This window comes from Pseudoflavonifractor sp. MSJ-37, from assembly GCF_018917965.1.
GTDB lineage: Bacteria > Bacillota > Clostridia > Oscillospirales > Oscillospiraceae > Pseudoflavonifractor_A.
The window spans coordinates 1-57,319 of the sequence record NZ_JAHLPP010000002.1 but is presented as its reverse complement, the minus strand read 5'-3'; the positions used below and the strand labels follow the sequence as shown (position 1 = coordinate 57,319).

Annotated in this window: 53 protein-coding genes, 2 tRNA genes, 1 pseudogene and 1 riboswitch (1 of these 57 cut by a window edge); of the genes and pseudogenes, 44 read left to right on the top strand and 12 right to left on the bottom strand. The window is 62.9% G+C overall.

What is annotated here, in order from left to right; genetic code table 11:
- The 14 genes from KQI12_RS06120 to KQI12_RS06055 all read left to right on the top strand — a co-directional run.
- Positions 1-524 carry the 3' portion of a nitroreductase gene (locus KQI12_RS06120; RefSeq protein ID WP_216571661.1) on the top strand. 7 nt of this gene lie to the left of the window's left edge, so 524 of the gene's 531 nt are visible here — the last part of the coding sequence; its start codon lies off the left edge, out of view; its stop codon occupies positions 522-524.
- A gap of 12 nt (positions 525-536) precedes the next feature.
- Positions 537-1,223: a tRNA (N6-threonylcarbamoyladenosine(37)-N6)-methyltransferase TrmO gene (gene tsaA / locus KQI12_RS06115; RefSeq protein WP_216571658.1), complete on the top strand. Its 687-nt coding sequence runs from the start codon at positions 537-539 to the stop codon at positions 1,221-1,223.
- A 36-nt stretch (positions 1,224-1,259) separates the two neighbouring features.
- Positions 1,260-2,606, top strand: a complete 1,347-nt coding sequence (locus KQI12_RS06110; RefSeq protein WP_216571655.1) for a putative ABC transporter permease — start codon at positions 1,260-1,262, stop codon at positions 2,604-2,606.
- Positions 2,607-2,625: 19 nt separating this feature from the next.
- Positions 2,626-3,009: a DUF3783 domain-containing protein gene (locus tag KQI12_RS06105; protein ID WP_216571652.1), complete on the top strand. Its 384-nt coding sequence runs from the start codon at positions 2,626-2,628 to the stop codon at positions 3,007-3,009.
- Between the two features lie 232 nt (positions 3,010-3,241).
- Positions 3,242-4,006, top strand: coding sequence for a threonine/serine exporter family protein (locus KQI12_RS06100; RefSeq protein WP_216571649.1), 765 nt, complete (start codon positions 3,242-3,244; stop codon positions 4,004-4,006).
- A gap of 12 nt (positions 4,007-4,018) precedes the next feature.
- Positions 4,019-4,492, top strand: a complete 474-nt coding sequence (locus tag KQI12_RS06095) for a threonine/serine exporter family protein (protein ID WP_216571646.1) — start codon at positions 4,019-4,021, stop codon at positions 4,490-4,492.
- Between the two features lie 40 nt (positions 4,493-4,532).
- A complete protein-coding gene (locus KQI12_RS06090; protein ID WP_216571643.1) occupies positions 4,533-5,219 on the top strand; it encodes a YjjG family noncanonical pyrimidine nucleotidase in 687 nt (228 codons plus the stop codon).
- A gap of 23 nt (positions 5,220-5,242) precedes the next feature.
- Positions 5,243-6,172, top strand: coding sequence for a GDSL-type esterase/lipase family protein (locus KQI12_RS06085; protein WP_216571640.1), 930 nt, complete (start codon positions 5,243-5,245; stop codon positions 6,170-6,172).
- A 39-nt stretch (positions 6,173-6,211) separates the two neighbouring features.
- Positions 6,212-6,691 (top strand): DUF4358 domain-containing protein, encoded by a 480-nt coding sequence (locus KQI12_RS06080; protein ID WP_216571637.1) that lies wholly within the window; start codon positions 6,212-6,214, stop codon positions 6,689-6,691.
- Between the two features lie 327 nt (positions 6,692-7,018).
- Complete coding sequence (gene ppdK, locus KQI12_RS06075) at positions 7,019-9,655, top strand: pyruvate, phosphate dikinase (protein WP_216571634.1); 2,637 nt, start codon at positions 7,019-7,021, stop codon at positions 9,653-9,655.
- A 201-nt stretch (positions 9,656-9,856) separates the two neighbouring features.
- Positions 9,857-12,502 carry a translation factor GTPase family protein gene (locus tag KQI12_RS06070; protein ID WP_216571631.1) on the top strand — a complete coding sequence of 882 codons (2,646 nt, stop codon included), beginning with the start codon at positions 9,857-9,859 and terminating at the stop codon, positions 12,500-12,502.
- A gap of 322 nt (positions 12,503-12,824) precedes the next feature.
- A complete protein-coding gene (gene cysK, locus KQI12_RS06065) occupies positions 12,825-13,757 on the top strand; it encodes a cysteine synthase A (RefSeq protein ID WP_216571627.1) in 933 nt (310 codons plus the stop codon).
- A 90-nt stretch (positions 13,758-13,847) separates the two neighbouring features.
- A complete protein-coding gene (locus KQI12_RS06060) occupies positions 13,848-14,792 on the top strand; it encodes an XdhC/CoxI family protein (RefSeq protein WP_216571624.1) in 945 nt (314 codons plus the stop codon).
- Positions 14,793-14,794: 2 nt separating this feature from the next.
- Entirely contained in the window at positions 14,795-15,577 is a 783-nt protein-coding gene (locus KQI12_RS06055; protein WP_216571622.1) for a ThiF family adenylyltransferase, read from the top strand.
- A 59-nt stretch (positions 15,578-15,636) separates the two neighbouring features.
- Here the strand turns inward: KQI12_RS06055 and KQI12_RS06050 are convergent, their stop codons facing one another.
- Positions 15,637-16,068: an Rrf2 family transcriptional regulator gene (locus KQI12_RS06050; protein WP_216571619.1), complete on the bottom strand. Its 432-nt coding sequence runs from the start codon at positions 16,066-16,068 to the stop codon at positions 15,637-15,639.
- A 385-nt stretch (positions 16,069-16,453) separates the two neighbouring features.
- On the opposite strand from KQI12_RS06050, the gene KQI12_RS06045 reads away from it, so the two are divergent.
- The gene (locus KQI12_RS06045) at positions 16,454-17,740 is read left to right on the top strand and encodes an O-acetylhomoserine aminocarboxypropyltransferase/cysteine synthase family protein (protein WP_216571616.1); all 1,287 of its coding nucleotides are present in this window, start codon (positions 16,454-16,456) and stop codon (positions 17,738-17,740) included.
- A 144-nt stretch (positions 17,741-17,884) separates the two neighbouring features.
- Here KQI12_RS06045 and KQI12_RS06040 read toward each other — a convergent pair whose 3' ends face one another.
- Positions 17,885-20,236, bottom strand: coding sequence for a SpoIIE family protein phosphatase (locus KQI12_RS06040; RefSeq protein ID WP_216571611.1), 2,352 nt, complete (start codon positions 20,234-20,236; stop codon positions 17,885-17,887).
- Between the two features lie 261 nt (positions 20,237-20,497).
- Here KQI12_RS06040 and dusB point away from each other — a divergent pair, with 261 nt between their 5' ends.
- From dusB to KQI12_RS06015, 5 genes are all read left to right on the top strand, one after another.
- Positions 20,498-21,469 carry a tRNA dihydrouridine synthase DusB gene (gene dusB, locus KQI12_RS06035; protein WP_371817979.1) on the top strand — a complete coding sequence of 324 codons (972 nt, stop codon included), beginning with the start codon at positions 20,498-20,500 and terminating at the stop codon, positions 21,467-21,469.
- 39 nt (positions 21,470-21,508) lie between these two features.
- Complete coding sequence (locus KQI12_RS06030; protein ID WP_253290868.1) at positions 21,509-22,108, top strand: RNA polymerase sigma factor; 600 nt, start codon at positions 21,509-21,511, stop codon at positions 22,106-22,108.
- A gap of 38 nt (positions 22,109-22,146) precedes the next feature.
- Positions 22,147-23,112 (top strand): anti-sigma factor, encoded by a 966-nt coding sequence (locus tag KQI12_RS06025; protein ID WP_216571606.1) that lies wholly within the window; start codon positions 22,147-22,149, stop codon positions 23,110-23,112.
- 417 nt (positions 23,113-23,529) lie between these two features.
- Positions 23,530-24,498 (top strand): methenyltetrahydromethanopterin cyclohydrolase, encoded by a 969-nt coding sequence (locus KQI12_RS06020; protein ID WP_216571603.1) that lies wholly within the window; start codon positions 23,530-23,532, stop codon positions 24,496-24,498.
- 4 nt (positions 24,499-24,502) lie between these two features.
- Positions 24,503-25,204 (top strand): hypothetical protein, encoded by a 702-nt coding sequence (locus tag KQI12_RS06015; protein ID WP_216571600.1) that lies wholly within the window; start codon positions 24,503-24,505, stop codon positions 25,202-25,204.
- Positions 25,205-25,572: 368 nt separating this feature from the next.
- Here KQI12_RS06015 and KQI12_RS06010 read toward each other — a convergent pair whose 3' ends face one another.
- From KQI12_RS06010 to KQI12_RS06000, 3 genes are all read right to left on the bottom strand, one after another.
- A complete protein-coding gene (locus KQI12_RS06010) occupies positions 25,573-28,401 on the bottom strand; it encodes a transporter substrate-binding domain-containing protein (RefSeq protein ID WP_216571597.1) in 2,829 nt (942 codons plus the stop codon).
- A gap of 140 nt (positions 28,402-28,541) precedes the next feature.
- Positions 28,542-29,894 (bottom strand): 23S rRNA (uracil(1939)-C(5))-methyltransferase RlmD, encoded by a 1,353-nt coding sequence (gene rlmD / locus KQI12_RS06005; protein WP_216571595.1) that lies wholly within the window; start codon positions 29,892-29,894, stop codon positions 28,542-28,544.
- A complete protein-coding gene (locus KQI12_RS06000; RefSeq protein WP_216571592.1) occupies positions 29,882-30,706 on the bottom strand; it encodes a hypothetical protein in 825 nt (274 codons plus the stop codon). The genes rlmD and KQI12_RS06000 overlap by 13 nt, the downstream gene beginning before the upstream one ends.
- Positions 30,707-30,793: 87 nt before the next feature.
- On the opposite strand from KQI12_RS06000, the gene KQI12_RS05995 reads away from it, so the two are divergent.
- Positions 30,794-31,342: a DUF2284 domain-containing protein gene (locus KQI12_RS05995; RefSeq protein ID WP_216571589.1), complete on the top strand. Its 549-nt coding sequence runs from the start codon at positions 30,794-30,796 to the stop codon at positions 31,340-31,342.
- A gap of 15 nt (positions 31,343-31,357) precedes the next feature.
- Here the strand turns inward: KQI12_RS05995 and KQI12_RS05990 are convergent, their stop codons facing one another.
- From KQI12_RS05990 to yedF, 3 genes are all read right to left on the bottom strand, one after another.
- Positions 31,358-31,843, bottom strand: a complete 486-nt coding sequence (locus KQI12_RS05990) for a SprT-like domain-containing protein (RefSeq protein WP_216571586.1) — start codon at positions 31,841-31,843, stop codon at positions 31,358-31,360.
- A 129-nt stretch (positions 31,844-31,972) separates the two neighbouring features.
- The gene (locus KQI12_RS05985; RefSeq protein ID WP_216571583.1) at positions 31,973-32,233 is read right to left on the bottom strand and encodes a DUF3343 domain-containing protein; all 261 of its coding nucleotides are present in this window, start codon (positions 32,231-32,233) and stop codon (positions 31,973-31,975) included.
- On the bottom strand, positions 32,233-32,832 hold the full coding sequence (gene yedF / locus KQI12_RS05980; RefSeq protein WP_216571580.1) for a sulfurtransferase-like selenium metabolism protein YedF: 600 nt from the start codon (positions 32,830-32,832) through the stop codon (positions 32,233-32,235). Before yedF ends, KQI12_RS05985 begins: the two co-directional genes overlap by 1 nt.
- Before the next feature lie 436 nt (positions 32,833-33,268).
- Between yedF and rny the strand changes: the two genes are divergently transcribed.
- Together rny and lepB are read left to right on the top strand one after the other, a co-directional pair.
- Positions 33,269-34,816, top strand: a complete 1,548-nt coding sequence (rny, locus tag KQI12_RS05975; protein WP_216571577.1) for a ribonuclease Y — start codon at positions 33,269-33,271, stop codon at positions 34,814-34,816.
- 64 nt (positions 34,817-34,880) lie between these two features.
- The gene (gene lepB, locus KQI12_RS05970) at positions 34,881-35,450 is read left to right on the top strand and encodes a signal peptidase I (RefSeq protein WP_216571575.1); all 570 of its coding nucleotides are present in this window, start codon (positions 34,881-34,883) and stop codon (positions 35,448-35,450) included.
- A 199-nt stretch (positions 35,451-35,649) separates the two neighbouring features.
- On the opposite strand, the gene KQI12_RS05965 is transcribed toward lepB, so the two are convergent.
- Together KQI12_RS05965 and KQI12_RS05960 are read right to left on the bottom strand one after the other, a co-directional pair.
- Positions 35,650-36,027, bottom strand: coding sequence for a DUF2752 domain-containing protein (locus KQI12_RS05965; protein ID WP_216571572.1), 378 nt, complete (start codon positions 36,025-36,027; stop codon positions 35,650-35,652).
- Position 36,028: 1 nt separating this feature from the next.
- A complete protein-coding gene (locus KQI12_RS05960) occupies positions 36,029-36,370 on the bottom strand; it encodes a DUF4234 domain-containing protein (protein WP_216571570.1) in 342 nt (113 codons plus the stop codon).
- 193 nt (positions 36,371-36,563) lie between these two features.
- Here KQI12_RS05960 and KQI12_RS05955 point away from each other — a divergent pair, with 193 nt between their 5' ends.
- The 15 genes from KQI12_RS05955 (at position 36,564) to KQI12_RS05885 (ending at position 50,709) form a co-directional block, all read left to right on the top strand.
- Positions 36,564-36,953, top strand: a complete 390-nt coding sequence (locus tag KQI12_RS05955; RefSeq protein WP_216571567.1) for a hypothetical protein — start codon at positions 36,564-36,566, stop codon at positions 36,951-36,953.
- Positions 36,954-36,958: 5 nt separating this feature from the next.
- Positions 36,959-38,353: a sodium-dependent transporter gene (locus tag KQI12_RS05950; protein WP_216571564.1), complete on the top strand. Its 1,395-nt coding sequence runs from the start codon at positions 36,959-36,961 to the stop codon at positions 38,351-38,353.
- Positions 38,354-38,906: 553 nt separating this feature from the next.
- Positions 38,907-39,611 carry a FadR/GntR family transcriptional regulator gene (locus KQI12_RS05945; RefSeq protein WP_216571562.1) on the top strand — a complete coding sequence of 235 codons (705 nt, stop codon included), beginning with the start codon at positions 38,907-38,909 and terminating at the stop codon, positions 39,609-39,611.
- Positions 39,612-39,665: 54 nt separating this feature from the next.
- On the top strand, positions 39,666-40,739 hold the full coding sequence (dctP, locus tag KQI12_RS05940) for a TRAP transporter substrate-binding protein (protein WP_216571559.1): 1,074 nt from the start codon (positions 39,666-39,668) through the stop codon (positions 40,737-40,739).
- A gap of 138 nt (positions 40,740-40,877) precedes the next feature.
- A complete protein-coding gene (locus KQI12_RS05935) occupies positions 40,878-41,453 on the top strand; it encodes a TRAP transporter small permease (RefSeq protein WP_216571557.1) in 576 nt (191 codons plus the stop codon).
- Positions 41,454-41,470: 17 nt separating this feature from the next.
- Positions 41,471-42,742, top strand: a complete 1,272-nt coding sequence (locus KQI12_RS05930) for a TRAP transporter large permease (protein WP_253290867.1) — start codon at positions 41,471-41,473, stop codon at positions 42,740-42,742.
- A gap of 366 nt (positions 42,743-43,108) precedes the next feature.
- Positions 43,109-43,215, top strand: a riboswitch (TPP riboswitch).
- Between the two features lie 130 nt (positions 43,216-43,345).
- The gene (gene thiD / locus KQI12_RS05925) at positions 43,346-44,146 is read left to right on the top strand and encodes a bifunctional hydroxymethylpyrimidine kinase/phosphomethylpyrimidine kinase (protein ID WP_216571551.1); all 801 of its coding nucleotides are present in this window, start codon (positions 43,346-43,348) and stop codon (positions 44,144-44,146) included.
- A complete protein-coding gene (gene thiW / locus KQI12_RS05920) occupies positions 44,143-44,673 on the top strand; it encodes an energy coupling factor transporter S component ThiW (protein ID WP_371817977.1) in 531 nt (176 codons plus the stop codon). Before thiD ends, thiW begins: the two co-directional genes overlap by 4 nt.
- 20 nt (positions 44,674-44,693) lie before the next feature.
- On the top strand, positions 44,694-45,353 hold the full coding sequence (thiE, locus tag KQI12_RS05915; protein WP_216571549.1) for a thiamine phosphate synthase: 660 nt from the start codon (positions 44,694-44,696) through the stop codon (positions 45,351-45,353).
- Positions 45,346-45,984 (top strand): HAD family phosphatase, encoded by a 639-nt coding sequence (locus KQI12_RS05910; protein ID WP_216571546.1) that lies wholly within the window; start codon positions 45,346-45,348, stop codon positions 45,982-45,984. Before thiE ends, KQI12_RS05910 begins: the two co-directional genes overlap by 8 nt.
- Positions 45,981-46,640, top strand: a complete 660-nt coding sequence (gene tenA / locus KQI12_RS05905; RefSeq protein ID WP_216571543.1) for a thiaminase II — start codon at positions 45,981-45,983, stop codon at positions 46,638-46,640. The genes KQI12_RS05910 and tenA overlap by 4 nt, the downstream gene beginning before the upstream one ends.
- Entirely contained in the window at positions 46,622-47,401 is a 780-nt protein-coding gene (locus tag KQI12_RS05900) for an ABC transporter ATP-binding protein (RefSeq protein WP_253290866.1), read from the top strand. The genes tenA and KQI12_RS05900 overlap by 19 nt, the downstream gene beginning before the upstream one ends.
- Positions 47,398-48,153 (top strand): ABC transporter permease, encoded by a 756-nt coding sequence (locus KQI12_RS05895; RefSeq protein WP_216571541.1) that lies wholly within the window; start codon positions 47,398-47,400, stop codon positions 48,151-48,153. Before KQI12_RS05900 ends, KQI12_RS05895 begins: the two co-directional genes overlap by 4 nt.
- 57 nt (positions 48,154-48,210) lie before the next feature.
- Entirely contained in the window at positions 48,211-49,245 is a 1,035-nt protein-coding gene (locus KQI12_RS05890; protein ID WP_216571539.1) for an ABC transporter substrate-binding protein, read from the top strand.
- A 417-nt stretch (positions 49,246-49,662) separates the two neighbouring features.
- Positions 49,663-50,709: a M64 family metallopeptidase gene (locus KQI12_RS05885; protein WP_216571536.1), complete on the top strand. Its 1,047-nt coding sequence runs from the start codon at positions 49,663-49,665 to the stop codon at positions 50,707-50,709.
- 103 nt (positions 50,710-50,812) lie between these two features.
- Here the strand turns inward: KQI12_RS05885 and KQI12_RS05880 are convergent, their stop codons facing one another.
- Positions 50,813-51,658 (bottom strand): pyridoxamine kinase, encoded by an 846-nt coding sequence (locus KQI12_RS05880; protein ID WP_216571533.1) that lies wholly within the window; start codon positions 51,656-51,658, stop codon positions 50,813-50,815.
- Between the two features lie 111 nt (positions 51,659-51,769).
- Between KQI12_RS05880 and KQI12_RS05875 the strand changes: the two genes are divergently transcribed.
- Positions 51,770-51,852, top strand: a tRNA-Leu gene (locus tag KQI12_RS05875).
- A gap of 30 nt (positions 51,853-51,882) precedes the next feature.
- A tRNA-Phe gene (locus tag KQI12_RS05870) sits at positions 51,883-51,958 on the top strand.
- A gap of 214 nt (positions 51,959-52,172) precedes the next feature.
- Here the strand turns inward: KQI12_RS05870 and KQI12_RS05865 are convergent.
- On the bottom strand, positions 52,173-53,696 hold the full coding sequence (locus tag KQI12_RS05865) for a polysaccharide biosynthesis C-terminal domain-containing protein (RefSeq protein WP_253290865.1): 1,524 nt from the start codon (positions 53,694-53,696) through the stop codon (positions 52,173-52,175).
- A gap of 148 nt (positions 53,697-53,844) precedes the next feature.
- Between KQI12_RS05865 and KQI12_RS05860 the strand changes: the two genes are divergently transcribed.
- From KQI12_RS05860 to KQI12_RS12455, 4 genes and pseudogenes are all read left to right on the top strand, one after another.
- Positions 53,845-54,555, top strand: a complete 711-nt coding sequence (locus tag KQI12_RS05860) for a DUF554 domain-containing protein (protein WP_216571530.1) — start codon at positions 53,845-53,847, stop codon at positions 54,553-54,555.
- Positions 54,556-55,113: 558 nt separating this feature from the next.
- Complete coding sequence (locus KQI12_RS05855) at positions 55,114-55,965, top strand: 3-hydroxybutyryl-CoA dehydrogenase (protein WP_216571527.1); 852 nt, start codon at positions 55,114-55,116, stop codon at positions 55,963-55,965.
- A 76-nt stretch (positions 55,966-56,041) separates the two neighbouring features.
- On the top strand, positions 56,042-57,184 hold the full coding sequence (locus KQI12_RS05850; RefSeq protein ID WP_216571524.1) for an acyl-CoA dehydrogenase: 1,143 nt from the start codon (positions 56,042-56,044) through the stop codon (positions 57,182-57,184).
- A gap of 21 nt (positions 57,185-57,205) precedes the next feature.
- Positions 57,206-57,319: pseudogene (locus KQI12_RS12455) on the top strand (electron transfer flavoprotein subunit beta); the annotation flags it as partial.

Here is a 57,319-nt window from a genome sequence, read left to right as displayed (position 1 = left end):
CTAAGAACGACACCCTCACCCTCATGGAGACCCGCCGGAGCATCCGGTGCTTCAAGCCGGATATGCCGCCCCAGGAGGCCATCGACGCCGTGATCGGCGCCGGGCTCTGGGCCGCCAGCGGCCGCAACGGACAGGCGCCCATCATCATCGCCGTCACCGACAAGGCCGTCCGGGACCAGATCTCCCGCTGGAACGCCAAGATCATGGGCGTGGACAGCGACCCTTTCTACGGCGCTCCCGTCATCCTGATCGTGCTGGCCGACAAGGGGCGTCCCACCTATGTCTACGACGGCAGCCTGACCATGGGCAACATGATGCTGGCCGCCCACTCCCTGGGCCTGGGCAGCTGCTGGATCCACCGGGCCAAGGAGGAGTTCGAGGCCGAAGAGGGGAAGGCGCTCCTGAAGTCCCTGGGCATCGAGGGGGACTACGAGGGCATCGGCCACTGCGCTCTGGGCTATGCCGACGGGGACGCTCCCGCCTCTCTGCCCCGCAGAGAGGGCCGGGTCTATCGGATCGGCTGACCGGAGGGCGCTATGATCGAGACGCATCCCATGAAGGTCATCGCCCACATCCGCACTCAGTTCCCCTCCAAATTCGGCATCCCCCGTCAGAGCGGGCTGGTGGACGAACTCCGGGGCACCGTGGTGTTCGAGCCCGAGTTCCGGGACCCGGAGTCCCTGCGGGGGCTGGAGGCCTTCTCCCACATCTGGCTCCTCTGGCAGTTCTCCGGGGCCGTGCGGGAGCACTGGTCCCCCACGGTCCGCCCGCCCCGGCTGGGCGGCAACCGGCGGATGGGGGTCTTTGCCACCCGTTCGCCCTTCCGGCCCAACCCGATCGGCCTGTCCTCCGTGCGCCTGCTGGGCATCGAGCCGCTCCCCGGCCTGGGGGACGTGCTCCAGGTGGCCGGTGCCGACCTGATGGACGGCACCCCGATCTACGACATCAAGCCCTATATCGCCCCGGACTGCCACCCGGACGCGGTGGCCGGCTTCACGGTCGGCCTGGATGAACGGCGGCTGGAGGTGGACTTTCCGGAGGAATGGCTTGCCAAGATCCCCGAGGCGGAGCGCCCCGCCCTGCTGGGCGTCCTCTCCCGGGATCCCCGCCCCAGCTATCAGCACGACCCGGAGCGGGTCTACGGGATGTCCTTCGCCGGGCAGGACGTGAAGTTCACGGTCCATGACGGCATCCTCTCCGTCTGCGGCGTGGAGCCCGGCTGATCCCCGTCCGATCCCACGGAACGAAAGGAGCTCCTCATGAACGGTTCCATTTATCTGCTCCTCTGGTCCTTCCTGATCTGGTCCTTCCTGGGCTGGTGCGCCGGGGTGGCGGTGGCCTCCCTGCGCCGCCGGACCTTCGTGAACACCGGTTTCCTGGATCTGCCCCTCTGCCCGGTGTACGGCACAGCGGCGGTGCTCTTCTCAATCTTCCTGAGCGACCTGAAGGACCACCTCTTCTTCCTGTTCCTGGGCGGCGCGGTGATCGCGGCCTGCCTGACCTTCTTCACCGGCTTCCTGCTGGAGCGGATCTTCCGCCGGAAGTGGTGGGACTTCACCCGCCGCCGCTTCCAGTTCGAGGGCTATATCTCCGTCCCTCTGCTGGCCCTGTGGGGCCTGCTGGCGGTGCTGTCCGTCCGGGTAGGGGATCCTCTGCTGGCCCGGCTGTCCGCCCTGATCCCCCGGCATCTGGGCTGGATCATACTGGCGGTCTGCTATGGGCTGACCGGGCTGGACCTGGCCCTCTCGCTGGGCTCCATGCTCCAGCTCCGCCATGGGCTCCGCCGCCTCTCCGGACTGGAGGAGGACTTCCAGGAGCTCTCCGCCCGGATCGGCAACGCGATCACCCGGCGGGTCCAGCGGCGGCTCCTGCGGGCCTATCCTGAGCTGGACCGGCGGTCGATCGCCCGGGCCCAGCGGGAGGTCGAGGACGACGGCGGCGTCTTTGCCAAGGGCTGCTGCTTCCACAAGCTGGTGTGGCTCTTCGCCATCGCGGCTTTTCTGGGCGATGTGATCGAGACGCTGTTCTGCAAGGCCACTATGGGGGAGTGGATGAGCCGCTCCAGCGTCGTATGGGGGCCCTTCAGCGTGGTCTGGGGCCTGGGAGCGGTGATGCTCACCGCCGCCCTCTATAAATATAAGGATAAGAGCGACGGCGTCATCTTTCTGGCCGGGACCGTGCTGGGCGGCGCCTACGAGTATATGTGCAGTGTGTTCACAGAACTGGTCTTTGGTGCGGTGTTCTGGGATTACAGCCATCTGCCCTTCAACCTGGGGGGACGCATCAACCTGCTCTACTGCTTCTTTTGGGGCATCGCGGCGGTGGTGTGGCTCAAGCTCCTCTATCCGCCGCTCTCCCGGCTGATCGAGCGGATCCCCCGCCGGGCCGGCCGGGCCGGCACCTGGGTCCTGCTGGCCTTCCTGGTGCTGGATATGGCGGTATCCTCTCTGGCGCTGGTCCGCTACGTCCAGCGGCAGACTCAGCCTGACGCCCCGCGGAACGCTGTCACCGCCGTGCTGGACCGCCGCTTCCCCGACAGCCGCATGGCCCGCGTCTATCCCAAAGCCCAGCTGGCGGACGGACGCCCCGCAGCCCCTGATACTTGATCCTTAGGAGGCTCTTCTCATGCCAACGCTCAACGGACTCGTCCTCTATTACAACACATCCACCCCGCAAGAGGCCGCCAAGGCCAAGCTGGTGTTCATCCGCATGGGGCTGAGGATCCGCATAGTCGCCCCGGACCAGCTGGGACAGGCGGTGGGCTCCTTCGCCGGACTCGCGGTGGAGCCCTCCGCCCCGCAGGCGGACCGCCCTCCCATCCCGGACAGCATCATGGTGTTCTCCGGCCTCCGGGGCCACACGCTGGACCGGGTGCTCCAGGCCCTGCTCCAGGCAGGGGTGCCCCGCTCCGTGTTCAAGGCCGTGGTCACCCCCGGAAACGCTGGCTGGGACTTCTATCAGCTCTATGAGGAACTGAAGAAGGAACGCGCCGCGCTGGAGGAACGCTGATCCGTTCGGGAGGCCTCGCGTCCGGGAAGGCAGGCGTCCTGCCTTTTTGACGGACTGCGGGGGCCGTTTTTCCCCTTTTCCCGCCCATAACAGAGAATTTTCTTCCAGAGACAACTTTCCTCTTGCCCCGGTCGTCAAAAGAGGGTAAGCTTAGTTCCCGGTACGGCCGGAGGCGAAGCCTGTCCTCCTGCCGCGGCCCTTCTAGTTCCTTGAAAGGCAGGTGGAGCATCCCTTGCTCATCGACCCCGATCAGCTTTTGGACCTGACCTCCGAGCTGGGCTTCCGACTCATGTGTACCGGCGCCGAGATCTACCGGGTGGAGGAGTCCATCCAGTATGTCCTGCGTGCCTACGGCGTACATACCGGCGAGGTGTTCGCCATCCCCAACTGCGTCATCGTCAGCCTGACCGACCCCTCCGGGCACGCCAGCACCCGGGTCCGCCGGATCCCGGCCCACGGGACGGACATCTCTCTGCTGGAATCCTATAACGAATTCTGCCGGGAGATCACGCATACGCCCATCCCAGTGCCCGACGCGCTGGCCCGGATGGACGCTATCCAGACCAGACATTTCGTCTACCCCTTTCCGGTGCTCCTGCTGGCCTATCTGGTGGGCGGAGGCTTCTACTCCCTCTTCTTCGGCGGCACCCTTCGGGACGGCCTGTGCGGCGCGGTCTGCGGCGTGGCCATCGGCCTGTGCCTGTGGGTGATGGACTATCTGCGGGCCAACTCCTTCATCCGCACCCTGGCCGGCGGCGCGGTGGCCGCCCTGTGCGCCCTGGTGCTGGTGGACACCGGTCTGGGCGACAATATGGACTTCATCACGATCGGCGCGCTCATGATCCTGGTGCCGGGCATCGCCTTCACCAACGCCCTGCGGGACATCATGGCCGGCGATCTGATCTCCGGCACCAACAAGGCGGTGGAGGCCCTGCTGATCGCCACCGCCATCGCGCTGGGCACAGGCTTCGTCCTGAGCGCCGCCCAGCGGCTGTAAGGAGGGCGAATCATGGAACTGTTCACGCCAATCTACTTCCTCCCCTGCCTCTATGCGTTCGTGGGCTGTGTGGGCTTCGCCATCTCCTTCAATATCCACGGCCAGGAGATCCCCATCTCCGCTCTGGGCGGCGCGGTGGGCTGGCTGGTCTATCTGCTCTCCGCCCCCCTGCTGGACAATGAGGTGGAGCAGTACTTCGTGGCCGCCATCGCTCTGGCCGCCTACTGTGAGATCATGGCTCGGATCCGCAAGTGTCCCGCCACCTCCTATCTGCTGATCTCCATCTTCCCTCTGGTCCCCGGCGCCGGCATCTACTACACCATGGAGCATGCCGTCCACGGAGAGAACGAGCGCTTCCTCCTCCAGGGGATGCATACGCTGGCGCTGGCCGGCGCGCTAGCCCTGGGGATCCTGCTGGTCACCTCCGCCATGCGGATGTGGACCCTCTTCCACCGGCGGCACCCCCTGCGGTCCCGCTGGCACTGATCCTGCCGCCCATCTCCGATCTGGAAAGGAGCCGATCGCGATGCCCCGCTATGACTACATCCTCTTCGACGCCGACAACACCCTCTTCGACTTCGACACCGCGGAACACCGGGCCCTCCGGGAGACGTTGGAGGCCCACGGCTACCCCTTCGATGACGTGACCGTCCCCCTCTATCTGGCGGTCAACCGGGCCCTGTGGCACCGCTTCGACCAGGGGACCATCGACAAGGACGGCCTCTTCATCCAGCGCTTCGCCTACTTCTCCCAGATCATGGGCGGACAGGACGACCCGGCGGAGTTCAACCGGGACTATCTGGACCGGCTGGGCCGCGGGAGCGATCTGCTTCCCGGCGCGGAGGACCTGTGCCGGGCGCTGGCCCCCCACTGTACACTGGCCATCGTCACCAACGGAGACGCCAAGGCCCAGCGGACACGCTTCGAGGGTTCCCCTCTGCCGCCGTATTTCTCCGGGCTCTTCATCTCCGGGGAGCTGGGGCACCACAAGCCGGAGAAGGCCTTCTTCGATGCCATCCTCCAAAAGATGGACATCCGGGACCCGAGCCGGGCCGTGGTGGTTGGGGACAACCTGATCACCGATATCCAGGGCGCCCTCGATGCCGGCCTGGACGCCATCTGGTACGACCCCAAGGACCTCCCCTCCGGGAACGTCCATCCCACCCACACCGTCACCTGCTATGAACAGCTCCAGGCCCTCCTGCTGGCCTGACCAAGAAATGAGGTAAACGACCCATGGCACGCAAGCCCTCTCCCAGCCGCCCCTCTCTCCCCCTTCTGGCCGCCGGACTGGTGGTCTGCGCCGGCCTCCTGATGGCCCCCACCCTGACCCGGGCCATGTCCGGCGGGCCGGAGCCCAGCGCCGCTCCGGCCGCCCCTTCGGTGACCCCGGTGGCCCCTTCCGTGGCTACCCCGCCCCCCAGCGCTTTGGCCGCCGCCCAGAGCGCCCAGCCCACGGCCGAGCCCGGCACAGAGCCGGCGGCCTCCTCTGCCCCCGCGTCTTCCGGGTCCTTCGACTACAGCCAGCCCGCCCCCGCCTCAGAGGAGGTGGACCTGAGCTATTTCTCCGACGCCCTCTTCATCGGGGACTCCCGGACCGAGGGCCTGGAGCTGTACAGCGGCATCAGCCAGGCCGAGGGCGTGTCCTTCTACTGCTACAAGGGCATCACCGTGTTCGACGTGATGGAGCAGGAGCCCAAGAAGCTCATCGAGCTGGGGGGCAGCAAGTATTCCATCGTGGACGCATTGAGCAGGGAGAGCGGCAAATACAAGAAGGTCTATCTCTCTCTGGGCGTCAACGAGCTGGGCTATTATGACGATCAGGGTTTCCACGACAAGTTCGCCGCCCTGATCGACCGGGTCCGGGAGACCCAGCCCGACGCCGTCATCTATCTGCAAAACCTGGCCCCGGTGGACCCCATCCAGTGCGCCAAGAACTGGCCCAGCTATGTGAGCAACGAGAAGGTCCACACCTACAACCAGATCTTCCGCCAGCTGGCGGAGGAGAAGAAGGTGGTCCTGCTGGACATCTTCTCCGCTCTGGGCGATCCCGACGGGGTGCTGGACACCGAGAATACGGTGGACGGCGTCCACTTCACCAAGGCCTGGTACCAGACCTGGCTGGCCTATCTCCGGGACCATGTGGTGGACCCCTCCCAGCTGTGAGGGGCCGATCCATCCTACATCTAGAAAGGAAGTCATCTCATGCTTAGATCCATCCTCCGCCGGTCCCTGCCCCTCCTCGCCGTACTGTGCCTGACCTTGACCGCCTGCGGGGGCTCCGGCTCCGGCGCCGCCCCCTTCGACCCCGCCTCCGCCGCTCAGGCCCTCCAGGATTCCGGCGCTTTCTCCGAGCCGCTGGAGCAGATGGACAAGGACCTGGCCTGCGGTACTCTCTATGACATCTCCGCGGATGATGTGGCCGACTGCGCCGTCTATACCACACCCACCGCCGGCGCCGAGGAGATCGCGGTGTTCGCCATGACCAGCGAGGATGCCGCCAAGAGCGCCCTCTCCGCGCTGGAACAGCGGGTGGTCGATCAGAAGGAGGCTCTGGCCTCCTACCAGCCCGATGAGGTGAGCAAGCTGGACGCCGCCGTCCTGGAACAGCGGGGCAGTTCCGTCCTGCTGGCCGTGGCCAACGATGCGGACGCCGCCCGCAAGGCGGTGGACGCGCTGAAGTGAGCCGCCCCTGAAACGAAGGAGATCCCCGTCCGGGAGCCTGCGCGCCCGAGCGGGGATCTCTTTTTGACACAGCCTGTACCGAATATGTAAAAACCGGTCAGTTTGCAAAAATGAATCAATTCCTGCGATCAGATCGGGCAGGTGACGGTGCTCTGCCATATTTTGAGCGGCTCTTTTTGGAGAAAAGAGCCGTTTTTTCATGCTTTCGGAGACGGATGCCGGCACTTATCCTTCTATTCGACTTGCATGATCCAACGCTCTTTTACTTGCATTTCTTTGGCGGAATGGTATAATCCCTTGTGTCAACGTTTATAGGAGGAATGTCACATGGGCCATAAATACGTATATCAGTTCAGCGAAGGCAATGGGAAGATGCGGGAATTGCTGGGCGGCAAGGGCGCCAACCTGGCTGAGATGACCAATCTTGGGATGCCGGTCCCCCAGGGCTTCACCGTGACCACCGAGGCCTGTACCCGTTATTACGAGGACGGCCGGGCCATCGCTCCTGAGATCCAGGACGAGATCCTGGAATATATGTCCAAGCTGGAGGGCATCACCGGAAAGAAGTTTGGGGACGCCTCCGACCCCCTGCTGGTGTCGGTCCGCTCCGGCGCCCGGGCCTCCATGCCCGGCATGATGGACACCATCCTCAACCTGGGCCTCAACGACACCGTGGTGGTGGGCCTGGCGGAATTCACCAACAACCCCCGCTTCGCCTATGACTCCTACCGCCGCTTCATCCAGATGTTCTCCGACGTGGTGATGGAGCTCTCCAAGAAGCGCTTCGAGGAGATCATCGATGAGGTGAAGGCCAAGAAGGGCGTCAAGCAGGATATCGAGCTGGACACCGACGATATGAAGGAGCTGGTCCGCCTCTTCAAGGACTTCTACAAGAGGGAGAAGGGCGTGGACTTCCCCCAGGAGCCCAAGGTCCAGCTGATGGAGGCCGTGAAGGCCGTGTTCCGGTCCTGGGACAATCCCCGCGCCAATGTCTACCGCCGCATGAACGAGATCCCCTACGACTGGGGCACCGCCGTCAACGTGCAGTCCATGGTGTTCGGCAACTCCGGCAGCAGCTCCGGCACCGGCGTGGCCTTCACCCGCAACCCCGCCACCGGCGAGAAGGCCCTGTTCGGCGAGTACCTGATCAACGCTCAGGGCGAGGACGTGGTGGCCGGCGTGCGCACCCCCTCCCCTATCTCCAAGCTCCACGAGGAGATGCCCGAGGTCTATGACCAGTTCGCCCAGATCGCCGACCGGCTGGAGAAGCACTACAAGGATATGCAGGATATGGAGTTCACCATCGAGAACGGCAAGCTCTATATGCTCCAGACCCGCAACGGCAAGCGCACTGCCGCCGCCGCCCTGAAGGTGGCTGTGGACCTGGTGGACGAGGGCATGATCGACGAGAAGGAGGCCGTCCTCCGGGTGGAGCCCAAGCAGCTGGACTCCCTGCTCCATCCCCAGTTCGACGCCGCGGCGCTGAAGAAGGCCGCCGTGGTGGGCAAGGGCCTGGCCGCCTCCCCCGGCGCCGCCTGCGGCAAGGTGGTCTTCACCGCCGAGGAGGCCAAGGAGTGGCATGAGCGGGGCGAGAAGGTCATCCTGGTCCGTCTGGAGACCTCTCCTGAGGATATCGAGGGCATGCAGGTGGCCGAGGGCATCCTCACCGTCCGCGGCGGCATGACCTCCCACGCCGCCGTGGTGGCCCGCGGCATGGGCACCTGCTGTGTGTCCGGCTGCGGCGACATCGTGGTGGACTACGCCGATAAGCAGTTCACCTTGGCGGGCCGCACCTATCACGAGGGCGAGTTCATCTCGCTGGACGGCTCCACCGGCAATATCTACGGAGAGGCCATCCCCACCGTGCCCGCTGACGTGTCCTCCGGCGACTTCGGCCGCTTCATGGGCTGGGCCGACAAGTACCGCCAGCTGATGGTCTACACCAACGCCGACACTCCCAGAGACGCCGCCCAGGGCCGCGCCTTCGGCGCTCAGGGCATCGGCCTGTGCCGCACCGAGCATATGTTCTTCGAGGAGAGCCGCATCAAGGCCATGCGCGAGATGATCGTGGCGGACAACACCGAGGACCGCAAGAAGGCTCTGGCCAAGATCATGCCCTACCAGCAGGGCGACTTCGAGGGCATCTATGAGGCCATGGAGGGCTGCCCCGTGGTCATCCGCTTCCTGGATCCCCCCCTGCATGAGTTCCTGCCCACCAAGGAGGAGGACATCGCGGAGATCGCCGGGGAGATGGGCATCACCGTGGAGAAGCTCCACAACGTGATCGCCTCCCTCCACGAGTTCAACCCCATGATGGGCCACCGCGGCTGCCGTCTGGCCGTCTCCTACCCGGAGATCGCCGAGATGCAGACCACCGCCGTCATCAACGCCGCCCTGAACGTGCAGGCCCGGCATCCGGACTGGAACATGGTCCCCGAGATCATGATCCCGCTGGTGGGCGAGGTCAAGGAGCTCAAGTACGTGAAGGACGTGGTGGTGGCCACCGCCGATAAGCTGATCGCCGCCGCCGGCTCCTCCATGAAGTATGAGGTGGGCACCATGATCGAGATCCCCCGCGCGGCCCTCACCGCCGACGAGATCGCCACGGAGGCCCAGTTCTTCTCCTTTGGCACCAACGACCTGACCCAGATGACCTTCGGCTTCTCCCGCGACGACGCCGGCAAGTTCCTGAGCTACTACTACGACAAGAAGATCTATGAGTCCGACCCCTTCGCCCATCTGGACCAGAAGGGCGTGGGCAAGCTGGTGGACATGGCCGCCAAGCTGGGCCGCGCCACCCGCCCCGACATCCATCTGGGCATCTGCGGCGAGCACGGCGGCGACCCCTCCAGCGTGGAGTTCTGCCACAAAGTGGGCCTGGACTATGTGTCCTGCTCCCCCTACCGCGTCCCCATCGCCCGCCTCGCCGCCGCTCAGGCCGCCATCAAGGAGCCGAGAGCGTGATCGTCTAAAGCATCCAAAAGCGTATAGGAAGGGATAAAGTAGCGCCCCCGGTCCGTGATGGACCGGGGGTGCGCTGCCTGTTTTCAGACAAGGAGGCTCTTTGTATCTGCGCTGTGGTCATCCTTCCCACCGCTCCCATCGGTGACATCCCGTCCGTTCTGTGGTAGAATGGTCTCCATCCTGACAGAACGGACTGATCGCATGAAAAAACTGACCGTAGGCATCATGGCCCACGTGGACGCCGGGAAGACCACCCTCTCGGAGGGCCTGCTCTACACCGGCGGCGTCCTGCGCCGCCTGGGGCGGGTGGACCACCGGGATGCCTTTTTGGATACGGACGCCCTGGAGCGGGAGCGGGGGATCACGATCTTCTCCAAGCAGGCCGTCCTGCCGCTGGACGGGGTGGAGATCACCCTGCTGGACACCCCCGGTCATGTGGACTTCTCCAGCGAGATGGAGCGGACCCTCCAGGTGCTGGACTGCGCCATCCTGGTCATCAGCGGCACCGACGGGGTGCAGAGCCATACCCGCACCCTCTGGCGTCTGCTGGAGGGCTATCGTGTCCCGGTGTTCCTCTTCGTCAACAAGATGGATCTGGCCGGGGCGGACCGGGACAAGGTGCTGGAGGAGCTCCACAGCCTGCTCTCCGAGGGATGCGTGGACTTCGGCCGGGACCGGGAGGATCCGGACTTTTTGGAACAGGCCGCCCTGTGCGACGAGGGGGCCATGGAGCGCTATCTGGACACGGGCCGTCTGGAGGACGGGGACCTGCGGGACATGATCGCCGCCCGGAAGCTCTTCCCCTGCTGGTTCGGCTCGGCGCTGAAGCTGGAGGGCGTGGAGCCCTTCCTGCGGGGGCTGGTCCGTTACGGCCCTTCCCCGGTGCGGCCGGCGGAGTTCGGGGCCCGGGTGTTCAAGATCGGCCGGGACGCCCGGGGGGAACGGCTCACCTATCTGAAGGTCACCGGCGGCGTCCTGAAGGTGAAGGACGCCCTCTCCGGCGGGGAGGGCGACGGGGCCTGGACCGAAAAGGCCGACCAGATCCGGATCTGCTCCGGGGCCAAGTTCCAGACGGTGGACCGGGCGGAGGCGGGCACCGTGTGCGCCGTCACCGGCCTCACGCACACCTTTGCCGGGGAGGGCCTGGGCCGGGAGGCCGGACGGCGGGCGCCTCTGCTCCAGCCGGTGCTGACCTACCGGATGGACCTGCCGGAGGGGACGGACCCCCACACGGCCCTCCGCCGCCTGCGGGAGCTGGAGGAGGAGGATCCCCAGCTCCACATCATGTGGAACGAGGCCCTGCGGGAGATCCATGTCCAGCTCATGGGCGAGGTCCAGCTGGAGATCCTCAGGCGGATCGTGGCGGAGCGCTTCGGTCTGGCGGTCTCCTTCGGCCCGGGGAGCATCGTCTACCGGGAGACGATCGCCGCGCCGGTGGAGGGCATGGGGCACTTCGAGCCGCTGCGCCACTACGCCGAGGTCCATCTCCTGCTGGAGCCTGGTCCCAGGGGGAGCGGGCTGGTGCTGGACACCCGGTGCGGTGAGGATATGCTGGATCGGAACTGGCAGCGGCTGATCCTGACCCATCTGGCGGAAAAGCCCCATGTGGGCGTGCTCACCGGGTCTCCCATCACTGATATGAAGATCACCCTCCTGGCGGGCCGGGCCCACCAGAAGCACACCGAGGGCGGCGACTTCCGGCAGGCTACCTACCGGGCGGTCCGGCAGGGGCTCATGGAGGCGGAGAGCGTCCTGCTGGAGCCCTGGTACGACTTCCGGCTGGAGGTCCCGGCGGCCCAGTCCGGCCGGGCCATGACCGACCTCCAGCGCCGGGGAGCGGAGCTCCAGCCGCCGGAGACGGCGGGGGAGGAGACCGTCCTCACCGGAGCCGCCCCGGTGGCCTCCCTCCGGGATTATGCGGTGGAGGTGGCCTCTTACACCAGGGGCCGGGGGCGTCTGTTCTGTACCCTGCGGGGCTATGAGCCCTGCCACGACCCGGAGGCGGTGATCCGGTCGATCGGCTATGACCCGGAGCGGGATCTGGAGAACACCCCCGACTCAGTGTTCTGCGCGCACGGGGCGGGCTATGTGGTCAAGTGGGATCAGGTGAAGGCCCACGCCCATGTGGACAGCGGCTTCCGGCCGGAGGGAGATGACGCGCCGGAGCCCGCCGCCGTGTCCGGCCCCGCCGCCCGCCGGAGCGGGCCCTCCGATCCGCTGGAGCAGGACGAGGAACTGAAGGCCATCTATGAGCGGACCTATGGTAAGACCAGCCGGGACGCCTTCCGGCCCCAGACCAAGGCCCCCGCCCGGACCAGCCTGGATGACCGGAAGTACAACGTGCAGGTCCTGGACCGGGGGCCGGAGTATCTGCTGGTAGACGGATACAACATCATCCACGCCTGGGACGAGCTGAAGGCCATCGCCCGGAACGACCTCTCCGCCGCCCGGAAGGCCCTGATGGACATCCTGAGCAACTATCAGGGCTACCGGAAGTGCGAGGTGATCGTGGTGTTCGATGCCTACAAGGTGAAGGGCAATCCGGGCAGCGTCTCTAAATACCACAACATCCATGTGGTCTACACGAAGGAAGCCGAGACGGCGGACAACTACATCGAGAAGGTGACCTATGAGTTGGGCCGGAAGCACCGGGTCCGGGTGGCCACCTCCGACGGCACGGAACAGCTCATCATCCTGGGCCATGGAGCTTTGCGGGTGTCCGCCCGGATCTTCCATCAGGAGATCGAAGCCGCCGAGGGCGAGATCGCCGCCCTCATCCGCCAGAACGACCAGAAGAACAGGCACCTGGACAAGCTCCGCTTCCGGATGGGAGAAGAGAAGAGCTGAGCCGCACGGGTGTATGAGAACAGGAAGAAGAGACGGTCCCTCCGACCCAAAAGATCGGAGGGACCGTCTTTCTGGTCCTGGCCGTCGTCTGTCGTTCTACCGGCGGAGCGATTTTTTCCGGATCGAGAAAGAAAGTCATAAAACCCCCTTGACAAACGTCTTTATCGGCGATATAATCCTATCAACCTACCAGACAGAGAGGTTGATAGAGATGGAGACCTCGATCCGAGCGGGCCGGCGATGTCGCCGCGGAGACCCGCGCCCCTGATCCATGATAGAGAAGAAAAAATAACATATACTATAAATTTAGGAGGACACCACCATGAGCAAGATCTATACGTCCGCGGACCAGCTGATCGGCAAGACTCCCCTGCTGGAGCTGACCCATATCGAGAAGAAGCACGACCTGGAGGCCAAGATCCTGGCCAAGCTGGAGTACTTCAACCCCGCCGGTTCCGTGAAGGACCGCATTGCCAAGGCCATGATCGACGATGCCGAGTCCAAGGGCCTGCTGAAGCCCGGTTCCGTCATCATCGAGCCCACCTCCGGCAACACCGGCATCGGCCTGGCTTCCGTGGCCGCCGCCCGTGGCTACCGCATCATCATCGTCATGCCTGAGACCATGAGCGTGGAGCGCCGCCAGCTGATGAAGGCCTACGGCGCCGAGCTGGTCCTGACCGACGGCTCCAAGGGTATGAAGGGCGCCATCGCCAAGGCCGACGAGCTGTCCAAGGAGATCCCCAACAGCTTCGTTCCCGGTCAGTTCGTGAACCCCGCCAACCCGGAGGCCCACCGTGCCTCCACCGGCCCTGAGATCTGGGACGACACCGACGGTCAGGTGGACATCTTCGTGGCCGGCGTGGGCACCGGCGGTACCATCACCGGTGTGGGCGAGTACCTGAAGGCCAAGAACAGCAAGGTGAAGGTGGTGGCTGTGGAGCCCGAGACCTCCCCCGTGCTGAGCAAGGGCGTGGCCGGTCCCCACAAGATCCAGGGCATCGGCGCCGGCTTCGTGCCCGATGTGCTGGACACCAAGGTCTATGATGAGATCATCCCCGTCAGCAACGAGAACGCCTTTGCCGCCGGCAAGGAAGTGGGCCACAGCGAGGGCGTCCTGGTGGGCATCTCCTCCGGCGCCGCTGTTTGGGCCGCGCTGGAGCTGGCCAAGCGTCCCGAGAACAAGGGCAAGAACATCGTGGTCCTCCTGCCCGACACCGGCGACCGCTACCTGTCTACTCCCCTCTTCGCGGACTGATGACGAGCCGCGGGCCGATCGGGCCGTGATATGATATTTTTAGGGGCCGCCGCCCGGATGGACGGCGGCCCCTTTTCGTGAGGTGTGCCCATGCGGAAGCGTGTGTTCCAGGAGATCCTGACAAAGGTCCGGGCCGGCGGCGCGGCGGAACTGGCCGTGGAGACGGATCGAGGCACGTTCTTCCGGGCCTTCCGGCCCAAAGAGCGGCTGATCCTGCTGGGCGGCGGCCATATCTCCCAGGCCCTGTGCCATTTCGCCGGGGAGCTGGGCTTCGCTGTGACGGTGGTGGACGACCGGCCGGAGTTCGCCGACAAGGCCCGCTTCCCACTGGCGGAGGAGACCGTGTGCGCCCCCTTCCCGCTGGCCATCCGGCGGCTGGCCATCCGCCCCTATGACTTCGTGGCGGTGGTCACCCGGGGCCACAAGTCCGATGGGGACTGCCTGCGGCAGCTCTTGGCCGACGGAGACCTGCCCCGGTATCTGGGCATGATCGGCTCCCGCCGCCGGGTGGCGGGACTCATGCGCCTGCTGGAGCAGGAGGGCTTCTCCCCGGAGGATCTGAGCCGGGTAGAGGCCCCCATCGGCCTACCGATCGGCGCCCTGACCGTGGACGAGATCGCCATCTCCATCCTGGCCCAGCTGATCGAATACCGGCGGAAGGGCGGCCCCCGCCAGGGGGATGGAGACCGTCTGATCGAGGAGTCCACTTCCCTCCCGGCGCTGGAGCTGCTGGCGGGAGAGGGGAGGAAGTGCCTCCTGCTGGTCTGCGGGACGAAGGGCTCCACGCCGGTGAAGTCCGGCGCCATGATGGCGGTCGACGAGGAGGGCCGCACCGCCGGGACCATCGGCGGCGGCTGTGCCGAGCACGCCGTGCTGGACGATGCCCTCCTGATGGTGGGCACCGGGGAGAGCCGGATGGTGGACATCGACATGACCAACGACGTGGCCGCCGGCGAGGGCATGGTCTGCGGCGGAACCATGCGGGTCTGGCTGACCGATGTGGCCGGCGGGCCGGAACAGGGAGGAGAGGCATAAGGATGTTGGATCAGTATTCCAGGACGAAGCTCCTGCTGGGCCATGAGGCCATGGACCGCCTGCGGGCGGCCCGGGTGGCGGTGTTCGGGATCGGCGGCGTGGGCGGCTATACCGTGGAGGCTCTGGCCCGGAGCGGTGTGGGGGCCATCGACTTGATCGACGACGACCGGATCTGCCTCACCAACCTGAACCGGCAGATCTTGGCCACCCAGGACACGGTGGGCCGGTACAAGACCGATGTGGCTCAGGAACGGATCGCCTCCATCGACCCGTCGATCGTGGTGACGGTCCACCGGACCTTCTACGGCCCGGAGACAGCGGACCAGTTCGACTTCTCCCGGTATGACTATGTAGTGGACGCCATCGACACCGTCACCGGCAAGCTGGCCCTGGTGGAGGCGGCCCGGCAGGCGGGCGTCCCTATCATTAGCTGTATGGGGGTAGGGAACAAGCTGGATGCCTCCGCCTTCCGGGTGTCAGACCTATCGGAGACGTCGATCTGCCCTCTGGCCAGAGTCATGCGCCGGGAACTGAAGAAGCGGGGGATCCGGCATCTGAAGGTGGTCTGGTCTCCGGAGAAGGCGATCACGCCCATCGAGGATATGTCCATCAGCTGCCGGGCCCACTGCATCTGTCCGCCGGGCACGGCCCGGAAGTGTACCCAGCGCCGCCAGGTGCCGGGGAGCAGCGCCTTCGTCCCGGCGGCCGCCGGCCTGATCTTGGCCGGCGAGGTGATCCGGGACCTGTCCGGTCCCCTCCCGGCGGAGGCCGAGCGCAACGCCTGAACAAACGACTCCCGGACGCGTTCCTCGAAAAACGCGTCCGGGAGTCATTTTTTGTCGGGTCAGATCATGAAGTCGTAGCCGGGGATCTCGCTGTCCATCAGGTCCCGGATGGTGAAGCGGCCCAGATACTCCCGGATCACCTCGTCCAGCCCCTTCCACATGGGGAGGGTGTGGCAGACGGACATCCGCTCGCAGGGCACGCTGCACTTCTCCAGACAGGCCACCGGGGCCAGAGACCCCTCCATGAGCTCCAGGATGTCCAGTATGCTGAACTGGTCCGGGTCCCGGACCAGACGGTAGCCGCCGCCCTTGCCCCGAAGGCCGCTGAGGACGCCGCCCTTCACCAGGATCTTGACGATGCTCTCCAGATATTTTTCCGAGATCTCCTGCCGCTGGGCGATCTCCTTCAGGGGCACATATCCGTCCCCCTGGTGCTCGGCCATATCGGTCAGGACCCGCAGGGCATACCGGCCCTTGGTAGAGATGAGCACGGACGCTCCCTCCTTTGTTCGTGATGTTTTATTTACCTATCATATCACAATGTTTATAGGAATTCAAGAGGGAGGACGAAGGATCGTCTATTTCCCATAAAACCTACGGGTTTTTCAAAAAAGGCGGGAAAAAGTGGTTGACAAGACAGACGTGCCGTGCTATATTTCTATCAACCAATCTACTTAGTTGGTTTATCTGAAATAAGGGGGCGGCGCAGATGAGCGAACAGTTCGGACGCCTGCTGCGGCAGAACTTCCGATGTGGGCGAATGCCGCGGTCTCAGAGGAACGAGAAGGACTTTCCCGGCCGCTGTTGAGACCGGCCGGAGCATATATCATATCTTTCAAAAAATAATTGAAAAATAATAGAAATGAGGATATAGACATGAGCGAGCATAAGTATCATTTTGAGACCCTTCAGCTGCACGTTGGCCAGGAGCAGCCCGACCCCGCCACCGACGCCCGTGCGGTGCCCATCTATCAGACCACCTCTTATGTGTTCAAGAACTCCGCTCACGCCGCGGCCCGCTTCGGTCTGGCCGACGCCGGCAACATCTACGGCCGCTTGACCAACTCCACCCAGGACGTGTTCGAGAAGCGCGTGGCGGCTCTGGAGGGCGGCGTGGCCGCTCTGGCCACTGCCTCCGGCGCGGCGGCCATCACCTACACCATCCAGGCGCTGGCTCAGGCCGGCGACCACATCGTGGCCCAGAAGACCATCTACGGCGGCAGCTACAACCTGCTGGCCCACACCCTCTCCCAGTTCGGCGTCAAGACCACCTTCGTGAACGCCCACGACCTGGCCGAGGTGGAGAACGCCATCCAGCCCAACACCAAGGCCGTCTATCTGGAGACTCTGGGCAACCCCAACTCCGACATCCCCGATATCGACGCCATCGCGGCCATCGCCCATAAGCACGGCCTGCCTCTGGTGATCGATAACACCTTCGGCACGCCCTATCTGATCCGGCCCATCGAGCACGGCGCGGACATCGTGGTCCACTCTGCCACCAAGTTCCTGGGCGGCCACGGCACCACTCTGGGTGGCGTGATCGTGGACTCTGGCAAGTTCGACTGGAAGGCCAGCGGCAAGTATGCCCCCATCGCGGCCCCCAACCCCAGCTATCACGGCGTGTCCTTCGTGGATGCCGCCGGCCCCGCCGCCTTCGTCACCTACATCCGGGCCATCCTGCTCCGGGACACCGGCGCCACCATCTCCCCCTTCAACGCCTTCCTGCTCCTCCAGGGCGTGGAGACCCTGTCCCTGCGGCTGGACCGCCATGTGGAGAACACCAAGAAGGTGGTGGAGTATCTGTCCAAGCACCCCAAGGTCGAGAAGGTCAACCATCCCTCGCTCCCCGACCATCCCGACCATGCCCTGTATGAGAAGTACTTCCCCAACGGCGGCGCTTCCATCTTCACCTTCGACATCAAGGGCGGCCAGAAGGAGGCCCACGCCTTCATCGACCACCTCCAGATCTTCTCCCTGCTGGCCAACGTGGCCGACGTGAAGTCCCTGGTGATCCATCCCGCCACCACCACTCACTCCCAGCTGACCGACGAGGAGCTGGAGGATCAGGGCATCCATCAGAACACCATCCGTCTGTCCATCGGCACCGAGCACGTGGACGACATCATCGCCGACCTGGAGCAGGCCTTCCAGGCGGTGTAAGACAGCGAAAAGCAAAAACGAGCCCCCTGTCCGGCGGTATCCGCTGGACAGGGGGCGATCTTCATATTGGGATGTCACGCCGGCGTTCCATTCCGGCAACTTTTCGCTGCGCGCGTTGTCCGTGTGTGTTGAGGGCCCGTCCCCCTACGGCTCCCGCCGGACCAGCCGCAGGAGGATCGCCGTCCGGTCGTCGGTGGCGCCCACCCGGCGCTCGCCCTCTTCGATCAGCAGGCGGGACAGCTCCCGGGGACTCTCGCCGCCGAAGGTCCGGAGCTTGTCCCTGAGCCACTGGTCTCCCTCGCCGCCGGTGACGCCGTCGGAGATCATCAGCACGCAGTCCCCCACGTCCAGCTGGAAGCGCTCCATGTCCGGAGCCGTCTCCTGGCCCGTCATCAGCCCCGCCGGGAGGGCCGACCCAGCGATCCGCTCCACCCGGTCCCCCTTCTTCACATAGGTGGGGGCGGCCCCGTACTTGTACACCGCCGCCGCCCCGGTGAACAGGTCCAGCCGCAGGAGGTCGATCGTGGTGAAGCCGCCCGTCTCCTCGCCCCGCAGGGCCAGGGCCCCGGACAGGGTGCGGAGGGCCTCCTCCGGCGGTACGCCTGCCCGGAGGAGGTCCTCCAGCAGATCTGCCGTCTCGCCGCTCTCCCGATGGGCCCCCGGACCGGAGCCCATGCCGTCGCAGAGGAGCACGAAGAGCGTCCCGTCCTCCCGCTTGAACCAGGCCCCCGTATCGCCGGAGACGGTCTCCCCATCCTTCTTCCGGGCGGCCACGCCCGCCGCGATCATATAGGGCTCCCGTTCGGCCAGCACCACCCGGTCCGGCCGGAGAGGCTCTTCCTCCACCAGGCGGAGAGGCGTACCCAGCAGACGGGACAGCGCTGCGGTCTGCTCTCCACGCCGGAGGGGCTGGAGGCCCACCCCCTGGATCTCCACCCGCATACGGCCCCGCTGGTCATAGTAGACAGCGGGGTCCCCCTCGATGCCAAGACCGGTGAGGTGCTGGCGGAGCCGCCGCTCCCGCATGGGGTCCGGGGCCAGCTCCGCGGACAGCTCCGCCGCCGCGGCGCCCAGGGCCGAAGCCAGGGCCCCGTACTGGCGGCAGACCTCTCCTCGGCTCTCCCGCAGGCGGCTCTGGTACTGGCGGCGGCAGAAGAGGGCGGCCAGCTCCTCGTTCACGGCCCCCAGGAACCGGGGGAACCGCTGGCACCGGTCGGCGAAGGGGCGGGGAAAGTCGTCCCCCTCGCCCCGCCCCCGCTCCAGCATGGCGGGCAGGGCGTCGTTGAGGGCATTGTAGGTGTCCACATACTCCCTCTGCCAGCAGATGATCTGCCGGGGACAGGTGCGGCAGATCCGGTCGGCGGCCCGGTCGAAGATCCCGGCGGCGTCGTTGTCGTTCCGGGGCGTCCGGTCGAGACAGCTCCGCAGGGACTCATGGATCGCCCGGAAGGACTGGGCCGTCCGCTCCAGCCGGGCCAGGGCGTAGTCCCGGGCCTTGTCCGCCGTATCCCGGCGGGGCTCCCGGACCAGCAGGGCGCGGACCGGCCGCAGGCTCCGCTCCGGCAGGAGCAGGAAGAGCACCGACGCGGCGAACACCTCGTACAGCAGGGAGAGCCGCGCCCCGGTCCCCCAGCTCCACAGGACCGCCACCCCGTCGGAGAGCACATAGGCCAGGGCGGCGGAGACCCGCCCCTGCCGGTGGAAGGTCCCCGCCATGACGCCGGACAGGGCATAGGCCATGGAGTAGAAGGGCGTGCCTCCGGCGGACAGGTCCATGCCGATGCCCATGGACACCCCCGCCGCCGCGCCGGGGCCGATCCCGCCCTCATAAGCGCACACCATCACCGCCAGGGCCGCCGCCAGCCGGCCCACGGACACCCCGTCCAGAAAGGTGATCCCCGCCAGCGTGAGCAGAGCCGTCCCCGCCAGGATCAGCAGGCTGACGGTCTGCCGAAGGGTCAGGTCTTCCCCCTGCCCCTTCCACGGGGCGAGGGCCAGATGGTAGAAATAGGCCGACGTTCCCGTGAGCAGGACCTCAGTGGCGAAAAAGATCAGGGCCTCTGCCGTCCACCCCCGGTCGGACAGATAGACCACCCCGGTGATGGCGTCCATCAGGGCGGCGGCCGCCGGCATGGTCCAGGCCCGCCGGAAGGCCGGGACGTCCCAGAAGGCGAAGGCCGCCGAGAAGATCAGGATGGACGCGGCGGCATACCGCAGGCCCTCCACGAAGCCCTGGAACATGAGATAGCCGAAGCAGGCGCCCACCAGGGCGCAGAACCCGTCGATCCCAGGGCCGGAGGCCCCCACCATGCCCATGCCGAAGGGGGCGTATCCCCCAAAGATCCCGGCCCCCGCCAGGATGGCCCCCAGCAGGAAGCGGATCGCGCACTCGGCGCTCCGCACCAGGGCCGGTGCCCGGAGCACCAGCCGTCCTGTCTCCCGCATCTCCTCGCCCATCCGGGCCGCCCGGCTCTTCAGGCCGTCCTTTGCCGCCATATCGGTCCCTCCCGTCTTTCGTGTGTCCTCCATCGTACCCTATTTTCTGGAAAAACCACGTCGGAAGCCGGGTCGCCGGCCGAGGACCGTTCCCATTTCCTCCCCATTCCATGCCATTTCCCGGCCGGTTCCCGGAAAATGTCCACTTTTCTTCCGGGACCTGTGGAAAAGAGGAAGGGATCCTCCCTTGCCCGCCCCGTCTGCCTATGGTATGATAGGGAGGCGAATCTGACTTTTCAAGAAAGAGAAAGAGGGATCTGTGTGAACATCGGCGGCGTCAACATCCCCACACGACTGGTCCTGGCCCCCATGGCCGGAGTCACCGATCTGGGCTTCCGCACGGTCTGCCGGGAGCTGAGCGGCTGTTATACCGTGACCGAGATGGTCAGCTCCAAGGCCCTGTGCTATCAGGACAAGAAGTCCATCCCCCTCCTGAAGCTGGGCGAGGGGGAGCATCCCGCCGCCGCCCAGATCTTCGGCAGCGACCCGGCCTGTATGGAGCAGGCCGCCGGCATCGCCGGCGAGGTGTCCGGCGCGGAGATCATCGACATCAATATGGGATGCCCGGTGCCGAAAGTAGCCCAGAGCGGCGACGGCTCCGGCCTCATGCGCACGCCGGAGCTGGCGGCCAGGGTGGTGGAGGCGGTGATCCGGGGGGCCGGCGGCCGGCCCGTCACCGTCAAGTTCCGGTTGGGCTGGGACAAGGGCTCCATCAACTGCGTGGAGTTCGCCCAGATCATGGAGCAGGCGGGGGCGGCGGCGGTGGCCGTCCACGGCCGCACCCGGAAACAGATGTACTCCGGAGAGGCCAACTGGGACTATATCCGCAGGGTGAAGGAGGCGGTCCACATCCCGGTGATCGCCAACGGCGACGTGTTCTCCCCACAGGCCGCCGTGCGGATCCTGCGCTATACCGGGGCGGACATGGCCATGGTGGGACGGGGCGTGTTCGGCGACCCGTGGCTCCTCCAGCAGTGCGCCGCCGCTCTGGCCGGGGAGGAGATCCCGGAGCGCCCGCCTCTGGCGGAACGGTGCGATGTGGCGGTGCGGCAGTTCCAGATCAACGCCGCCCACAAGGGGGAGAAGATCGCCTGCCTGGAGGCCCGGCGGCATTACGCCTGGTATCTGAAGGGCGTCCCCTATGCGGGATACTATAAAGAGCAGATCTCCAAGATCGCCACGCTGGAGGACATCTGCCGCATCACAGAAGGCATCAAGCGCGACCTGCGGTGATCGGCCCCTCGGGATGAGGATAGGAAGGATGGTGAGGGTATGTCTTTGGAAGAAGAGCGGGCGCTGATCCGCCGGGCCAAGGCTGGGGACGAGGCGGCCTTCGCCGCCCTGATGGAGCGGGAGCAGAGCCGGATCTACAACCTGATCCTCCGCCAGACCCGGGACCCGGAGGACGCCGCCGACCTGACCCAGGAGGCCTTCCTCAACGCTTGGCGGGGCCTGAAGGGCTTCCAGGAAGAGAGCTCCTTCGCCACCTGGCTCTACCGGCTGGCCTATAACCTGTGCATCGACCATGCCCGACGGAACAAGCGCCGGAGCGAGCGCCTGACCTCTGTGCCGCTGGAGGACGAGGAGGGACGGGCTCCGGCTATCCCGGACCAGCGCCCCGGCCCCCATGAGGAGGCGGAACGGCAGGAGCTCCGGGCGCTCCTGCGGGCAGGGCTCCGAGCCCTCTCCGAGGAGCACCGGCAGGTGTTGGTCCTGCGGGAGCTGGAGGGCTTCTCCTATGGAGAGATCGCCCGGATGCTGGGGCTGGAGGAGGGCACGGTGAAATCCCGGATCGCCCGGGCCCGTCTGGCCCTGCGAAAATATCTGCTGGGCACCGGGAACTTTTCGCCTCCCGCTTCGTCTACCCAATAGGAAAACGACCGAGCACCAAGCAGAAAGGAGGGACCGTGATGATATCCTGCGACGAGGCGCTGGACCTGCTCAGCGCCGCTCTGGACGGTCCCCTCACCGAAGATGAGCAGCATATGCTGGAGGAGCATCTGACCGTCTGCGCCCCCTGCCGGGCCCTGCAGGCCGATCTCCAGACCATCCACACCGCTCTGCCCGGCTTGAACGAGCCGGTCCCGGCGGGCCTCACCGACCGGGTCCTGGAACAGATCCACGCCGACGAGGTGGTCCCTTTGGACGATAGCCGAAGAAAGACCGGGGCACGTCGCTGGCGGCGGTGGGCCGTGTCCGCCGCTCTTTTCGGGGTGGTCCTGCTGGGGGCGGGACGGGCAGCCCTCTCTCCGTCCATGTCCCCCGTTGCCGACCACACGGCGGTGGCCTCCGGCACCGGGGCCCTCCCGTCAGAGGGGGTGGATACGGAGACCGTCCAGCCCTATGCCGCCGACAGCGTCCCGGCGTCCGCGTCCATCGCGGAGGGGGACGCCTCCTCCGGCGCCTCCGAGGAGGGCGTGACCGGCCGGGCTGCTGGAGCGGAGGAGGGAGAGGGCGGAAGGACTGCCTCCAAGCAGTCCGCGTCCCCCGCCTCAGATGGGGCAGAACAGCCCGTCTCCCATGCCGCCGTTCCGCCGTCCGACGCGCCGATCATGATGCAGGCCGCCCCGCCGATCCGGGATAGAGGCAGCGCGGCGACAGACGTTTCACCCTTCACCGCGGAAGGGACCTTCGATCCGCGGGCATCCGCCGCTGGCGACCGTCTGCTGGCCTATCTGGGCCGGGACGATCGGACATGGGGGAGCGACGCGTCTCTTTCACTGGATGACATGGGAGTCGTTTTGACCTGTGAGCTTTTGGATGACCGCTGTTGCGTCTTCCACGGGTCCTGGTCCGACGGACGGGAATATCGGTATTCCGTCCCACTGGACGGCGGCGACATCGTAGAGTCTCAGATGGCTGTCCCGGAAAATTAGAGGATCGCCCGGTGCGTCGGCAAAGGCCGATGGCCGCTTCTCAGAAATGCCAGTTCGTTCTTCACAAAGAACGAACTGGCATTTCTTCGATGGGATGCAGGCCGCCGTGCGCACTCGCTTTGCTCGCACACTAACGGCATGAGAAGCGTTTTTTCTGAGGCACATGTCCTCAGAAAAACATCTTTTATTTGATTCCGTCCCCTGCGGGTGACGGAACTCTGCGAGGCTCCTGCATCGCTTGACGGGAGGAATGACTTTTTTGACAGTCTGAAGCGCTCCCCGGCAGCTGCCGGGGAGCGCTTATTGTATTTGCGCACAATTTTAGGCCGGTATTTTTGCTGGATCGTGTTGATTTTGACTTATATTTGTGGTACTATCATATGTAGTACGATCGTATCTGCATAAGGAGGGCGGCGCATGACATTCTCTTTGAACCAACGGGCGGTCAAGATCGTGGAACAGGAGATCCTTCCCGACCAGGACCGGCTCCAGATCAAAGCACACCAGCTCTCCAACGGCGCCGTGGTCATCGATATGGGGGTCCGGGAGAAGGCTGGATGGCGGGCAGGAAAGCTCTTCACAGAGAGCTGTCTGGGCGGGCTGGGGCGGCTGGACTTCACGGTCATGCAGATCGGCCCGCATCTGGTCCCGGCGGCCTCTGTCACGCTGGACCGGCCCGCGGTCGCGGAGCTCTCCGCCCACGACGCCATCTATGTTTTGGAGATCCACGGTGTGCGCACGACCTTCTCCGGCCCGTTCCGGTCCATCGGCGGGATGGACGCCTATGCCCGTTCCACCTCCTATCGGGATCCCTGCGGAGACCGTGCCGTGGCGCATCTCCAGACCACACAGCTCCCGGACGAGGAGACGACAGATCGGCTGGCCCGGGCGATCGGCATCCCGCCCTCCGGACTCTACCTTCTGGCGGCCCGGACGGGAACGATCGCGGGGGCGGTCCAGGTCTGTGCCCGGAACGTGGAGCAGACCTTCCCCACGCTGGTGGACCGGGGCTTCGATCCGGACTGCGTCGTGCAGGCGGCCGGTACCGCGCCTATTTTCGGCATCGCGGACGATGAAAATGAGTCCTATGGCCGGGTGAACGACTGTCTGATCTATGGTCAGGAGACCCATCTCTGGGTCGATTGTCCGGATGAAGATATCGAACGGGTCCTGCCTGGCCTGACCTTTGACAAAAACAAGGACATCTATGGGCTGTCCTTCGGTGAACTCTTTGCCAGGAGCGGCTGCAACTGGTCCAAGGTCCCCCGGGACTGGGACGCTCCCTGCAAGATCTGCTTCCACTCTCTGCGTACTGGACGGGACTTTACCTCCGGCCGATCGGACCACGGTGCGCTCCTCCAAAGCTTTTTGGGAAAGGGTTGGTGATGATATGACCGCATTCGACTGGGCCGGACAGGCATTCCGGACGATCTATGAGGACTGCCCCGCCAACAACTGTCAGACCGATGGCCCAGACCGGGTCGATGCCGGTCTCCATGCCCCCGGCGGCTGGAGCTCTGCCCGCCTTTTGCTGGAAGGGCTTCATGGAGGCAAAGCGACGGCGGCGGTGACGTGGCTCCCGAACGGAGCGGATCAGATCCCCACAGTCCAGGTCCTCTGTGATGACCCGGTCTTGGCCGCTGAGAGCTTCCTCCGAAAGGATGGCACGATCGGTCTGCGGGACGGAGAGGGCCGTTGGCATCTGGCCTATCAGGAGGGGGAGCCTGCCACGGTCGACGGACCCCTGGTCTATGCGGGCCCCGCCAGTCTATGTGCCGCGGTCATTGCCGCCGGCGCGCTCGCCGGACGAGCCGCCCGATACCTGCTGGAGGCGGGACTGCCTCCGGAGGATCTGCTCTGGTCCTGGTCCTCCGCGCCGGTCGTGTTACCGGCATTCGATCCTGCCGCCTGTGCGCAGTACCGGCAGGAGGCGCTGTCCAAAAGCGGTGTGTGCGGTCTCTGGATCCGCCATACGCGGCCAGATCTGGAGGCCCTCGCCCAGGCGCATACGGCCTTCCAGCTCCGGCTCCACTGCATGGAGGACGGCAAGACCAGTCTGGGCCGCGGACGGTCCCACAGCCGCTCTGTGTAGGCTTGTCGAACATATTGGATAGTGGACTCAGCAGGAGACAGCTGGCGGAGAGGCTGCATAGGTGAGTTGTTGGTGCGGAGGCCATCCCCGTGAGAGGGGCCTCCGCACCAACAGCGTGAAGGACTCCACGGAGCGCTCCGCCAGCCTCAGGAAGCCCGATCACCTCAGCGGTGAGGACTGATCGAAACGATGCCGCCCGCCCCGCTCCATTCCGAAGCGGGGCGGGCGGTCTTGCGTCTGCTTTGGCCGTGATCACAGCTCATCCGTAAAAAATCGCCGTCGATTTTCTTCACTTCATAGCACTCTCACATTGTCAAACTTTAGTCCTCATGTCAATTGTATTCCACTAATTCATGAACCTCTGCTGATCAATTATATACATACCTTAAAATCGTTTTTATAACTTCATCGATCACGATCGGCTTTGACAAATGTGCGTTCATTCCTGCATCCAGCGATGCCTGAGCATCTTCTGCAAATGAATTAGCTGTCATTGCTATAATAGGAATGCTTTTTCCATCCGGTCTGTCATTCATTGTCCTGATTGCTTTTGTCGCTTCATAACCATTCATTTCAGGCATCATGATATCCATCAGGATCACATCAAATGTGCCTTCCGGATGATTTCTGAAGATCTCAACAGCATTCTTTCCATCCACAACTCTTTCTACATTCATCCCGAACTCTTCCAATTGCACGGCAGCGATCTCTGCATTCAGTTCATTATCCTCTGCAAGAAGGACATTCACACCTGTAAGATTTACCTTTTCAGAAATACCTGTGTCTGACTTATTACATTCCTTATCTGTAATTTCCAAAGGAATATCCACAGTAAATGTGGTTCCCTCATGTTTTTTACTCTGCACGGAAATGGTTCCACCCATCATATCTACATACTTCTTTACGATAGCCATCCCCAGTCCAACTCCATGGTACTGCGTTCTCACATTGGAATCTTCCTGTGCAAATTCCTCAAAAACTTCTTTTGTAAATTCCTCACTCATGCCAATACCAGTATCCGAAATGCGGTAACGCATATTTATATATCCATCCCCGCCCTTTTCCTGACACTGGGCTTCAAATGTGATCGTCCCTCCATCCGGAGTGAATTTCACGGCATTGCTCAAAATATTGACCAGCACATCACGCAGGCGTGCAGGATCCGCAAGTACATTTGGGATCTTTGCTTCTTCACGCTGGATCTTAAAGTTGATATCCCTGTTCGTAAGAAAGCCTTTTGTAATATCCAATGCAGAATCTGTGATCTTTTTCACATCCGCCGGTACCGGATCGTATTTCACTTTTCCACTTTCGATGTGGGTCAGATCTAATACATCATTGATCAGCGACAGTAAATGCTCTGAGCTTTCGTCGATCTTTTCCAGACAATTTTTCACTTCGTCTGACGGATCGTTTTTCATTGCAATACCGGTAAATCCTATGATTGCATTCATCGGTGTCCTCATATCATGGGACATATGTGACAGAAATGCTGTTTTTGCCTTGTTTGCAGCCTGTGCATGCTCTGCCAGTTCCGCCATTTCCTCAGCTTTCTCCTGGGCCGCCTTCTGCGCTTTTTTTCTTGCACTGAGACGCACCATTATCACAGCCATAGTAGTCAGCAGGCATCCAAAAATAAGAAGAACCGAAACAGTAACAACAGGATGCAGACGGATCCAGTCAACAAATGTCAGCTCTGTTGCTTTGTGTGTAGTATACTGTGCTGCAAGATCTTCAATAAGATATTGTGGCATGGCATACATTGCTTTCGTCAGAATACCAGCCAGCGCATGGTTCTCAGTTGATGAAATCACCATGCGGTAGGTGAATGTAGGCTGCTCCAGCAGAGTATATGTCATGGTGCCCGTAGTGTCACTGTTCACAAACGCCTGTGCCATGTAATAGTAGACGAAGGCAGCATCTGCTTTACCCTTACGGACAGCTTCCATCATTTCCTGTCGGGTACTGCACATCAGTTTTTCTGCACCGGGTGCCATTACATCTTCAATTGACTTTGATGCTGTCTGGTCAACAGTAGTAACAACATTGATTTTTCCATCAAAGTCACGCCGTGTCACCCTTGCCATCTGCATCGTAATGAAAGGTGCGGTAATCCCCCATTTTTTCGTCTCAGCATAGTTATCTGTTTCCAGGCGTGCATCGATGCTCATATCTGTGGTTTCCGTATTTTTCTGATAAGCAATATACTCATCTCTGGTAGCAGGTGTAAGAAACTCATAGGAAATCCCGGCATAGTCTGCAATTTTCCGGAAGTAATCCGGGATAATCCCCTTCATCTCACCATTTTCATTATAAGAATATGGATAACGGGTCGGATCACACAGAACATGAAGCGGGTTGTCCTTGGAATACTGTGAAATAATACTTTTTTCTTTCTCCGTATATTCCAGATTCTTAGTTTCGATGCTTTCATAATTTTTATTATAAAGTGTCGTTTTCCAGTCACCCTCAACTGCATTCATCTGGTCGATCGCATAATTGATCTCATTCAGCAATTCTGTATTACCTTTTTTAACAATGACATAGAAATCGCTGCTGCCAAATTTATCCACGATTCGCTCATTGTTTGTTTTTCTCAGAGAACTGGTAACAATCGCATCAACTTTTTCGCTCTGAAGGGCTTCCTCCATTTCTGCGGTCGTATCAAAATAAGATGGAACATATGTAAATCCTTTGTTGTCTGCAAAATCCGCAAACTCTTCATTCCGGGTGTTTCCGTTCAAAAGCGCCACACGCATACCGTTGTAAGTGCTGTAATTGCCATCCACGATCGTGCTGTTGTCACTGAGGACGGTCAGCATCCCATAATTGGTTCCGATGGGACGTGAAAAATCAAACTTTTCTTCTCTGTCCGGTGTTTTGCGGGCAGATGTTACCATGTCGATCTCGCCATCTTCAAGCATCTGCTGCATATCATCCCAGCTCTGATCGTATCCGACATATTCGTAATCTACATCCCAATAACGGGCCATCAGCCGAAGAAGATCATAGCCATACCCACTGCGGTTGCCTTCTTCATCCATCACATGATAACCATCCATGGAAAAGAAACCGACTTTGACAGTTTCATGCTGTGAACTGTCCTCGGCTGCATATGCAGTCTGGGGAGAAAATATCATACACACGCATACAAAAAGCAGTAACACTGCCACGTATTTCTTTGCTTTCGAAATCATATTAAATCTCCGGTCTATTATTAGTCTTTCAGCTGCGATAGCGTACAGTTATGCGAACTATGATCTACCGAGCTTTTTCAGAGGTTAGGATTTACATCTAAACTTCCGAAAAAGCCCGGAAATACGCCGCTTTCTGGCACTTATTTATCTTTTCTTGACATCAAGACTACCGTCTCCACATGCGCTGTCCTTGGGAACATATCCACGGCCACGGCGGTCTGTGCCTGATAGCCCGTTTGGGCGAAGCGGGCCAGATCGCGGGCCAGCGTGGCCGGGTCACAGGAGACATAGACCACCCGGCGGGGGGCCATCTGGGCCACGGTGTCCACCACATCTTCACTGAGTCCCTTCCGGGGCGGATCCACGCACACCACATCGGGGCGCAGGCCCTCTGCGGCCAGCTGGCGGGCGGCTTCTCCCGCGTCGCCGCAGAGGAAGCGGGCGTTGGCGATCCCGTTCCGGGCGGCGTTGCGCTTGGCGTCCTCGATGGCCTCGGGGACCACCTCCGCGCCGATCACCTGCCCGGCCTGCTTCGCCATGGTCAGGCCGATCGTGCCGATGCCGCAGTACAGGTCCAGCACCGTCTCCCCGCCAGTGAGGCAGGCGAACTCCGCCGCCTTGCCGTAGAGCACCTCGGTCTGGGCCGGGTTCACCTGATAGAAGGACGGCACCGACAGCCGGAAGGTCAGGCCGCAGAGCACGTCGTCCAGATAGTCCCTGCCCCAGAGGGTGCGGTAGCGGTCCCCCAGGATCACGTTGCTCTTCTTCTCGTTGCTCCCAAGCACCACACCGGTGAGCCCAGGCTCCGCCTCCCGGAGCATCCGGACCAGCTCGTCCTCATGGGGGACGCCCGTCCCGTTCACCAGCAGGCAGAAGAGGGAGTCCCCGGCCCGGCTGGTGCGGACATAGACGTGCCGGACCAGTCCGTCCCCGAAACGCTCCCGGTAGGCGGGGATCCGATACCGCTCCATCCACGCCTTGGCGGCGGCCCGGAGCCGCATGGCGGGCTCCCGCTGGAGGAGGCAGTCGGCCACATCGGTGACGGCGTGGGTCCGGGCCTGGTAGAATCCGATCTTCGGTCCGGGACAGACGGGGAACTGGGCCTTGTTCCGGTAGCGGTCGGGCGCCTGAGCGCCATAGATCTCCGACACAGGCAGATCCAGCCCGCCGATCCGGCGGAGGGCGTCCTCCACCCGCTGGCGCTTGGCGGAGAGCTCTTCTTCATAGGTCATGTGCCGGAAGCGGCAGCCGCCGCACTGAGCAAAATAGGGGCAGTCCGGCGTCTGCCGGGCGGGAGAGGACTCCAGCACCTCCACCACATGGCCCCAGACGGCGGAGCGGCCCACCTTGTCCAGATAGACCCGGCAGGTCTCACCACGGATGCCGCCAGTAACGAAGACCGCCGCCCCGTCCAGACGGGCTACGCCGGCTCCGTCACTGGAGTAGGCATCCACCGTCAAGGTCTGTGTGGTATGTTCCATCATCCGATCCATTCGACAAGATACTCCTTCAAGGCAGAATAGGGGACCAGCGCCTCCGTGGGGCAGTGGTCCGGGCCGAAGGACCCGGACTGGATCCAGAACACGAAGCCCTCGTCCGTGAGATAAAAGTCCTCCGGCTGGAAAGCGGCCTGGAGCTGAGCGCGGTCCAGACCGCTGGCCACCAGCTGGGACGCCGTATCCGAGGCCATGAAGGCCTTCCCGGCGGCCTCCGAGGCGGCGATGCCGTCTGTGACCAGCTGAGAGAAACCGATCTTGGTACCGGTGGTCAGGTCGAACTGCTCCGAGGTGCGGAGCACTGTGGGATAGGCCCAGCCCTCCGCGTTGGCATAGAACTGCCGGGCGAAGGAGATCACGTGCTCGTTCTGGAAGGTGCAGGTATAGGTCAGCTCCTCCATGGTGGGAGAGAAGGGGATCCCGCTGGTGTCCGACAGGTCGTAGTCGGCCCGGGCGTCCTGGGCCGTAGTGGCGGAAGCGGTGAGCATATCCGCCCCCATCGTCCCATACCAGTCTGCGATCGTGGTGAGGGCCAGAGCGTCTGCCTTGTTGGAGAAGTCTGGGAACTGGTAGTCCACGGACAATACGACCGTGTCATCCTCATCCGAGGCAGTGTAGGTCTCCTGATAGGTCTGGGTGGTCAGCTCCGGGGCCACATATCCCTCTTTCAGAACGGGAGAGGGGGATGGCGTAGGCTCCGGCGGGAGCGTGGGGGAGGGAGAGCTGCTGGGGGTCACGGCGGGACCGCCGCAGGCGGTGAGCAGGGCCGTCAGCAGGAGGGCCGGCGGCAGGAGGCGGGACATATGCATGGAAGGCTCCTTTCGGTGAGGACGCGTCCCAGGGGGATCGCGCGGCGGGGCAGGATGTGGTAGAATGATGATCGGGACGTTCAAAGGATGATCGAGGGAGTGGATGATATGGACTGGATGGAGAAAGCCGCGGAGCTGGGCTTCGAGCACGCGGGGCCGTTGGGAGAGGGAGCGCTGGAGTGCCTGCCCGAGGTGCGGGAGATGTGCGCGGCGGACCGGTGCCGCGCCTACGGGCGGCGCTGGACCTGTCCGCCGGGGTGCGGCAGTCTGGAGGACTGTGCGGCCCGGCTGGAGGAGTACGGCCAGGGCGTCCTGGTCCAGAGCACCGGGCTCCTGGAGGACGATTTCGACGCGGAGACCATGATGGAGACCGAGCGGATCCACAAGGAGCGCTTCGAGGCACTGGCGGCGCTGGCCCGGCGGGAGGCCCCCGGTTGTCTGCCTCTGGGGGCGGGCACCTGCCAGATCTGCCCGGAGTGTACCTATCCGGCCGCACCCTGCTGCTTCCCGGAGCGGGCAGTGGTGTCCATGGAGGCCTATGGACTGCTGGTCTCCCGGGTATGTGAGCGGTCCGGGCTGGGGTATTACTACGGCCCCCGGACGATCACCTATACGAGCTGTATCCTGCTCAAATAAAAGAACGATCCGTCATCACGACTTGCGCTCCAGACGGCCGCCGCACCGGCAGCGGTAGCGCTCCGGATGCTGGACCAGACTGGAGGCCCGCATCCGGGCGAACTCCCGGCCGCAGGACCGGCAGACCAGCACATAGCGGACGGGCTTCTCCCAGTCCGGGAGGCCCAGCGCCGCCGGATCGGAGGTCCGGGAGATGGCGTAGCCATAGGCGGCGTTCATCCGGGCGGCATAGCTCTGCCAGCGCTTCCCATGGTCCAGACAGCCGGGACAGGTGTGCAGGGCCTCATGGGCCAGAGTCTGGAGGCAGGCCGCCTCCGGTCCATCTGACAGACGGACCGAGAGATGGATCTGATAGCGCCCGTTTTTCAGGATACAGCAGCCCAGACGGCAGACGGCCCTGCGGTCGACGGCCACGTGGGGATCGATCTGGGAGGAGATGGGAAGGTCCAGGGCGCGGGCCTGGGTCAGGACGGCTTGCAGGAGACGGTCGAGATCGTTCAAGGAAGCTCCCCTCTTTCTCCGGATATCATACCACAGGGGACCGGGACAGGTAAACCGGTCTGACGAAAAAGAGCGCGCGGCCAACGGGGATCGTCCCCGGATGGCCGCGCGCATCTGGTCTGTCATCTGTCACTGGATGGGCTCTGCCGTCAGACCGGGACCCTGCCCGGTGACGGCGTAGAGGGTGAACTCTCCCGGCCGGAGCTCCGATCCGCTCAGGAGGGCGGCGGCCTCCTCCGCACTCTCCGGCGGGAGGCGCAGAGCGATGCCGCAGCTGGCGGAGATCTCCCGCAGGACGGGCATGGTCTGGAAGGCCACATGGCCCTTCAATACCCGCTGGGCCTGGATGGCTCCGCTGGAAGAGGAGAAGGCGATCAGGCAGTAGTCCATCACACCGTGATGACCTTGGAGGCCTTCTGCATCTTGGTGAGGATGTCATACATATTGCTGGCGGTGCCGGCGCCCAGCTGATCGGCGATGCCGTAGTAGTTCAGGCAGGTGCCGCAGACCAGCACCTCCACGCCCTTGCCGATCAGGGTCTTCAGGTGCTCGATCACCTGCTCGTCCCCGGCGGGGAGCTTGACGCCGCCGTTCATGAAGAGGATGGAGGCGGGCAGATCGTCGGACTGGGCCAGAGTGTAGAAGAACATCCGGATCAGGTTGGTGCCCAGCTCGTGGTCACCGGAGCCGACGATGTCCCGGGAGACGAAAATGGCATAGCCCTCGCCGGGGGCGGCCTGGACCGGGGCGGCGGACGCCTGAGGTGCGGGCGCGGCGCCGGTCTTGGTGAAGGCCAGAGAGAACACTCCATCGGCCTCGGAGACGGCGGCGTCATAGCCCTGATTGCTGGCCAGACGCTGGAGATTGCCCACGGCGGTGCGGTTGTCCACCAGCACGGTGAAGGACTCCTCGCCGGCGGTGATGGCCTCCTTGGCCATCATGACGGGCATGGGACAGGCTTTGCCTTTGGCGTCGATGATACGGGACATAGGAAAGACCTCCTTAGATATCGAATGATCCTGACCCCATTATAGGAGGGCGCCGGGGGCCTGTCAACCGGGCCGCGGCGGCGGGCCGGAGCACGAGCGCGGTCCGCCGTCCGGAGGGTGGGACAAAAGTTGCGGAGGAAAGAGAAAAGAGGAGACTGGCGGGACTTTATCCGGATATGTGATAAAGGACGCACGGATATATCGGATCTGAAACGAAGAGGCATTGCCCACCGGACCGGTCTGCCGGAGGCAAAATTTCTTGACAGAGCGGGCGCTTGGCTCTAAAATAGATTTGGTGTAATATTTTAAGAGACCGATGGGGAAGTTTCTTGAATTTTGTGCAGACCGGACAGACCCGGCCCCGGACTGCCGCACATCATAACAGCGAGTTCGACAAAAAGAAGAAAAAAGTAGAAAACGGAGGTGTGATCGAGCTTTGACGCAGATCATCATCACAGCCCTGGTCGCGATCGTGATCACGGCTGTTATCGCGTTCCCCGCCGGCGTCCAGTGGCGCAGGAAAGTGGCGGAGAAGGAGATCTCCAGTGCCGAGGATGAGGCGAAGCGCATCATGAACGAGGCCATCAAGAGCGCCGAGTCCAAAAAGCGCGAGGCCCTGGTCGAGGCCAAGGAGGAGATCCTGAAGGCACGCAACGACTTCGAGCGGGAGCAGAAGGAACAGCGGGCCGACCTGCAGAAGCAGGAGCGCCGGTTCCAGCAGAAGGAAGAGAACCTGGACCGGAAGATCGAGAACATGGAGAAGAAGGAAGAGACCCTCCAGAACAAGATCTCCGAGCTGGACAAGGCCCGGAACGAGGTGGAGACGGTCAAGAAGGCTCAGGTGGAGGTGCTGGAGCGGATCTCCGGCCTCACCGCTGAAGAGGCCAAGGCCTACCTGCTCCATCAGATCGAGGACGATGTGACTCATGAGGCGGCCATGAAGGTCAAGGAGATCGAGAGCCGCTGCAAGGAAGAGGCCGATACCAAGGCCAAGGAGATCCTGTCCCTGGCCATCCAGCGGTGCGCCGCCGACCATGTGGCGGAAGCCACCGTCTCTGTGGTCCCCCTGCCCAATGATGAGATGAAGGGACGCATCATCGGCCGTGAGGGCCGCAACATCCGCACGCTGGAGACCCTTACCGGCGTGGACCTGATCATCGACGACACCCCGGAGGCGATCACCGTCTCCTGTTTCGACCCGGTCCGCCGGGAGATCGCCCGCATCGCTCTGGAGAAGCTGATCCAGGACGGCCGCATCCATCCCACCCGCATCGAGGAGATGGTGGAGAAGGCCAAGCGGGAGGTGGACGCCACCATCAAGAGCGAGGGCGAACGCGCCGTGTTCGAGACCAACGTCCACGGTCTGCACCCCGAGCTCATCAAGCTGCTGGGCCGCATGAAATACCGCACCAGCTACGGCCAGAACGTGCTCAGCCACTCCATCGAGGTCTCCCATCTGGCGGGCCTTCTGGCCGCCGAGATCGGCGCCAACGTGGCCGAGGCCAAGCGGGCCGGTCTGCTCCACGACCTGGGCAAGTCCATCGACCATGAGGTGGAGGGCTCCCATGTGCAGATCGGTGTGGAGCTGGCCCGGAAGTACCGGGAGAACGACAATATCATCCACGCCATCGAGGCCCACCACAACGATGTGGAGCCCAAGACCATCGTGGCCTGCCTGGTCCAGGCGGCCGACGCGATCTCCGCTGCCCGCCCCGGGGCCCGGCGCGAGAACCTGGAGAACTACATCAAGCGCCTGGAGAAGCTGGAGGAGGTCACCTCTTCCTTCCCCGGTGTGGAGAAGTCCTTTGCCATCCAGGCGGGCCGCGAGGTCCGCATCATGGTCAAGCCGGAGCAGGTCTCCGAGGACCAGATGGTCCTGCTGGCCCGGGACATCGCCAAGAAGATCGAGGACGAGCTGGAATACCCCGGTCAGATCAAGGTCAATATGATCCGGGAGACCAAGGTCGTCGAATACGCGAAGTGACCAACTGCGGAGGCCCCGGCGGTGACGCCGGGGCCTCTGTTCCAACGAAGGGAGGAACGAGCCGATGGAAGAGCGGCAGGAGACGAAGCAGGACCAGAGCCTGGGGAGGGAGCTGTATGGCTGGCTCCAGGCCATCGCGCCGGTCATCGTGGGCATCGTGCTGGTGTTCACCTTCCTGGGCCGCCTGACCCCGGTGGACGGCTCCTCCATGGAGCCCACCCTCTGGAACGGGGACATGATGGTGGTCCGGAGCCTGGGCTACACGCCCAGACAGGGGGACGTGGTGGTGCTCACCAAGGAGTTCGAGAACATCACCGGCCCGATCGTGAAGCGGGTCATCGCCGTGGGCGGCCAGACCGTGCAGATCGACTATGAGGAAGGAACTGTCACCGTGGACGGGCAGGAGCTCCCCCAGGACTATATCCTGGAGCCCATGGAACAGCAGATGTGGCAGACCATCGACACGATCACCGTGCCCGAGGGCGAGATCTTCGTCATGGGCGACAACCGGAACGTGTCCAATGACAGCCGCAACCCGGATCTGGGCACCGTGGACGTGCGCTATGTGCTGGGCAAGGCCGAGCTGGTGATCTTCCCCTTCACCGACATGGGCCTCATCCCCAGCGAGGGCTGAGCGATGCTGGACGGCCGGACGATCCGGCGAGACGCAGAAGCCGTATCTGGACGACCGGGCCGGGCTATGGACCGCCCCGTCGCCGTGGTCCGTGGTACCATGGACCAGTTCTTTTTGAGATCGCTCTGAACGAAGAAAAAGGCATCGACCCCAGCCGGGGCCGATGCCTTTTTGCATACAGATATCTGATGCCTGCCGTTCAGAAGCCGGCGAGGTTCCGTATCACGCCATAGAGGACCAGCCAGGCCACGGCACACCAGATGCCGGCCCGCTCCACGGGGCCGGGGAGCCGCTGTCCGGTGCGGACGTACCGGACGGCCAGATCCAGCAGGAGAAGGCCGAGAAAAGGAGAGAGCAGGAGCAGGCCCGGCGAGGCTGCCCAGGCGGCGGCCAGGTCTCCCCTCAGGAGGGCCAGACACATCCGGGTGACGCCGCACCCGGGACAGCGCAGACCGGTGATCCGCCGGAACAGGCAGGGCACCGCCCGTCCGGTCTCGATACAGAAGGCCGCATAGACCAGGCCGCCCCCCAGCAGGAGGGCGGCCCGGAGGATCAGGCGGCGGAGACGGACCGCCATATCACGCGATCTCGTACTTGTTCAGCTCGTTCTGGATCAGAGCCAGCGTGACGATGGACAGGCCGAAGATGTTCAGCAGGAGGAACAGGATGGGCAGGGAGCCGCTGGGCTCGCCGTGCTGGGCCCGGGCGTCCTCCATGGCCTCGCCCATCTTGTAGGCCCAGTAGAAGCCGTAGATGCCGCAGGTGATCAGACTGAACAGGAAGGCCATGCCTCCAGTGGTCTGGAACCGGTCGGAGACCACCCGGGCCTCCTCCGTGACGCAGATGAACCAGTAGATGCCGTAGATGCCGCAGGTGATGATGGAGAACACGATGCAGAGAGGGATGCTGCGCTGTTTCATAGAGATCAGCTCCTTTGACAGAATAGATTCGGTATCCCTATTATAACGTGTGGAGGAGCATTCCACAAGAGGACTTCCGGCGAAGCGGGGCGGGTCTGGTGGCGATTTGCCGGAACTTGCGGATCGTGCTGGCTTCCCATCTGGCTAAAAATACCATATAATGGTATTTAGCGATCGGGAGGGAGGCGGTGGGATGAGGACCATGTATGTGGGTCAAGTCACGGTCCGGGATGAGACGGGAGCGGAACGGACCTTTCGGTACGATCTGCTGATCGGAGCTGTGGACGTGGGCGGCGGGATCCTCTGCGAGGGCTACGGCGTCCAGGTGACAGAGCCGGCGCGGGGGACCGGGGCGGCGGCGCCGGGCCTCACGGTCCGGCCCGACCGGATCGAGGAACTGGTGGAGGCGCTGATGGCCGCCGGGACCGGTCCGGACGGCCTCCGGGACGCGGTACCGCACCGGCTGGACGGGGACCTGTCGCGGGGAGCGGGACCATCCGTCGTTCAGCGGCGGAACATTGACAGGGGAGAGGAAAACCGTTACAATGATCTGGTCTATCAACAGATCGAAGGAGGTCCCTGAGAAACGTGAAAGAGAGAGAGACTTTTGCGTCCCGGCTGGGCTTCGTACTCATCTCCGCCGGGTGCGCGATCGGACTGGGCAACGTCTGGCGCTTCCCCTATATCGTGGGGCAGTACGGCGGCGCGGCCTTCGTGCTGATCTATCTGGTGTTCCTGGTGATCATGGGTCTGCCCATCATGTCCATGGAGTTCGCCGTGGGCCGGGCCAGCCGGAAGAGCATCATGGTGTCCTTCCAGCAGCTGGAGCCCAAGGGGAGCAAGTGGCACTGGTACGGCTGGTTCGGCATGGCGGGCAACTACCTGCTGATGATGTTCTATACCACCATCGCCGGCTGGCTCCTGCTGTACTTCTTCAAGATGGCGGCGGGGCAGTTCCAGAACGTGGATCCAGCCGCCGTCAGTGAGGCGTTCTCCTCCATGCAGGGGGATGTGGGCATCCAGGTGCTCTTCATGGGCATCGTGGTGTGCCTGGGCATGCTGATCTGCTCCCGCGGGCTCCAGAACGGCGTAGAGAAGATCAACAAGATCATGATGCTCTGTCTGCTGGCCCTGCTGGTGGTGCTGGCGGTCCGGGCCGTGACCCTGCCCGGCGCGGCGGCGGGCCTGGAGTTCTACCTGGTGCCCAACTTCCACAATTTGCTCTACGATGGAGCAGGCAGCTTCCGGCTGGGCCGGGCGATCTACGACGCCATGGGACAGGCCTTCTTCACTCTGAGCCTGGGCATCGGCGCCATGGCTATCTTCGGCAGCTACATCGGCAAGGACCACCGCCTCTTCGGCGAGGCGGTGAACGTGGGCCTGCTGGACACGGCGGTGGCCTTCGTGGCGGGCCTGATCATCTTTCCCTCCGCCTTCGCCTTCGGGGTCCAGCCCGATGCGGGCCCCACGCTGATCTTCATCACCCTGCCCAACGTGTTCGACGCCATGCCGGGCGGACGCGTCTGGGGCGCCATGTTCTTCGCGTTCCTGTTCTGTGCCGCCCTGTCCACGGTGACGGCGGTGTTCGAGAACATCCTGGCCTGCTGGATGGACCGGTGGGGGATCTCCCGGAAGAAGGCGGTCCTGGCCAACCTGATCCTGATCTTGCTGCTGAGCCTGCCCTGTCTGCTGGGCGGGAACGTGTGGAGCGGCGTGAAGATCCTGGGCATGGGCATCATGGACTTCGAGGACTTCCTGGTCAGCAACAACCTGCTGCCTCTGGGCTCTGTGGTCTACCTGCTCTTCTGCTGTCTGCCCGGCAAGGCGGGCTGGGGCTATGAGAACTTCGTGGCCGAGGTCGACCAGGGCGAGGGCTTCCGGTTCCCCGCCAGGCTGCGGCGGTACTTCACCTATGTCCTGCCGGTGATCGTGCTGATCATCTTCGTGGTGGGCTACTGGGACAAGTTCGCCCCCAAGGGCTGAAGCTGACGACCGATAACAGAATGGATAAGACCGGGCGTCTATCTCTATCTCAGGATGGAGAGATAGACGCCCGGTCTTTGACGTTCCTGTCCATATCTGGAACGCGTTTGATCGTTCTTGCTCGAGCTATTTTGCGGTGAACGTGCAGACCGTGTGGCCATCGTACTTTGATTTTGTCGTAATATACAAAAGATGTTAACATATTGTGTAGGAAATGTGAATTGAATTACAAGGATGAATGTGGAATAATAGGCTCAACCAAAGACAGCAGTTATGTGCTAGGTGTGAGCATCCTGTAATGACGCCCGGTCTTTGACGTTCCTGTCCATATCTGGAACGCATTTGATCGTTCTTGCTCGAGCTATTTTGCGGTGAACGTGCAGGTCGTGTGGCCATCGTACTTTGATTTTGTCGTAATATACAAAAGATGTTAACATATTGTGTAGGAAATGTGAATTGAATTACAAGGATGAATGTGGAATAATAGGCTCAACCAAAGATAGCAGTTATGTGCTAGGTGTGAGCATCCTGTAATAAGGAGAACTATCATACGATGGAACTGAAGCGGGTAAAACGTACGAAAGTCGGCGATCAGGCATTCGAACAGCTGCGGTCCATGATCGAGAACGGTAATTGGGCCGTGGGAGAAAAGATCCCGTCGGAGCGTGAGCTGTGTTTATCCATGGGCGTCAGCCATGCTACCGTGCGGCAGGTACTTCAAAAGCTGAATGCCTTGGGCCTCATTGAGACTAGGGCCGGTTATGGTTCCTGCGTAAAAGCCCTGGCTCCGCAGAATTGCTTGGATATGCTTCCAGTTGCCAAGCCCATTGGAGCAAAGGCCTGGCAGGATGTGATCGAGTTTCGAGAAATGCTGGAGATCTACGCCGTGCAGATGGCGGCCAAACGAGCGACCGCTGAAGATATCGCTATGCTGCGGGAGAACCATCTCCATATGATCGAAAAGACCACGGCAGATGACTATGCGGCTTTGGATGTAGAATTCCACACGATGATCGGCCAGATAACGCGAAACGACATGATCGTTCGATCCTATGAGATCCTGAATGGGATCCTGAAGCAATCTATCGTAGATGAGATCGACCGAGTCGGCATCATCCGGCAGGAGGACCACCGCAAGATCATCGATGCGATCGAACAGCATGACGTTCGTCTTGCCGGTGCGCTGATGAGCGCACATATTTTGGATGTGGGAAAGGACAAGCACGCCCCAGACGGTGCTTTGATGTTCGACTTCTAACCGTTTCGCGGTCCGAAGATAGATCACAGTAAAAGTAAAAAGGAGAAAAAAGGTATGAAAAAGAAGATCCTGTCTCTGACTCTGGCTCTGGCTATGGGATTCAGCCTGACCGCCTGCGGCGGCTCTGAGTCTGGCGCAAAGTCTACGGATACCCCTGCTGCCGAGAACACCAGCACTGCTGAGGGCGGCAGCTTCGATGAGAAGTACAACTGGAGCTTCTCCACGACTTACGCTACTGGCTCCGTTGTGGTCGAGATGTATCAGAAGTTCGCCGAGCTGGCGAATGAATACACGGATGGAGCCGTGACCATCAATGTCTTCCCCGACGGAACAGTTGCCAGCGAGGATGACGCTCTGGCACAGGTCTCCTCCGGTGAGCTTGAGTTCTGCGGCACGGGCAGTGCTCCTATCTGGACGTACTCCCCCGAGGACCTCTGGATCATCGCCCCCTTTCTGATCACTGATGAGGATACCTATTACAACGTCTACAACAGTGACTACTGGATGAACATCCGCAACAGCTGGGCCACCGACCACAATGTGCTGGACCTGTGCGGCCCCTTCTACCGCGGCATGCGCACCCTCGTCTCCACTGAGGAAGTCCGCTCTGTCGATGACGTGAAGAACCTGAAGCTGCGCATGAACTCCAACGCCATGTGGAACGCCGCTTGGCAGGCTCTGGGCTGCACCACCGTCACCATCCCTCTGGGCGAACTGTATACCTCGATCCAGACCGGCGTGGTCTCCTCCTGTGAGAACCCCCTGTCCGAGTCTGGCAAGCTGAATATCCCTGAGATCGCCAAGTATGTCATCCCCACTGACCATGCGGTGGAGGCCAGTGGCATCTTCATGAGCAACAGCCTGTTCGAGTCCCTGCCCCAGAACTATCAGGACGCCATCCGAAAGGCCGGCGAGGATGCCATGGATCAGTGTGCTCCTCTGATCGCTGACGAAGAGGCTGAGTGGCTGAAGGCCTATCAGGATGCCGGTGCCGAGCTGGTCACTGATCTGGACCTGGATTCCTTCAAGACCGCCAGCGAGGAGTTCTGGAAGCAGGAGTTTGCTACCGAATGGACCAACATCAGCTACGAGGATGCTATGGCTCTGATCGAGGAGTGCTCCAAGTAAGCGTATCGACCCATCGGATGGATCCACTGTCGTAAAGTGAAAGCCGAAGCGGAGCGGCGATCTCGATCACCGCTCCGCTCTTTATTAGAGATCCTTCCGATCGAACCGATATACCCGCATTGTTTTATGGAGGCCTCTATGGAAAAAATCAGACGTACATTTGATAAAATAGAAGATCTCGTGATCACGCTGTGCGCCATCACACTGGTGGCGATCATCGTGGTCATCATGTATCAGGTCGTTGCCAGACGGCTGGACATCGCTACCTCCGGTACAGAGGAGTTGGCCCGTTACTGCTATGTCCTGTTCGTGTTCCTGCTGTGGCCCGTGGCTGCCAAGCGTGGCCAGGACCTGCGCATCACTGTTTTGTTCGACATCCTGTCAAGCCGCGTGCGTGAGATCGTCATGGGCGTGTTTCAGATCTTCATGGCAGGTTACAGCGCAGTCTGCGTATACAGCATCTACCTGAATATCCAGAACGCCGTCAAAAGCGACACCGTGCTTCCCTCTAACACTTGGATCCCCTTGGCCGCAATATATGTCATCGTTGCTGCGGCGCTGGTGCTGACCTTGTTGGCCAATCTGCTCCGTGCTGTCCTGCTGTTTATGGGGCATGACCATGTCAAGACCCAGCAGGAGGAAAATGAGGCCGAAATGGCCGCTGAGTCCGCCAAGATCGCGGAGGAACTGCAGAAGGGAGGCACGAACGTATGAGTCCGATTTGGGGTCTGTTGATCCTTGTCGTTTTGTTCCTGATCGGCTTCCCGGTCCCCTACGCCATTGCCGGAGGAGCGATGTTCATCATGAACTTCAGCACCGGCATGAAGTGGATGTCGATCACGTCCAACATGATCAGCGGTGTCAACAGCTTTACGATCCTTTGTATCCCCCTGTTCCTGCTGGCCGGTAAGCTGATGAACGAATGTGGCATCACCGACCGCCTGTTCAGGGCGGCCCGGGCCATTATCGGCTGGGTGCCCGGCGGTCTGGGACACGTGAATGTCTTGGCTTCTTTCATCTTCGCTGGCATGTCCGGTACCGCCGTGGCTGACGCGGCCGGTCTTGGACAGATCGAGATCAAGGCCATGGAGGATGCTGGCTACGACCGCGACTTCTCCGCTTCCGTCACCGCCGCCTCCTCCACGCTGGGCCCCATCGTGCCCCCCAGTATGCCTCTGGTGGTGTATGGCATGGTGTCCGGCGTATCGGTGGGCGCCCTGCTGGTGGCAGGTGTCCTGCCCGGCATCGTCATCGCCCTCTGTATGGCTGTTCTTGTGAGTTACTATGCCATCAAGCGCAAGTATCCTCGGGACAAATTCGTATCTTGGAAGCAGACCTTCCACGATCTGGCTGGCGGTATCCTGCCGGCGCTCACCCCGGTCATCATCATCCTGGGCATCTACACCGGCATCTTCACCCCTACTGAGGCTGCCGCTATCTGCGTGGTATATGCCTCCTTCTTGGGCATTTTCGTCTACAAGGAGCTGACCCTGAAGCGCTACTGGGCCGTTCTGAAGCAGACGGTGGTGGAGGCCGGCCCCATCTGCATCCTGCTGGCCGTGTCTACCCTGCTGGGCTCCGTGCTCATCAAGGCCAATATCCCCCAGACCCTCATTGCCGGTCTGATGACCATCATCCACAGCAAATGGACGTTCCTGTTGCTGCTGAACCTAGCCTTCCTGGTGGTGGGCATGTTCATGGAGACGGTCAGTGCCATCACCATCCTGACTCCCATCATCTTCCCCATGGCTCAGGCTTTTGGCGTCAACGGCATCCATTTGGGTATCATCTTGGTGTTCAACCTGATGATTGGAGTTATTTCGCCGCCGTTCGGCGTGGTATTGTTCGCTGTGTCCCGTGTGGGCAAGCTGCCCATGGGCCGACTCATCAAGGCACTGATCCCTTGGTTCATCATGCTGCTGGTCGCTCTGACCATTTTGGTGGTCTTCCCTGACTTGAGCACCTTCGTTCCTTCCCTCATGAAGCTGGGCGGCGCCGCCTAAATGACTGCGCACCATGAGATATGGGCCCGCTATGCTCGAAGGAAGGCCGTAACACCATAGAACATGATCTACAAACGGGCCGCAGAAGGAATTTCGCCTTCTGCGGCCTGCCGAACGATTAAAAAAGTCACTTTTCGCTGGAGTTCGCATAAGCCTCAGCAGGACCGGACGTCTATCTCGAAACGGAGAGATAGACGTCCGCTTTTTGTTGTTCCTGACCGCATCGGGGCCAGCAGTCATCGAACAGCGGCATGGTCCCATCTCCTTTCGCTCCGGTCGTTTCCACCAGTATAGCTCAGAGACAACGGCATGGACAGGGGCATGCCGGAAAAAGAGGATTGACAGTTCGGCAGAAAGCACGTAAAATGAGGCTCGCAAGGGAGCTCCCGCGAGGGGGCTGAGAGGAGGGGACAGTCCCTCGACCTTACCTGATGTGGGTAATGCCAACGTAGGGACGCGGCACAGGACTTTCGTGCGCATCCTCTCTGTGGGAGAGGGGCGAGGACGAGGCTTTCCGGCAGGATGTCCCATAGGGGCATCCTGCCGTTCGTTTTTCTTGGACCGACCCGCTCAGACTCATGAGGAAAGAGAGGAAAAAGGATCATGAAAACAGTACTCACCATCGCGGGCAGTGATTCCAGCGGCGGGGCCGGGATCCAGGCCGACCTCAAGACCATGACCTGCCTGGGCGTGTATGGCATGAGCGCCATCACCGCCCTCACCGCTCAGAACACCACCGGCGTCCGGGGCGTCATGGAGGCATCTCCGGAGTTCGTCGCGCTCCAGCTGGACTGCGTGTTCCAGGACATCCGGCCCGACGCGGTGAAGATCGGCATGGTCTCCAATGGGGAGATCATCCGCACCATCGCCGCCAAGCTCCGGGAGTATGGCGCGGAGCACATCGTGGTGGACCCGGTGATGGTGGCCACCAGCGGCTCTGCCCTCATGCAGGACACCGCCCTCGCCGCGTTGAAGGAGGAGCTCCTCCCGCTGGCGGAGGTCATCACCCCCAATCTGCCTGAGACGGAGCGGCTGTGCGGCTTCGCTGTGGAGAGCGAGGAGGATATGCTCCGGGCGGCGCAGACCATCGGGACCCAGATCTCCGGCGGCGTGCTGGTGAAGGGCGGCCACCGGACCGCCGACGCCGACGATCTGCTCTGGCAGGGCGGCAAGGCTGTGTGGTACCGCTCCCGCCGTGTGGCCAATGAGAACAACCACGGCTCCGGCTGTACGCTGTCCTCCGCCATCGCCTCCTTCCTGGCGATCGGCCACCCGCTGGACGAGGCGGTGGGCCTGGCCAAGAAGTATATCACCGCCGCCATGGAGGCCGGTCTGGACCTGGGCCAGGGCAGCGGCCCTCTGGCGCACAACTATGCCGTCAAGGAAGGAGGCGACGTCCAGTGAACGACCGGAACAGCACCATGACCCGGGCAAACAGCGTCTCCGTACGCAAGATGGTCCTGACGGCCATGCTGGCGGGACTTGGCTTCGTCCTGTCCACTTTCGTGTATTTCCCCTCCATGGCCCCCTTCCAGCACTTTTGCAATATCATCGGCGCGGTGTTCCTGGGGCCTTGGTACGGCTTTGCCGCCGCCCTGCTCACCGGCCTCCTGCGGATGCTCACCGGACGGACCATCCAGGCGGTGGTGGGCGCCGTGATCGGTGCCTTCCTGTCCGGCCTGCTGTACCAGAAGACCAAGCGGCTCTGGTGCGCCTATGTGGGCGAGGTGGCCGGCACCGGCATCCTCAGCGCTCTGGCGGCCTATCCCCTGATGAAGCAGTTCTATGGGCTGGACGCCCAGTCCCCCCTCTACTACATCCCCGCCTATCTGCCCTCCTCGGCGGTGGGTGGACTGATGGGTTGCGCGGTCATCCTCCTGCTCAAGCGCTCCGGCGCGCTGGACCGGATGCTGAACCAGCTGGAGCGGTGAGCGCGGAAGAGGAGCGAGATATGAGCGTTTCGAGAGACGATATCCGGCGGGCCATGCGGCTCTATGCCGTCACAGACCGGTCCTGGCTGGGCGGCAGGACTCTGCCCGAGGTGACGGAGGCGGTCCTGGCCAACGGGGCCACCTTCCTCCAGGTCCGGGAAAAGGGCCTGACCCACGCCGCCTTTTTGGCAGAGGCCGAGGTCCTGAAGGAGCAGGCTGCCCGCCATCAGGTGCCCTTCGTGGTGAACGACTCGGTGGAGGTGGCCTTGGAGTGCGGCGCCGACGGCGTCCATGTGGGCCAGTCCGATATCCAGGGCCGGGACATCCGGGCCATGATCGGGCCGGACAAGATCCTGGGCATCTCCGCCAACACGGTGGAGACTGCCGTGGCCGCCCAGAGGGCCGGGGCCGACTACATCGGCGTGGGAGCCGTGTTCGGGACTACCACGAAGAAGGACGCCAAGACCCTCAGCGTGGCGGACCTCCGGGCCATCTGTGATGCGGTGGACATCCCGGTAGTGGCCATCGGCGGCATCAGCGCCGACAACATCCTTTCCCTAAAAGGGAGCGGGGTGGACGGTGTGGCGGTGGTGTCCGCCCTCTTCGCCCAGCCGGATCCCGGCGCGGCGGCGGCCCGTCTGCGGGCCCTGTCCGATGAGCTGGTGGCCGCCCATGGATAAGCGTTTCTGCATCTTCGACATGGACGGCACGCTGGTGGACTCCATGAGCTGGTGGATGGGCCTGAGCGCCGAGTATCTGGCGGATCAGGGCATCGTCCCTACGCCGGAGGAGCTGGAGCCCCTGCGGCCCATGACCATGCTGGAGGGGGCGGCCTATCTGCTGGAGCTCTACCACCTGCCCGGCACGCCGGAGGCGATGGTGGCCGGCATGGAGGACATGATGGACGGACATTACCGCCGGGACATCCCCCTGAAGCCGGGGATGGCGGCCTATCTGGCGGAACTGGCGGACCGGGGCGTACAGATGTGCGTGGCCACTGCCACCGCTGAGCCGCTGGCCCGCGCCTGCCTCTCCCGGCTGGGGGTGGACGGCCGGTTCACGTTCATCCTGAGCTGTGAGACCCTCGGGGTGGGCAAGACCCGCCCGGACATCTATCTGGAGGCCGCCCGCCGCTTTGGGGCGGAGCCGAAGGACATCGCCGTGTTCGAGGACGCCCTCTACGCCGCTGAGACCGCCAAGAAGGCGGGATTCTATGTGGTGGGCGTCCATGAGGACGCCTACGGCGAGGACTGGCCGAAGCTGACGGCTCTGGCCGACGAGATCCTGTTCGATGGGAGGAACGACGTATGAACGTGACGGAACGGCTCTACGAGGCCGCAAAGCCGGTGTGGGAACAGTGCCACGCCCACCCCTTCGTGAGGGGGATCGGAGACGGGACTCTGGATCTGGAGAAGTTCCGGTGGTTCCTGCTCCAGGACTATCTGTATCTCTTCGACTACGCCCGGGTGTTCGCCTGGGGCGTGATCAAGGCCCGGGACCCGGAGCTGATGCGGACTTTTTCCGCCAATGTGGACGCGATCCTGGGGGGCGAGATGAAGGTCCATCGGGGCTACATGGCCCGGATGGGCATCTCCGAGGAGCAGGTGCTGGCGGTGGAGCCCGCCCTCTCCAACCTGTCCTATACCCATTATATGCTGGCCGTGGCCTCCGCCGGGGGCCCGGCGGAGATCGTGGCGTCGATCCTGGCCTGTTCTTGGAGCTATGCCGAGATCGGCACCCGGCTGGCCAAGATCCCCGGCGCGGCGGACCACCCCTTCTACGGCGAGTGGATCCGGAGCTATGCTGGAGAGGAGTATCAGCAGACGAACGCGGCCCTGGTGGCGCTGATGGAGGAGCTGGCGGCCAGCTGTACCGAGACAGAGTATCAGCGCCTGGAGGAGATCTTCGTGGCATGCAGCCGGTATGAGCTGGGCTTCTGGGAGATGGCATGGACACTGGAAAAATGACCGCGCTGGAGTTCGAGTCGGTCTCCTATCGATATCCCTCCGAGGAGTTCGACATCATCGACGGCCTCTCCTTCCGGGTGGAGCGTGGATCCTTCCACTGCATCGTGGGCACCAGCGGATGCGGCAAGAGCACGATCTTCCGGCTGACCAACGGCCTGCTGGCCTCCAAGGCGGGGCGGATCCTGGTGGAGGGCGCCCCCATCGGCGGCGGACGGAAGCAGTACTGCGGCTATATGCCCCAGAAGGATCTGCTCCTGCCCTGGCGCACGGTGGGGGAGAACGTGGCGCTTCCGCTGGAGATCCGGGGCGGATCCTCCAAGGCGGAGCGCCGGGACCGGGCCGAGGCGGCGCTGGAGGATGTGGGTCTGGCCGGCTGTGCCGGGAAGATGCCCCATGAGCTCTCTGGCGGGATGCGCCAGCGGGCGGCCTTCGCCCGCACCATGCTCACCGGCAGCGACCTGCTCCTGCTGGACGAGCCCTTCTCCGCCCTGGACTTCCTGACCCGCATCACCATGCAGGAGTGGCTCCTGGACCAGTGGCAGAGGCACAAAAAGACGATCCTCTTCATCACCCACGATGTGGAGGAGGCGGTGTTCCTGTCCTCCAGCGTGCTGGCGGTGGCGGACACGCCGATCCGGAGCCTGCTGGAGGTCCCGGTCCCGGCGGACTACCCCCGGGATCGCTCCTGCCTGAAGCGGCCGGAGATGACCGACCTGCGGGAGGGGCTCATCGACCTTTTGAGAAAGCAGGTGAAGGGATGAAACAGGCCTGTAAGGCGGACTTGCCCGCCCTGATCTTCCTCTTCGCGCTCCTCCTGCTGTGGCAGGCGGGGGCCACGGGGATGGGGGCGGCCTATATCCTGCCCTCGCCCACCCAGATTCTGGTCCGGCTGTGGGAGCTGAGAATACCTCTCTTCACCGTCCATTTGCCCGCCACCATGACGGTGACGGCCATCGGACTGGCGATCTCGCTGGTGCTGGGGCTGGCGCTGGCCGCGGCCATGGACAGCAGCGACCTGGTCCGGCGGATGCTCTACCCAGTGGTGGTGGTGTCCCAGACGATCCCCACCACAGCGATCGCGCCCCTCTTCGTGCTGTGGTTCGGCTACGGCATCTGGAGCAAGGTATTGGTGACAGTGCTGATCACCTTCTTCCCGATCGCCATCACGGTGTACGATGGACTCCGGGCCGCCAACGTGGAGATGACCGAACTCCTGCGGACCTATGGCGCCAACCGCTGGCAGATCGTCCGCGCCGTCAAGATCCCCTGCGCCCTGCCCTATTTCTTCTCCGCGGTGAAGATGGCGGTGCCCATGAGCGTGATCGGCGCGGCGATCGGCGAGTGGCTGGGGGCCAAGAGCGGCCTGGGCTACTTCTCCCGGCGGATGATGACCCAGCTGGACGGCGCGGGGGTGTTCGCCCCGATCGTCCTGCTGTCGGCGGCGGCCATGCTGGCCGTGGGCGTGGTGGCCCTGCTGGAGCGGAAGCTGGTCCGCTGGCGCGGAGAGTCCTGAGAAAGCACGAACGACGATAGAGATACGACCCAAGAAAGGAATGGATGACCCATGGATATGAAACGTACGATCGCACTGGCCCTGAGCGGCCTCATGCTCCTGACCGGCTGTTCCGGCGGTACGGCCGCCCCGGCCGCCTCCGATGCCCCGGCCGCCTCCGCCGGACCGGATGGAGACCTGCGGGAGATCAGCGTGGTGCTGGACTGGTATCCCAACGCCCTCCACGCCTTCATCTATGACGCCATCGCCAAGGGCTACTATGCCGACGAGGGGCTGAAGGTGGACATCCAGTTTCCCTCCAACACCAACGACGCCATGTCTCTGGTGGCCGCTGGGAAGGCGGAGATCGGCCTGTACTATCAGCAGGACGTGGTCATCGCCCGGGCGGGCCAGGACGTGCCCGTGAAGTCCATCGGCGCGGTGGTCCAGGGACCCCTGAACATCGTCCTCTCCCTGAAGGACAAGAACATCACCTCTCCCAAGGACCTGGAGGGCAAGACTGTGGGCTACGCGGGCACCGAGCTGTCCGAGGCTCTGATCCGCTCTATCATGGAGAACGTGGGGGCCGATCCCGACAGCGTGACCATGGTGGACGTGGGCTTCGACCTGATGAGCTCCATGACCACCGGCAATGTGGATGCCACCATCGGCTGCTTGGTGAACCATGAGGTCCCCCAGATGGAGGAAGAGGGCTTCGAGGTCAACTACTTCGATCTGGACGACTACGGTGTGCCCACCTACTATGAGGGCGTGTTCCTGGCCAACGACGACACCATCGCCAACGATCCTGAGATGCTCAAGGCCTTCCTGCGGGCCTCCGCCAAGGGCTTCGAGGACGTGAAGAACGATCCGGACGGAGCCCTGCGCACCCTGCTGGACAACCAGAACGAGGAGAACTTCCCCCTCTCTGAGACGGTGGAGCAGAAGAGCATGGCCACCCTCACCCCCATGATGGAGACCGCTGACGCCCCCTTCCTGTCCCAGACCGAGGCCTGCTGGCAGGAAAACATCGACTGGCTCAAGGCCAATGGCCTGATCGACAACGCCATCACGCCCGCCGACGTGATGGTGGATCTGGACTGGCAGAAGTAAACGGATGACCGCTTGAACGATGGGCCGGTCCGGGACATATCGTCCCGGACCGGCCCTCAGCGTGTCGAACTTGTTCGACACGCTTCTCAGAAATGCTGGTTCGTTCTTCACAAAGAACGAACTGGCATTTCTTCGATGGGATGCAGGCCGCCGCGCGCACTCGCTTTGCTCGCACACTAGCGGCCTGAGAAGAGTTTTTTCTGAGGCACATGTCCTCAGAAAAAACGCCTTATATTTTATTCCGTCACCTGTGGGTGACGGAACTCTGCGAGGCTCCTGCATCACTCAACGAGAGAAATGACTTTTTTGACAGTCTGGGGCCGGTCTAGGACATATCGTCCCGGACCGGCCCTTTTCCTTGCTTCTTTCGAGCGGGGTCTGGTACAATGGAAGAAACGAACGGGAGGGGATGTGCATATGCGGAGGTCTGCGGCAGCGGGGCTGACCCTGTGCCTCCTGCTGACCGCCTGCGGCGGGACGGGGAGTCGGCTGGCCGATCCAGAGACGGAGCGCCTGCTGTCGGTCCAGCTGGGGGCTCTGGATGACAAGATCAGCGGACGCGAGCGGGTCAAAGCGCGGTCCCTGTTGTCCGAAGTGCAGGAACGGAAAGCGGCTCGGACTGCCCGGGGCGTCTGGGAGAAGTCCGATGAGGAGTGGGCCGGCCTGGAGGCCCTGACGGCGTACTATGACGAGTTGACCGCCAAATACCTGGGAGACGGGGAGGACGTAGGGGACTGGGGCTATGAGGACCCGCCCCAGCGGACGCTGACGGTCTATCAGGTGCTGGACGGCACGGATCTGCGGGTCCTCCATAGCCGGGAGCGGACGGCGGCGGAGCGGTCCAACGACCAGATCATGTGGAGCGGGATGCTGGACCTGCTGCCAGAGGGGGCGTTCCAGGCCTTCGACCGGTTCACGGTGTTCACCGACGGACCGGACGAGATGGTGGCCTATGTCCAGATGACCGACTGGGACGGGACGCGCTGGGAGATCGCGCTGGACCCGGAGGACACAGGGGACGACGACTGGACCCGGGAGACCATCGTCCACGAGTATGGACACTACCTGGCCCTGAACGCGGATCAGGTGGACTACAGCGGGGAGACCCGCACGGAGACCTACTGCGAGGAGGGCATGACTGCCCGGCCCGGCTCCTATCTGGACACCTTCTATCGAATGTTCTGGACGGACCTTCTGGACGACCGGCTGGCGGATATGGACAGCTATGGCTTCCTCCTGCGGCATCCCGACGACTTCGTCACCGAGTACGCGGCCACCGACCCGGTGGAGGACTTGGCGGAGAGCTTTGCCTGTTACGTCCTCTATGACGCGCCGCCGGAGACGGAGACGGCGGTGTGGGCACAGAAGTGGCGCTTCTTCGACCGATGGCCCGATCTGGCGGAGTTCCGGGCACAGGTACAGGAGAGGCTGGCATCACACGCGGTCGGGGAAGCGCGGTCATGAGGGCTGTCCGCGGTGTCGAGCCTCCCACGAGCGGAGGATCGGGAAGCCGGCATAAAAAAGATCCAGCCCGGAGGGGCTGGATCGCGAAATGCATCAGAGAACATCACGGCTCCATCAGCTCGTGGAGCATGGGCTCGAACTGGACGCCGCGGGAGATGGGGGCGCCCATGGCCAGTGTGGCGGCGGCGCACCGCTGGACGAACCGGACCGCCCGCTCGGTGCAGACGGGAAGGGACTCCCCGCGGAGCATCCCGCCCAGCAGGATGCTGGCGAAGAGGTCGCCGGTGCCGGAGAAATGGGCGGGCTCGGAGTTGGCCTGGAAGAAAGAGATCCGACCGCTCTCCCGGTCCCAGCATCCGGCACCCACCTGGTCCGGGGACAGGCTCACGCCGGTGATGACCACAGAGCGCTTGCCATCCAGAGAGAGACGCTCCAGCCAGCGGGACATCCCCGCCTCATCCGCGGGGACGGCGGAGTAGTCCTCCCCCAGAAGGATGGCGGCCTCGGTGAGGTTTGGGGTGATGAGGTCGGCCTCCTCAGCCAGAGAGCCCATCCGGGCGCACAGGTCGGGCGTGTAGGTGCTGTACGGCCGGCCGTCGTCTCCCATGACCGGGTCCACCAGCACCAGCGTGTCCGGCCGGCGGAAGCGGTGGATGAAGGACCGCAGGAGGTCGATCTGCCGGGCGGAGCCCAGGAAGCCGCTATAGACCGCGTCGAAGGAGGCGCCTAGCTCGGCCCAGTGATCACAGCACCGCTCCATCTGATCGGTCAGGTCCAGGAACACAGAATGCTCCGACCGGGGGAAACCGGTGTGGGCGGAGAGATAGGCGGTGAGGAGCGTCTCGCACCGGGCTCCCATGGCGGCCAGCGTGGGGAGAGCGACAGTGGTGGAACACCGGCCGAAGCCGGACAGATCCTGGATCAGGGCCACTTCAGGGGCAGGTCTCATAGGGGCCACATCCTTTGTACGAAAAGTCCCCTCCAGTATACCCCCTTTTTCGCGGATCTGCAATTGACAAATGAGAAGATCCGTGCTATTCTATACTAGAATGACCGATGCGCGGGTATGGTGGAATTGGCAGACACGCCAGATTTAGGTTCTGGTGGGCGACCGTGCAGGTTCAAGTCCTGTTACCCGCACCAGGAGGCCCGGGCAGACGGGGCCTCTCATTCGCCTCTGTAGCTCAGTTGGTAGAGCAGGGGATTGAAAATCCCCGTGTCGCTGGTTCGATTCCGGCCGGAGGCACCAGCTCGTCGCAAGCTTCGTATCGCTTGCGACGAGTTTTTTGTTTCCCCCAAAACTCATCGTGCGCTCGCTCCGTTGCTCCTCGCTTCCAAATCGGACCCGCTTACGCTGGGCTTCGATCTGGTGGGACGTGATCGGCGGGCAGTGCATCTATCAACGCAAGGCAAGTCGGAGCAGGCATATCACGCCTGCTCCGAACTTTTATGACCGGACATCCTCAGCGCAGCCGGAACAGCGACCGAAAGGGGCAGCCTTGGGCCGACAGAGCGGCCAGGTATTCCACGGCGCCGAAGGCCAAACAGAGGAGGACCGACGGAACGTCTCCCAGTCCACAGTCCCGCAGGATCCGGAAAAGAAGGCGGATGCACAGCCCCATGAGCAGAGCGGCCAGGGCAGGGGCGGTGCACCACTGGAAGAGCCGGGGCCGCATCCGGGTCCGGCGGGCGGCCTCCCGCCAGTCCAGCAGGAGGCCAAGTCCGGCGCTGACGGCGAAGCCGGCCGCATAGCCCCGCAGTCCCATCCCCGGCAGGCCCATGAGGACATAGGTGCAGGCCAGCTGGACCGCCCCGGAGCAGATGGCGTTCCAGGCGGCAGCCCGCTGGGCGCCGATCCCGTTCAGCACCCCCGCCAGCACCGACTGATAGCAGGAGAAGAGGACTCCCACAGACAGTGGGAGGATCAGGTCTCCGGCGGAGGGCTCCCGGAAGAGGGCCCGGCCGATCGTGGGGCCCAGGACCGCCAGAAAGGCCATGGAGGGCATGATCAGCACCGAGGTGGCCAGCATGGCCTTGTGGATCCGGTCCCGGATCCGGTCGATGCGGCCCAAGGCGGCGCTTCGGGCCAGACGGGGGACCAGCACCAGCCCCATGGCCCCGATGAAGGCCGTGGGCATCAGGAGCATGGGCACCGTCATGCCGCACAGGACCCCAAAGTCCCGCATGGCCTGAGATACATCGGCCCCGGCGGCTACCAGACGCTGAGGGATCAGCACCGCATTGGCGGAACCCATCAGGTTCCCCAGCAGAGAGGTGAGTCCCACCGGCAGGGCGATGCCCCGGATCCGCCGTCCCAGCCCGTCCTCTGCCGCCGGCCGGGACAGTCCCGCCCGGTGCCGCCGGTAGAGGATCGTCAGGGCCACGGCGGAGAAGAGCTCGCAGATCACCATCCCGGTGACGATCAGCCCCACGGTCCGCTCTGGGCTCTGGGGTAGGAAGAGGACCAGCAGGCCCAGCACCGCGCCGGTGCGGATGAACTGCTCGCACAGCTCCACCGCCGCCGGCGGGCGGATCTGTCCGGAGCCGTAGAAGTAGTGCTTGTGCAGGTTCTCCACCCCGGTCAGGAGAAGGCAGGGGAGCAGGAGGAGCAGTCCGGTCTGAGTCCGGGCGTCCCCCAGCAGATAGACCGAGATCGGGTCATACAGGGCGGCGACCACCGCCGCCGCCAGGGCGAAGGCCAGCAGGAACCCCAGGAGGCACCGACGGAGGACGGCGGCCATGGCTCCGTCATTTTCCCGGGCGGCATACTCCGCGGACAGGTTGGACACCGCCGCCGTCAGCCCCACGGCGGTGAGGGACAGGAGCACGGAGTACACCGGCAGGATCAGCTGATAGAGCCCCATGACCTCTGCCCCCACCAGCCGGGAGAGGAGGATGCGGTACAGGAACCCCACCGCCTGAGCGGCCAGGCTGGTGCCGGTGAGCAGAAGGGTCCCGTAGAGCATGGATGAACGGCTGAGCTTCAAGGACCACCCCTCCTCTCCTATCCCCAGATCGGTCCAGCATATGAGCCGGCGGAGCGGGATATGAAGAGAACTGTTTGACAAACGGCCCGGCGCGGTCTATCATTTTACAGTGCAGTGCGGCAGAGAGCCGTCGAAAGGAGTTTTTTCCATGATCGCGACCGTCGTCAACGTAGTCCTTGTCCTGATCGGCAGCTTTTTGGGGCTGGCCTTCAAGGGAAAGATCAAGCCCGGCTTCATCGACAGCCTGGGCATCGCCATGGGGCTGTGCGTGCTGGGCATCGGCATCCCCAGCATGATCGGGACCAACGACACCCTCTGCGTGGTGGCCTGCATGGCGGTGGGCACCCTTCTGGGTGAGGCCCTGCGGATCGAGGACCGGCTGGCCGGCATCGGCGATGTGCTCAAGCGCAAGATGGCCCGGAGCGGCGGGAACGACCGCTTCACCGAGGGCTTCGTCAACGCCACCGTCCTCTTCTGTGTGGGCGCCATGGCCATCAACGGCAGTCTGGAGGCCGGACTCAACCACAATTACGGTATCCTGATCTCCAAGAGCGTGATCGACGGCGTGACCTCCATCACCTTCGCCTCCACCATGGGCATCGGCGTGCCCTTCTGTGTGATCCCCCTGTTCTTGTATCAGGGCGGGCTCACCCTGCTGGCCCAGTTCGTGGGGCCCTATCTCCAGGACGCCGTGATCCAGGAGATGAGCGCCGTGGGCGGCAGCATCATCGTGGCCATCGGCATGAACATGATGGGCCTGCCGAAGCAGAAGATCCGGGTGGGCAATATGCTCCCGGCGATCTTCCTGCCCCTGGTCTACCTGCCTCTCACCCAGTTCGTGGGCGGCCTGCTGGGCTGAACGGGCGCGGGAGGATGTTCCGTCATTTTGCAGAGCGCCGGGACACCGGCGCTCTCTTTTTGTGATCAGGACCTGTGAATAAAATAACGAACGGCCAGTCTGAACTGTATCTGTGAATTTTTTGACGATATATTTGTGGGATACCAACAAGAAATAAATGGAAGGAGCTGCTATCCTCGATAAAAAATACGGATTTTTTGAAAATAAGACTTGCGTCTTTGGGGGAAACGCGCTATACTAAGCGAGGATCCACTCCGAGACCTGTGAAGAAATGGACCTGAAAAAGATGCAACAGCCGTGGGAATCATGCGGTGTTGCAATTTTTTAGGGACATATATGTTAAAAAAATAACAAGCAGACGAAAAAGTGGATCTCTATGGCAAAACGCAGATCCAAGCGACCACCGTTACATCAGATGACCCGAGCATGATATGAAAGCACAGCAAGCTCCGTGCCCCACCGTGATATGGCCCCCTCATATCCGGGCGGACGCAGAGGCTCCGCAGGGCACGTTCCAACAGGTTTAGATCGGACAGAAGGAATGGGAGGATCATATCTATGAAAAAGATCGTTATCATCGGCGGCGGCACCATGGGCCTGGGCATCGGCCAGGTCTTCGCGAACAAGGGCATCGACACCGTCATCCGCTCCACCAGCAACGCCAGCGCGGAGAAGCACAAGGCCAGCCTCATCAAGAGCTTGGACAAGCGCATCGCCAAGGGCAAGCTGGACGAGGCCGGGAAAGAGGCCCTGCTGTCCAGGCTGACCTTCACCAGCGACATCGACGTCGTCAAGGACGCCGACCTGGTGGTGGAGTCCGCCGTGGAGAGCGTGGATCTGAAGAAGGAGCTCTTCGCCGAGCTGGACGGCCTCTGCAAGCCCGAGGCCATCCTGGCCACCAACACCTCTTCGATCTCCATCACCGACATCGCCTCCGCCACCAAGCGGCCCGACAAGGTGATCGGGATGCATTTCTTCAACCCGGCCCCGGTGATGAAGCTCATCGAGGTCATCCGGGGCGTGAACACCTCCGACGAGACCTTCGAAGCGATCTTCCAGCTCTCCAAGGACGTGGGCAAGGACCCCGTTGAGGTGGACGAGGCCCCCGGCTTCATCGTCAACCGCCTGCTCATCCCTATGATCAACGAGGGCATCACCGTGGTCGAGAGCGGCGTCGCCTCTGTGGAGGACGTGGACAAGGCCATGAAGCTGGGCGCGAACCACCCCATGGGCCCCCTGGAGCTGGGCGACTTCATCGGCCTGGACGTGTGCCTGGCCATCATGGACGTGCTCTACAACGAGACCAACGATCCCCGCTACCGCGCCTCTCTGCTCCTGCGGAAGATGGTGCGCGGCGGACGGCTGGGCCGCAAGACCGGCATCGGCTTCTACGATTACAGCAAGAAGTGATCTGACTTTACCCCCGGCTGCGGCCGCAAGGCCGCAGCCTTGTAACCTTTTCATTGGATCTTAGGAGGAAACCGGAATGGACTTTCATCTGACGAAGGAGCAGGAGATGCTCCGCAAACTGTACCGCGAGTTCGCGCAGAACGAAGTGAAGCCTCTGGCCGAGGAGGTCGACGAGGAAGAGCGCTTCCCCGTGGAGACCGTCAAGAAGCTGGGCAAGCTGGGCATGATGGGCATCTACTTCCCCAAGGAGTACGGCGGCGCCGGCGCTGACGTGTTGTCCTACGCCATGTGCGTGGAGGAGATGGCCAAGGTCTGCGGCACCACCGCCGTCATCATCTCCTCTCACACCTCTCTGTGCTGCGCCCCGATCTTCGAGAACGGTACCGAGGAGCAGAAGAAGAAATACCTGCCCAAGCTGTGCTCCGGCGAGTGGATCGGCGCCTTCGGCCTGACCGAACCCAACGCCGGCACCGATGCCTCCGGCCAGCAGACCACCGCGGTGCTGGACGGGGACCATTACGTCCTGAACGGCTCCAAGATCTTCATCACCAACGCCGGCTTCGCCGATGTGTTCATCATCTTCGCCATGACCGACAAGAAGGCCGGCAACCACGGCATCTCCGCTTTCATCGTGGAGCGGAACTTCCCCGGCTTCTCCGTGGGCAAGCATGAGAAGAAGATGGGCATCCGCGGCTCCTCCACCTGCGAGCTGATCATGGAGGACTGCATCGTGCCCAAGGAGAACCTGCTGGGCCAGCTCAACAAGGGCTTCAAGATCGCCATGAAGACCCTGGACGGCGGCCGCATCGGCATCGCCGCGCAGGCCCTGGGCCTGGGCGAGGGCGCCATCGACGAGGCCATCGCCTACACGCAGGAGCGCGTCCAGTTCGGCCGCCGGATCTCCCAGTTCCAGAACACCCAGTTCCAGCTGGCCGATATGCACACCCGGATGCAGGCGGCCCAGTATCTGGTCTATGCTGCCGCCTCCAAGAAGCAGAGCGGCGAGCCCTATTCCATGGACGCTGCCATGGCCAAGCTCTTCGCCGCGGAGGCCGCCAGCGATGTGACCCGCCGGGCCGTACAGCTCTTCGGCGGATATGGCTACACCCGCGAGTACCCGGTGGAGCGCATGATGCGCGACGCCAAGATCACCGAGATCTACGAGGGCACCAGCGAAGTCCAGCGCATGGTCATTTCCAGCCATCTGGGCGTGAAGTAAGGAACGGAGGAGACATTTCTGATGAAAGCGATCGTATGTGTGAAGCAGGTCCCGGATACCTCCGGCAAGGTGGCCGTGAAGGCGGACGGGACCATGGATCGTGCGTCTATGGCCACGATCACCAACCCGGATGAT

Coding starts and splice junctions, on each gene's coding strand:
- tsaA (WP_216571658.1), top strand. CDS start 537: ATGATCGAGACGCATCCCATGAAGGTCATCGCCCACATCCGCACTCAG.
- KQI12_RS06110 (WP_216571655.1), top strand. CDS start 1,260: ATGAACGGTTCCATTTATCTGCTCCTCTGGTCCTTCCTGATCTGGTCC.
- KQI12_RS06105 (WP_216571652.1), top strand. CDS start 2,626: ATGCCAACGCTCAACGGACTCGTCCTCTATTACAACACATCCACCCCG.
- KQI12_RS06095 (WP_216571646.1), top strand. CDS start 4,019: ATGGAACTGTTCACGCCAATCTACTTCCTCCCCTGCCTCTATGCGTTC.
- KQI12_RS06090 (WP_216571643.1), top strand. CDS start 4,533: ATGCCCCGCTATGACTACATCCTCTTCGACGCCGACAACACCCTCTTC.
- KQI12_RS06085 (WP_216571640.1), top strand. CDS start 5,243: ATGGCACGCAAGCCCTCTCCCAGCCGCCCCTCTCTCCCCCTTCTGGCC.
- KQI12_RS06080 (WP_216571637.1), top strand. CDS start 6,212: ATGCTTAGATCCATCCTCCGCCGGTCCCTGCCCCTCCTCGCCGTACTG.
- ppdK (WP_216571634.1), top strand. CDS start 7,019: ATGGGCCATAAATACGTATATCAGTTCAGCGAAGGCAATGGGAAGATG.
- KQI12_RS06070 (WP_216571631.1), top strand. CDS start 9,857: ATGAAAAAACTGACCGTAGGCATCATGGCCCACGTGGACGCCGGGAAG.
- cysK (WP_216571627.1), top strand. CDS start 12,825: ATGAGCAAGATCTATACGTCCGCGGACCAGCTGATCGGCAAGACTCCC.
- KQI12_RS06060 (WP_216571624.1), top strand. CDS start 13,848: ATGCGGAAGCGTGTGTTCCAGGAGATCCTGACAAAGGTCCGGGCCGGC.
- KQI12_RS06055 (WP_216571622.1), top strand. CDS start 14,795: ATGTTGGATCAGTATTCCAGGACGAAGCTCCTGCTGGGCCATGAGGCC.
- KQI12_RS06045 (WP_216571616.1), top strand. CDS start 16,454: ATGAGCGAGCATAAGTATCATTTTGAGACCCTTCAGCTGCACGTTGGC.
- KQI12_RS06040 (WP_216571611.1), bottom strand. CDS start 20,236: ATGGCGGCAAAGGACGGCCTGAAGAGCCGGGCGGCCCGGATGGGCGAG.
- KQI12_RS06030 (WP_253290868.1), top strand. CDS start 21,509: ATGTCTTTGGAAGAAGAGCGGGCGCTGATCCGCCGGGCCAAGGCTGGG.
- KQI12_RS06025 (WP_216571606.1), top strand. CDS start 22,147: ATGATATCCTGCGACGAGGCGCTGGACCTGCTCAGCGCCGCTCTGGAC.
- KQI12_RS06020 (WP_216571603.1), top strand. CDS start 23,530: ATGACATTCTCTTTGAACCAACGGGCGGTCAAGATCGTGGAACAGGAG.
- KQI12_RS06015 (WP_216571600.1), top strand. CDS start 24,503: ATGACCGCATTCGACTGGGCCGGACAGGCATTCCGGACGATCTATGAG.
- KQI12_RS06010 (WP_216571597.1), bottom strand. CDS start 28,401: ATGATTTCGAAAGCAAAGAAATACGTGGCAGTGTTACTGCTTTTTGTA.
- rlmD (WP_216571595.1), bottom strand. CDS start 29,894: ATGGATCGGATGATGGAACATACCACACAGACCTTGACGGTGGATGCC.
- KQI12_RS06000 (WP_216571592.1), bottom strand. CDS start 30,706: ATGCATATGTCCCGCCTCCTGCCGCCGGCCCTCCTGCTGACGGCCCTG.
- KQI12_RS05995 (WP_216571589.1), top strand. CDS start 30,794: ATGATCGAGGGAGTGGATGATATGGACTGGATGGAGAAAGCCGCGGAG.
- KQI12_RS05985 (WP_216571583.1), bottom strand. CDS start 32,233: ATGGACTACTGCCTGATCGCCTTCTCCTCTTCCAGCGGAGCCATCCAG.
- yedF (WP_216571580.1), bottom strand. CDS start 32,832: ATGTCCCGTATCATCGACGCCAAAGGCAAAGCCTGTCCCATGCCCGTC.
- lepB (WP_216571575.1), top strand. CDS start 34,881: ATGGAAGAGCGGCAGGAGACGAAGCAGGACCAGAGCCTGGGGAGGGAG.
- KQI12_RS05965 (WP_216571572.1), bottom strand. CDS start 36,027: ATGGCGGTCCGTCTCCGCCGCCTGATCCTCCGGGCCGCCCTCCTGCTG.
- KQI12_RS05960 (WP_216571570.1), bottom strand. CDS start 36,370: ATGAAACAGCGCAGCATCCCTCTCTGCATCGTGTTCTCCATCATCACC.
- KQI12_RS05955 (WP_216571567.1), top strand. CDS start 36,564: ATGAGGACCATGTATGTGGGTCAAGTCACGGTCCGGGATGAGACGGGA.
- KQI12_RS05945 (WP_216571562.1), top strand. CDS start 38,907: ATGGAACTGAAGCGGGTAAAACGTACGAAAGTCGGCGATCAGGCATTC.
- dctP (WP_216571559.1), top strand. CDS start 39,666: ATGAAAAAGAAGATCCTGTCTCTGACTCTGGCTCTGGCTATGGGATTC.
- KQI12_RS05935 (WP_216571557.1), top strand. CDS start 40,878: ATGGAAAAAATCAGACGTACATTTGATAAAATAGAAGATCTCGTGATC.
- thiD (WP_216571551.1), top strand. CDS start 43,346: ATGAAAACAGTACTCACCATCGCGGGCAGTGATTCCAGCGGCGGGGCC.
- thiE (WP_216571549.1), top strand. CDS start 44,694: ATGAGCGTTTCGAGAGACGATATCCGGCGGGCCATGCGGCTCTATGCC.
- KQI12_RS05910 (WP_216571546.1), top strand. CDS start 45,346: ATGGATAAGCGTTTCTGCATCTTCGACATGGACGGCACGCTGGTGGAC.
- tenA (WP_216571543.1), top strand. CDS start 45,981: ATGAACGTGACGGAACGGCTCTACGAGGCCGCAAAGCCGGTGTGGGAA.
- KQI12_RS05900 (WP_253290866.1), top strand. CDS start 46,622: ATGGACACTGGAAAAATGACCGCGCTGGAGTTCGAGTCGGTCTCCTAT.
- KQI12_RS05895 (WP_216571541.1), top strand. CDS start 47,398: ATGAAACAGGCCTGTAAGGCGGACTTGCCCGCCCTGATCTTCCTCTTC.
- KQI12_RS05890 (WP_216571539.1), top strand. CDS start 48,211: ATGAAACGTACGATCGCACTGGCCCTGAGCGGCCTCATGCTCCTGACC.
- KQI12_RS05885 (WP_216571536.1), top strand. CDS start 49,663: ATGCGGAGGTCTGCGGCAGCGGGGCTGACCCTGTGCCTCCTGCTGACC.
- KQI12_RS05880 (WP_216571533.1), bottom strand. CDS start 51,658: ATGAGACCTGCCCCTGAAGTGGCCCTGATCCAGGATCTGTCCGGCTTC.
- KQI12_RS05860 (WP_216571530.1), top strand. CDS start 53,845: ATGATCGCGACCGTCGTCAACGTAGTCCTTGTCCTGATCGGCAGCTTT.
- KQI12_RS05855 (WP_216571527.1), top strand. CDS start 55,114: ATGAAAAAGATCGTTATCATCGGCGGCGGCACCATGGGCCTGGGCATC.
- KQI12_RS05850 (WP_216571524.1), top strand. CDS start 56,042: ATGGACTTTCATCTGACGAAGGAGCAGGAGATGCTCCGCAAACTGTAC.